Origin of the sequence: Niastella sp. OAS944, from assembly GCA_024809215.1 — a bacterium.
Lineage (GTDB): Bacteria > Bacteroidota > Bacteroidia > Chitinophagales > Chitinophagaceae > Niastella.
Map to the genome: position 1 here is coordinate 288,358 of JANUBW010000012.1, position 45,198 is coordinate 333,555.

A 45,198-nucleotide genomic window follows, 5' to 3' on the forward strand; every position below is an offset into this window, starting at 1 on the left:
TTACCAACCACTTTACTATGTTCCCGGCTTATCAGGCGTATTTCCGTACGCACCAGCCTCCCGCCCTTATCATTTGGGGCAAATACGATCCGTATTTCAGTGTAGCTGAAGCTCATTGTTACAAAAGAGACCTGCCCAATGCCCGGGTGTATATTCTGGAGGGCAGTCATATGCTGCTGGAAACCAACTTCGATGAAGTAATAGAGCTAATTAGTACATTTAATTGAGCTAAAAAGAACAGACCTTCAAAGGGCAATTTGTTACCTTAGTATCATGAAATATTCCCGCGTTCCATCAGAACTGATAAATGCGCCCTGCTTCAACAGGTCGTTAACCATAAACGGTCTTTCAGTAGTAGAGTCATGCTCCATTCTTCATCAGTCGCAAGGCACCATGTTGCTTGAAGAGCATATGATCCTTTATGTAGTGGCGGGACAGAATATTGTAACATATGGCAAACAGAGTTACACAATGAAAGAGAACTCGATGCTGTTGCTAAAGAAAAACACCCTGATACAATATAATAAGTCCGGCGCTTACGAAAGCATGATGTTCTTTTTGAAAGATGAATTCCTGCAGGATTTTATTCGCATTGCCAATATAAAAGATATTTCAGACACCGAAGCGGCGCCGCTGGCAGTAAAGCCGGTGAATGAACGCATGCAAAAATTCTTTGAATCTATTATTCCTTATTTCACCGAACCTGCCAATGTAGATGAAGGATTACTAAAGATAAAAATGCTGGAATTATTGTACGATGTAGCGGCTACCGATAAAGATCTTTTACAGCAGTTATTACAAATGAAGAAACCGGTGAAAGCAAACCTGGCCGAAATAGTTGAAGCCAATTTTGCCTCACCTATTACCATTGAACAACTTGCTTACCTTAGTGGCCGCAGCCTGGCAAGTTTTAAACGCGACTTTAACGACATCTTCAATATGCCACCATCGGAGTGGATCCGTTTAAAGCGATTGAACAAAGCCAGGGAGGCGCTGGCAAACACCGATCTTTCTGTGCTGGATGTATGCTATATGGTGGGCTTTGAAAACCCTTCGCATTTCTCCCGTATTTTTAAAGAACATTTCGGTTATACGCCCAGTGCTGTACGGCAATCGGTAAATGAGCCAAATAGTAACTAAATCTGAGCCAACAGGTAAAGTGTAATAAAACAGACGGTACGACCTTCGTACCGTCTGTTTTATTTAATTACAATTCAAACAAAAAGTAATGGCATTGATAAATGCATGGGCGGCACACACCGCCGGCGCAAAATTTGAACCGTTTAAATACGAGCCCACTCCATTGGGGCCCGAGGAAGTAGATATTCAGGTGGAACATTGTGGTATTTGTCACTCTGACCTTTCTATGTTAAACAATGAATGGGGTATTACCAGTTATCCTTTTGTGCCCGGTCACGAAGCCATTGGAAGAGTAGTTGCCATGGGCGAGATAGCAAAAACCAAGGGACTGAAGATTGGTCAGCGTGTAGGTGTTGGCTGGTGCAACTCAGCCTGTTTACATTGCGATAATTGTTTACGCGGCGAGTACGCTATGTGCACCAACGCCGGAAAAGCTACCATCGTTGGCAATCATGGCGCCTTTGCACAACAGGTGCGCAGCCATTGGGTTTGGGCCGTACCTATTCCCGAAGGCCTTGATGCAGCAGCTGCCGGCCCCTTATTGTGTGGAGGCATTACCGTATTTGCACCACTGCTCGATGGTAATATATTACCCACGCATAAAGTAGGTGTGTTTGGTATTGGCGGCTTAGGTCATATGGCGCTAAAATTCTTAAAGGCATGGGGTTGTGAAGTAACCGCATTCACTTCAACCAGCGATAAGTTTGAAGAAGCCCGTTCATTTGGCGCTACCCATACCGCATTGAGCACCGACTCGGCTGAGTTGAAAAAACTGGCCGGAAGCCTTGATTTTATTGTAGTAACGGCAAACGTTAAACTCGACTGGGATAGTATTATTTCTTTACTAAAACACGGTGGCAGGTTGCATGTTGTTGGCGCCGTACTGGAACCAATACCTGTACATGCCATGGCGTTGATCATGGGTAAAAAATCAGTATCCGGTTCGCCCGCTGGCAACCGTACACAAACTGATCAAATGCTCCGCTTTGCAGCGCAACATAAAATTGCCCCACAGGTTGAGTATTTCCCAATGAGTAAAGTGAACGAAGCTATGGAACATCTTAAATCCGGAAAAGCAAGATACCGCATTGTATTGAATGCTGATTTTGCATAGGAAGACTAAAGGCTACCGGTTAACATCAGGTAGCCTTTAATGTTTTAACCGGATTCACCCCCGATGCTTTGGCTGTTTGTATCCCTATCGTTAATGCAGCTATGAAAAAAGTAACACCTGCGGCTGCAATAAAATATAGCGGTGTTAATTGTATTCTATAAACAAATCCATTCAGCCATTTACTGGCCACAACATAACTTACAGGCAATCCAATAACAATTGATACGGCAACGATCCTGGTAAAATCAACGGACAATAAATAAACAATGGCCCGGCGACTGGCGCCTAATGTTCGGCGAATACCAATTTCTTTCAACCGTTGCTCTGCAGCAAAAGCAGTTAAACCCAGCAGCCCCAAACAGGAAATAAGAATGGCCAGTGCGGCAAAGTAATTCGAGAGTGTGATAATTATTTCTTCCGATGCATATTGGGCCTGGTAATCATCATCGAGGAATTTGTGATCGAAATACATGCCCGGGTTGAACTCCTTATAAAATTGTTGTATTGCTTCAATAGTTTGCTTGCGATTGTGGCCGGCAATTCTTATCAAACACAACATCGTATATTTTGGATCTTCCAGTCTGAAAATAAACGGACTGATAGCTTCATGTAAAGAATTAAAATGAAAATCTTTCGCTACGCCAACGATGGTCCTTTCTTTATCCCACACGGTGATCTTCCTGCCTACCGGGTTTTGCAAACCCATGGCCCGTACGGCAGATTCATTAATAACTATCGCATCATTATCGGCAAACTCTTTTGAGAAGTATCTGCCCGACGCCATTTTTACGCCAAACGTTTGTAAAGCATCATAGTTTACGCCCAACTGATAGAACCGAACCTTATCATCTGTATTCTTTCCATCCCAATAAACGCCGGGGCGCGGGGTAAAAGTTGGTAAAATGATAGTACCATCGCTGCTCGATGCCTGTATAACGCCGGGTACTTTTTTCACTTCAGTTAAAAAAGTGTTCAGGTCCTTCGCCACATTGCCCTGCATTTCAAAATAAATCACATTATCCTTATCATACCCCGGGTTAACGGTTTGAACATATTTTATTTGATTGAAAACGATCATAACCACGGCAATAAACAGTACCGATAAACTGAATTGAAAGATCACGAGCCCTTTCCTGATATATGCACTTCGTGAAGATGCCACCCATTTTCCTTTTAATACGGCTACCGGGTTAAACTTCGATAAATAAAATGCAGGATAACTTCCCGCGATAATACCAGTTAACAACGTAATAATGACGACCGATATTATCAGTTTGGGATCGAACCATAGTACAAATTGCTTTCCTGTTAATGCTTTAAATTGGGGGAACAGCAAAACGACAATTGCGATGGCAATCACCAACGACATAAATGCCAACAAAACACTCTCACCCAAAAACTGAAACGTAAGCGCATGCCGTTCGGCGCCGAGCGTCTTTTTTATACCCACCTCTTTCATTCTTTCCGACGCTTTTGCCGTGGCCAGGTTCATAAAATTAATACAGGCAATGGCCATAATACAAATGGCGATAATGGAGAAGAGTTTTACATATTCAATTCTACCGCCTTTCAATACACCGTTTTCATAAACGCCATGCAAATAGGTGTCGGCATATTTATCAATAAATAAAGTAGCGGTAGCCTGGGGAATATGCTGTTTTAAAAAACCGGCTATTTTCTTATTGAGGTCGCCGGCCTTCGCAGTTTTATTCAACACCACAAATGTACTAAAGGGACCGCCGTTCAGCGTTGGTTCGCCTGTAGCATTTATAAGATCGCCCCAATTGGCAACAGGCACCAGGAAATCGAATTGCATAGTGGAATTGGCTGGAAAATCTTCATATACACCGGCAACAACATGTTCTTTGGTAAACGAAAGCCATTTCCATTTTATAGTTTTGCCCACAACCCCATCGGTTGTGCTAAACAGCTTTTTGGCCAATGTTGCCGAAATCACAATGGAATTCTTGTCGGCCAGGGCAGTATTTTCATCACCCTGTAAAAATGTTCGCGGAAATACTTTGAAGAAATCCTTACCGGCAAAATTGCCTTCGCCCTTTACTGCATCATTATTACCATTGGAAATACTAAACCCTTTGAACCAACCTGCCGGTGTAGTGGCTACTTCATATTCAATCTCCGGAAATTCATTCTTTAGCGACTTTCCTAATATAATACTTCCGCTATTGTCGGTAACAATGCGGTCGGGTTGCTTATCGTTCGTCATTACCCGGTAGATGCGGTCGCTGTTATTATAAAACTTATCTATATGCAGCTCGTCATAGACCCATAAATAAATGAACAGGAAACAAACCAGTCCGGCAGAGAGGCCCACCAGATTGATGAGGTAGGTAGCTTTGGAGCGTTTAAACTTTTTGAAGAAGAACAGCAGGTTTTGTGTTAGCATATGGCAAGGTTGGCTTCTAAGATGCAATTGCCGTGGATTTCCATAATTATACAAAATGCTTTAAAAGAGATGCTTATGACGCCGTTTACTCAAACAGCAAACTACTGATTATCAAAGTTTTTAAATTTTACCTACATATTTTGTCACAAAACAATCATTAGTCTGTCTTACAGTGTATGGAATACAACAATCAGGACATAAATGCCTTCAGGCCAATGCTGTTCTCCATTGCCTACAATATGCTTGGCACCACCACCGATGCCGAAGATATGGTGCAGGAAACTTATATCAATTGGCTAAACACCAATAAATCGCATGTAGAGAATATCAAGTTCTATCTCATTAGAACGGTTAGCAATAAATGTATTAACCATTTAAAAAAGCTTAAAAAAGAAAGGGAAACATACAAAGGCACCTGGCTGCCGGAACCATTGCTTTCAACCCCGGTAATTGAAAATATTGACCTAAAAGACAACCTGTCTATCGGGTTTATGTACCTGCTTGAAAAGCTCACGCCTGTCGAAAGAGGCGTTATGATCTTAAAAGAAGCATTTGATATCGATTACCTGGAGATTGCAACCATCTTTGATATCTCTTATGAAAATTGCCGCCAACATTTTAGCCGGGCAAAAAAGAAGTTAATGCTTGAGAAAACCAAATTCCAGGTTGATAATAATGTGCATGAAAAAATACTGCGTGAATTTTTATCGGCCTGTATAAGCAATGATCTGAATGCACTCATAGAACTCTTACGGGAAGACGTTGTTGTTTATGCCGATGGCGGCGGCAATGGCAATGCTATCTTACATCCGCTATTTGGAAGAGAAACAATCATGCCCCTTCTTATAAGTGGTATGAATAAATGGACACCGGTTGCAAAAATTGAGATCCTATCGATAAACGGCTTAAGCGGTGCGGCATTTTTTCCGGTATCCGATAAAAGCATGCCTACCTTTTTAATAGCTATTGATACCGATGATGATAGTAAAATACGCAACATCTATTTTATGTCGAACCCGCAAAAACTAAGGTTGTCACAAAAGTAACAGGTAGTAGTCTTATGGTTGTAAAAAATCAAAAGATGAAAAAAGACAAGATCATTTACTGGGTACTAACCATTTTATTAAGTCTTAGTTTGGCCCTGGCAGGTATTATGTATATAACAGCGCCTGTAATGGCAACAGGCTTCAGCCACCTGGGCTTTCCTGCTTATTTTAGAGTTGAATTAGGAGTGGCTAAGATCATTGGTGCAGTGGTGCTGTTGCTTCCTGTGATACCCGGGCGAGTAAAAGAATGGGCCTACATAGGTACCGCCATTGTTTTTATATCTGCATTTATTGCCCACACTTCTGTTGATGGCGTTCGTACAACCACCAGCGCCATTATTTTCATTGGCATTTGGGCAGCCTCGTTTATTTACTTTAATAAGGTTTCGCGGTAGTAGCGCTTTCAAAAGTTTCATCAAACAACGGGCTTTCTGTTTTCTTCCATTTATCCCAAAATGTAAAGTACAATCCAAAATTATATTTGAATTGTTTATGGTGCAGCCCATGATGGGTTGCACCAATTAACCATCTTCCCAATATATGTTTATGAAACCGCGCCGGATATATTTCTATATCAAGATGATTAACGACGCTGCTAAAGGTCATAAAAGTCAACTGAAGTAATATCATCACCGGGTGCATGGGAACCATCATTAAAATAACAGGAAGCGAAACTGACAACAACAAGCCTTCCAACGGATGAAAGGAAAAGGCCGTCCAGGGTGAGGTAATATTGCTTTGGTGATGTACCTTATGAATCAACTTAAACAGTTTGGGTTTATGCAGTAACCTGTGCATCCAATAGTAATAAGTTTCATCAATTAGCATTGAGAGTATTAAACTTGCCGGCAACCACCACAAGCCGTATTTACTTATATCAGTATAAATAGCCGTATACCCTTTCTCCCATAATAAGATCATTATTGTTCCTATCAATGCAAAGATCAACGCCGTTACCAGGCTGCGGCTTATTTCTCTTTTAAACTGCCGGGGAGAATATGGCTTTTTACTGATCTTTCTTTGTTTAAATTTTGCAGGGAACCAGGCATAAAAGATGAGATAAAATAAACCCGACACCAGGAAGTACCTGCCTACAATTATGGCAAAGAACGCCACAAATGTTATCATGAACCACAATGGCTGCAATACATCGGGGATAAACATATAATAAAACCATAAAAAACATGCCACCGCTTTCAATCTTACAGGCTGCGTATTATTTTTAGCCCATGAAACATTTATTACTCCTAACCCTGTCTTTACTGTTCATGGTGCTCTCCTATTCGCAAACCATCAGGGCCAGTAATTATACTACCAAATATACCATCAATAGCGATGGTACCATCCGTAACAGCAGCTATTCAACAGTGGGTTACATAAAGAGTAATGGTTCTATACAAAATGGCAGTTATCAAACCATCGGTTACCTTAAAGACGATGGCCGGGTACAGAACGCAAGCTATTCTACCGTAGGTTATATTAAAGAAGATGGCCGGGTACAAAACGGCAGTTACTCTACCATAGGCTATGTAAAAAAAGATGGAACTGTACAAAACGGCTCATATAGCACCATTGGCCATGCCAGCGGCGTTAAGAAAGAATGGGCGGCGATCGTGTTCTTCTTTTTTGATTTCTAACTCACTCACAATTTAATATTGGTGAGCTTATCAATAAGCCCGCCAATAGTATTCCCGCTCACCTCCGACTTGATAATATTCTTTACCGTAGGCTTGTCGATATTCTTTTCGGTATTGATGAGCGAATCGAATGCGCTTGCCGAACTAAACCCGGGCAGCAATTCAGCTGCCCTTTTAAATAACTCTATGGTTTCTTTGCTCTTCTTTTCGCCCCTGGCTATTTGATAGGCTGCCACCAATGCTTTTTTTAACAACTGAAGCGTTTCAGGATTTATATTTTGCGACTCCCTTGTAATGAATTCAACCACCTCGCCCACATAGTTAGTTGTTAGCGCATCTCGGGTTAATTTTTCCTGGCCAATGATGGAAGTTTTGGCTTTTTTCTCAGTAGTTGCAGCTGTTAGCACGGGTGCACAATCTTCTTCCCCACTTTCACTATGTGATTCCGCTTTAATCTCAATGTAACCAATATCAAACTCGTCAACACACGATGCTACATCCTCTCTGCAAAAGAATTCTTTAAACTTATAATCTTTATGCACGGCCTGCACCAGTATTTTCGCCTGCTCGTATGCATCGCGATAGGTACCGGGCTGGCCTATTTGTTTAAACAAAAGGGTGGCAAATTTTGCGGCAATAATACTGTTGATCTTGCTCTTGCACGAAATGATCACCAGGTCCTTCTCTAATTCTTTTTCAGCTATTATCTGCTGCGCAAGCATAAAGGTTTCGCAGGCATTAAAAAATATGAGCGTTGCATTTTCAAGGAAGGTATTCACAATGTCACACATTCGCTCCCGTTCAATTTTATAATTATTATAAAGCTGCAAACAACCATCTACGCCATGGCCTGAAAAATAAAAAATATCGATGCGCTTTCCATACTTTGTAAACATATCCTGTAACCGTTCAAAACTGAATGCTTCATCCTTTATATAATAGAGCTTATCGGCAAAAACAAGGTCCTGCATTGTTTCAGAGATCTTCATCGCTTCTTCTGTAAGGTTTGGCAGTACGTTGTCGATACTATTGGCAAAAGCCGTATAAAAAGTAGGTTTGCTCATGGTAAACGTTTTATTACAACAATGCTTTCAGGGTGGTTGAAGCATAGGGTGATGCCTTTATAAGCGTTTTAAATTTATCGCGGGCGGCAGGCCGGTTAAAGTAATCCTGGTCGGCGCCATCAAGGTCGAGCGTATCGAGGTAATCGAACAACGCAGGGTCTTTATACAGCACCTGCATTATTTCAACCGACATCATTTCCTGTAATTGTTTATCGGTTGGCTGCACCGTTTCGGGCAGGGCTCCCTTCTCGGGTAATGCACGGAACCATTGCGATACAAACTTGCCAATACCCAGGAAACTTACTGATGCTTCTTCTGCAGGCTTTAGTTCCATGGCGAGTATATTGTCAGACATGTCCAATGCCGCACTGGCCTTTAGTGAGCCATTACCGTAATATTTTTTATAACCGGGATAATCGACGCCACCGCTTTGGAACAAAGCCTGCCGCACGGCTTCCGCCTGCTTCCACGTGCCCTTGTATTGTTTATCTATCAACTCCTGGCGATTGTAAGCGATCCATAGTGCAGCTGCTGCCGCTATTTGTGGTGTGGCCGATGAAGTACCACCACCAGCTTTTGAAAAGCGGTAATTGTTATTGGGATTATTGTTGGCCCAGGCTAAATTGGGTGTATAGGCTGCCAGCGCTGTCTGCATGGCTTTTTCCGGTCCCCAGTTGCCTTGCATGGTATCGCCACCTTCGGAGCGTAATTTCATTTCTTCTTCATTCGCTGCAAAATCATACGGCTTTTCATTATAACAAACGCCACAGGCAGCAATTACCCGGTCGAACCGCGCGGGGTACATCACTGCTTTTGGGGTTAATTTGCTGATGCCTTTTATCCAGTTATTCCCGGCAGCGGTCACTATCACTACGCCGGCTTCATACGCTTTATTCACGGCTTTTGCCACCCGCCGTGTTGGGTAACCCGCCATCGACATAGTGATCACCTCACAACCCATTTCTATTGCATATTCGATACCCTGCGCCACATCGTTTGCATTGAATGCATTGTATACTGTATCGCATATACGAATGGGAATGATCTTCGCGAAGGGAATTCCGCCGAAAAATCCTTCATAACCGGTATAGCTATCGTCTTTCTTTATGTAATTGCCTGCCAGTATGGCCAGGGTGGCAGAACCATGCCCATCCTGCTCCATAAACTTTATGCGGTTCATTACATCGGTACCTTTGTTATCTGGTTCGCCATTCACAAAGCTCACGCCTGCTTCTTTTACCAGGAACCTGGGTGTTGCCGGATGGGTGGGAATATAACCGGTATCGATGTGTGCGATCTTAATAATATCATCCGGCACTGTACTCAATTCATCGGTGATCTTCAATTTCTTTCTTACCCTTGCGGCTGCCATTCTTAATTGAGAATGAATATCGTCGAGATGCCAGATAAATTCATCGATGCCTAATGTTGCGGGCGGCTTGGGCCAGTTAGACATATAACTGTTCCCATCTGCCGATTTAGCTATGGGCGATTCTTTCAGGTATTTGCTTTTTGCATCGGGCTCAACAAAAGCTTCGGGGTTCGTAGCCCTTAAGGAAAAATATTCTTTATAGGCTTCGTCCCAGCTATTGGTGGCATCCTGTCCCGCTTCTTTCAACTGTATAGCAGGTGTTGCGGTTACATCGCGTTTTACAGTTGCGTCATTTCCCAAATCAATCAACAGGCCTTCTTTTACTTTCTGTGGCACGGCATGTTGCTCAGGATCAAAAAAGGTAAATGGGTTTGTTCCATTACTATTTACCTGAAAGATCTTTTCTTTACGAAACAGATCGGCGCCGGAGCCATAGGTAAATAACGTGGGGGTTTGAATGGCCGGTATCTGCTTCAGGATCTTTTCAAGCCAGTCTTCATAATTAGTAATAGCCTTATTGGTACTCAGTACTTTTTTAATAGTGCTGGTGAATAAACCATAACCATCCCATTCACTTGCTTTTTCTTCATCGCGACAGGCGGCCAGCAACAATACAGTGGCTGCAATATCTTCCCGTATCACTATTGGTTTATGGGTGGCACTGTAATATTGTTCCTTATTCTTTTTATAAGCGTTGAACGTAATATGCCTGGGCGCATTTCGTGTAACCAGGTTCATCTTTTTTGTAATTTCTTCCAGCAACCCACCTACTTCAATATCCTTGGGCGAATCAGCCGCTTTTGATATTGAACCGCTATGACAACTGTCGGAGATCATTAAAACGCGAACGCCTTTTTGAAACTTACTGAAGTGCTGCCACAATTCATCATCAACATACTGGCGGTCGTACAGGCACCAGGTTTCATCCAATGCATCTGTATCTTCATCAAAGTTCAGGTCTTCAATTTGTCCGCCGTGGCCGGAATAGGTAATGAAAAGAAAGTCGCCGCTTTTCAATATTTTACTGAATTGTTCGAGGTATTTATCGAGGTTGGCAGAAATGGGCATCTCTGCACCCTGGCTGCCCGATGACAATAACAGTTTACGGTTTTTGATGCCGGCTTTTTCGGCGAGTTCATGAAAGAAAAGGGCGTCATTCTCGCAACAATACAATTGACCGTTCCAACCATCATAATGAGTAGGATCAACATTATTTAATCCAATGTGGAGTGAATAGGCGTTTGGCATAGCAATACAATTAATGGTTCAATCAAACTGTAGAGGTACAATGAATTACTCAACTAATTACAGGTGTTTTTCACGTTTTTTTGGGTTGGAAGGGGTGAATTTACGGGCGGCACGGCTTTTTAATGTCATAATCGTAAATTAGGTCAATGACAAACTATGATCAGATAATGAGGCGTGAGTTGTTTACGTGGCAGCGAAAGATGATGCGTAAGCCGGGGATATTGAACAGGTTGTCGAAAAGAGCACAGGATAAGCTCAATAGCATTATACCCGAAAAGGTACATAATGCCATTACTGTAGCCATTAAACAAATGGTGCGGGGCGTTTTGTTTGGCGCCAAACTTACCACGCGCGAAAAAGTGGTACAGCTTAAACTGGAAGCAACCGATGCTACCGTTGAGGAAATAATAAAGCGATATCGCACTACCGCTACTGTAGAAGGTGCGCTTACGGGCGCAGGCGGCTTCTGGCTGGGCCTTGCCGATTTTCCGTTGCTTATTGCCATAAAGATAAAAATGCTATTTGAGATAGCGGCTACGTATGGCTTCTCCACCAATGATTACAAGGAACGTGTTTATATACTTCACATCTTTCAACTCGCTTTTTCTTCTGCCCAACATAGAAGAAAAGTATTTATGGAAATGAAAGACTGGAATGTTCGATCGAAAAGCCTGCCCAACGATATGGACCAGTTTGACTGGCGGCCCTTTCAACAGGAGTATCGCGATTATATTGACATTGCCAAACTTGCGCAACTTATACCGGTAATTGGTGCACCGGTTGGGGCCGTAGTAAATTACCGCCTTATTCGCAAACTGGGTTTTACTGCAAAAATGGCTTACCATATGCGGTTGATGGAAGCGAACCAATAACGTATTTCAACTGCCATTATCCTCAATTCATACACCCTGTACTGGTTTACACTTTTTGCCGGCTATAGTTTTGGGCACTGAAACTCACCGTGTAAAAAACTATCATCACTATGTTACAACGAATAAGTGTAGCCCTATGGGCCTGTGTATTTACGTGCCTGTTATTCTCATGCAAAAAAGATAATGATACCCCCGAAGACCCCGTTTATAACCGCGAAGGCGTAGCAACACCGGTAGGGACCGTTGATGGTACAGCTACTCAAAAAACAATTGGGGCCGAAGGCGGCGCTCTTACCAGCACCGACGGACGTATAAAACTCACCATCCCCGCAGGAGCTGTTAGCAGCGCACAACAATTCAGCATTCAACCAATCAGCAATCAAAATCCTTTGGCCGTGGGAAAAGCCTATCGCCTGGAACCGCACAATGTAACCTTTAGCAAACCAGTAACCTTAGAATTCACCTATACCGAAGAGGACCTTAATAACACCATACCCGAAGCATTGGGCATTGCTTACCAGGATGACAAAGGCGTATGGCAGGCACAGGGTTCTGTTACCACCGACCTGGCAAACAGAAAAGTAAAAGTAGCTACTACTCACTTTAGCGACTGGAGCCTGTTTGAAAGCTTTTATCTCATTAGCTCAGCATCTACATTACCAACAAATGGTACCGCCGATTTGGAAGTATTTACTACTGAAGATATTCTGGAACCACTTGTACCGGGCCAGCAGGTACCTATGGGTAAAAAGATCTCTGTAGCCACAACCAATATAAAAGAATGGAAACTGGCCGGCGCCGGTAACCTGCAACCGAACGGCGCCAAAGCCGTATATAAAGCGCCGGCCACCGTACCTGCTATTAACCCCGTGGCCATCAGCGTTAGCCTCGACTTTAATAAACGCGGAAAATACTTACTGGTAAAGCATATAAACATAACCGGCGATGATGGTGAAATAGAAGTAAGAGTAGCGGGCGGCGCCTGGGTAAAACAACCGGCTTCACCAGCTGTTAAAATGGGGCCCGATAATATTGCCATGGCCGATTCAGATGGCGATGAAAATGGCTGGTATGTACTCATAAGGTTTGTTGGCGGCGTAGGCACACACCCTTTCAAAGACCCTACAGCCATATGGGGCACCCATGTACATTACCATATAACCGGTGGCAACAACTATACCTGCGCGTATATAAAAGCCGATGGTGAATTTGTGGCCAGCGGCGGTGGTGTCACTATTACAAGTATGGGCGATGACGACGGCTTTATAAAAGGCACATTTTTAATACAGCCTGCCGGTTATGGCGACAACCTTAGGCAAACCGCAACCGTTGAAGGCAAATTCAGGGTAAGAAAAAGCTGGTAATAAAAATAAGTTTAGGTGGTTTAAGGTGAGTTGCTCCAATGGCGGAGGCTCACCTTTTTGTCGTAAATTCAAGGAAATTAAACCTTACTACATGAGAAGTGTTATATTCTTATTAATAGCCGCTACCTTAGTGGCTTTCAATCAACCTTCCCCAACTATGACTGGATTTCGATGGCCCGAAGGCGTACAAGCGCCCACAGTGGAAAAGGAACCTAAAGAATTTATTGCCCATGGCGATAAACGCATTGATAATTATTACTGGTTGAACCAACGCGAGAACGAGAAAGTGTTAAATTACCTGAAAGCAGAAAATACTTACCTCGAAACGTTGATGAGCGGCACAAAAGAACTTCGGGAAAAACTATTCCTGGAAATGAAAGGCCGCATTAAAGAAAAAGATGAATCGTTGCCTTTTAAAGACAATGGCTATTGGTATTACGTTCGTTATGAAGAAGGCAAACAATATCCCGTTTTTTGCCGAAAAAAAGAAAGCCTGGAAGCAGCCGAAGAGATCATGCTCGACCAAAATAAAATGGCCGAAGGATTTCAGTATTATTCCGTAGGCCGCCGTGTGGTAAGCGATAACAACGAACTGCTGGCTTTTACAGTTGACTCTGTTGGCCGCAGGATCTATGGACTGCAGTTCAAAAACCTGGTTACCGGTGCTATTTACCCCGAAACCATCATAAACGTTGAAGGTGGTAATATTGCCTGGGCGGCAGATAATAAAACGGTCTTCTATGTTAAAAAAGACCTGGTAACATTACTGGGCTTTCAAATCTGGCGGCATGAACTGGGTACCGACCCTTCTAAAGACGTAATGGTATTTGAAGAAAAAGACAACCGCTTTTACATTGGCGTGTACCGCACCAAATCGAAAAAATATATTGGCATTTACTCCCACATGAACCAGGTATCAACCGAATACCGTTTATTGGAAGCAAACAACCCTACCGGTGATTTTAAGATCTTTGAACCGCGTAAGGAAAACTTTCAATATTCGCTGGAGCATTACCAAAACAAATTCTTTGTTCTTACCGACTGGAATGCGCCTAACTATCGCCTGATGGAAACCCCGGAAGCGAAAACAGGAAAAGAGAACTGGAAGGAAGTATTACCACATCGAAAAGACGTATACATTTCCGACATGGTGGTTTTTAACGATCACCTGGTGTTGGCCGAAACAAAAGACGCATTGAACCAGTTACGCGTTATAAATTTTACCAATAAAAAAGACTATTACATTTCTTTCCCCGAAGCAGTGTATACTTCATTCCCGAATATAAATCCGGATTATAATACCAACATCCTTCGTTTTTCATATACATCCATGACCACCCCGGCATCTATCTATGACTTTAACATGGACACCCAGCAACGGGAACTAAAAAAGCAAACCGAAGTATTGGGCGGGTTTAAGCAGGATGAATACACTTCAGAACGTTTATGGGCCACGGTAAGAGATGGGGTAAAAGTGCCCATTAGCATGGTGTATAAAAAAGGCGTTAAAAAAGATGGCAGCAATCCATTGTTGCTATACGCATACGGCTCTTATGGCTCCAGCATGTCGCCTTCGTTTAACAGCAACATCATCAGCCTGCTCGACCGCGGTTTTATATATGCTATTGCGCATGTGCGGGGCGGACAGGAATTGGGCCGCCAGTGGTACGACCAGGGCCATATGTTTAACAAGAAGAACACGTTTTACGATTTCATCGACTGTGGCGAATTCCTGGTAAAGGAGCATTACACTACCAAAGAACACCTGTACGCCAATGGCGGCAGTGCCGGCGGTTTATTAATGGGCGCCATTGTAAACCTGCGTCCCGATCTTTGGCACGGTGTAATTGCCGATGTACCGTTTGTAGATGTGATCACTACCATGAGCGACGCCAGTATTCCCCTTACTACCGGTGAATACAAAGAATGGGGTAACCCTGCTGAAAAGGCAGAGTACGAGTATATGAAATCATACTCGCCATATGATAATGTAGAAAAGAAAGCCTATCCCAATATGTTGGTAACAACCGGGCTGCACGATTCGCAGGTGCAGTATTTTGAACCGGCCAAATGGGTAGCTAAACTGCGGGAGTTGAAAACAGATAAGAATTTACTCCTCTTCAAGATCAATATGGAAGCGGGCCATGGCGGCGCCAGTGGCCGTTTTGATTATCTGAAAGACAAAGCCTGGCAGTATGCATTTCTGCTGGCGTTGGAGGGAAAGATAAACTAATTAAGGTGGGCCACCCTTGATTGCGTCGCAACTAAGGGTGGCCCACCTTTTATTATTTATCATAACACCTCACCGCAAAAACCGCCGCAGGCACATCAGCTGATGGATGTTCTACTTCAATGATCAATTGCGAGGTTTGTACGGGTTTGGATAATGTGATCCTGTTACGGGTTTGATGATTGTCTTTTTTCTCAGCAATAATATTTCCCGCATCGTCTTTTATACGATAATTCCGCACACAAAAAGGCATTATGGTTTCCGGGTGTTGCATCAGCACCGACTCCATTGGATGATCGTAATCGGTATCGAAGAACAGCTCTATTGTACCTATGGTTTGCGGTTGTTGCCAGCTGATAGTTAACTGCGGGGCAGCATCATTCCAGTCGGCCACCCAGGCATTGGGCGTATTTACCGGCCTGTCGATGCCATTGCCAATATTCTCAGCTTTGAAGCATGGTAACCCGGCCGGGTATTTAAAGGCTATGTTATGCCCTTCGGGCCGGCGCTGCGGGCACCAGAACTCAAAGGCATCCATACCGATATCTTCGGGTGGAGTTTGTTTTCCATAGTTGCTAACCGCTTTGTTGATGGTATTGAATACCGACAGCAAACCCGTTACTCTTTTGCGTGTATAATGCAGTTCTACCAATGGGTTTTTGGTGAACGTAATAAACGCATATGCCTGCTCCTTCATCACTGCATCAAACTTCACCTGTAAACAATTACGACCAGGCTCTATAGGTAATGTAAGCGTAGCAACTGTAATATCGGGCGTATGGTTACCCGCCTTGCTGCTAATACGAAGTTCTACCTGCAGGCTGGTTGCTGTTTTTGCCTGTGCATGAAAGATAAATGGTTCTACTTTTCCTTCGTTCAGCGGCACCATTTGCGCCACCGACAACTCCAATGGTTTTAGAAAATTATCTTCGGGCAGTTCGGTAAGCACCAATTCACTTGAAGCGGTTATAGCGGCCTGTTGCACCAGGTCGTTTTTATCGTGCAAACTCAAACCAGGAATATACTGACCAGTACTTAACAATCGCTGCTGTAAAGGTTGTATAAGATCATCGTGAATGATGTCGGCGGGCAGTATATTATGCGCCTTACAAAGCGCGGCAGCCATACCTACCGCCTGTGTGGCATAGGCCGCCGTAGCCATTACGCGGGTTGAACCGAATGCTACATGCGAAGCGCTAATAAGCCGCCCACCGAGGAAGAGGTTGCTGATGTTCTTACTGTATAAGCTTCTAAAAGGGATATGAAATATGCCTTTACTATGCCATTGGTTACAACCTGGTTTTTCGCTGAACACGCCGTCGGCGGGGTGCAGGTCAATTGACCAGCCACCGTATGCTACTGCATCATTATGGAGCCGTTGTTCAACAATATCCTGTTGCCGCAACATATAATCGCCTTCAAAACGACGGCTCTCGCGTTTGCCGGGTATAGTGCCCACCCATTCCAGTGTTAGATTGACCGCCTCGGGAAAATTGCCTGAGTTCTTTATATAATCCCAAACGCCATAGATCACTTTCCACAATTCCCATTTTATTTGCTCGGTATCGTGCACGGTATCTAAACGGCCGCCATATTCGATCCACCATAGTTTGCACCCAAACTCTTTTGTATTGAAAGTTTTAAAACGCGGGATCTTTGTAATATCGTTCAAAGCAAAAGCAGGTGGTATAAAGTTTACCGGCCGGCCCGTGTCTTTGCTGTAGAAGTATAAAGTATGCCCCAGCAATTCACCATACTCTTTATTGGGTGCGAACTTCTCGCCAAATTCTTCCCGGCTTTCGGCCCCCATGCGAAAAGCAGCACCTGCCAAAAAACCAACAACGCCATCGCCGGAGGCATCGCAAAACAAAGGCGCGTGTAAAACATATTCTGTTTGGTTCTGGCTGCAAAATGCCTTTACCGATGCAATGGTAGTTTCATTCTTCTTATCAACATGGTACACGGCCGTATTCAGCAGCAGGGTTATATTCGGTTCGGCAACCACTTTATCGAGCAGGATCATGTCGAAGATAACGGGGTTGCCTTCGGGATTGCTATACGTATTCTCAACCAATATTTCATCAACCACACCGCCTTCGCGCGCCCAGCGGTTGTTATTGCCCATATGCGATGTAGCACCCAATATCCACAACCGCACTTCACTACTGGCATTGCCACCCAATACCGGCCTGTCTTGCACCAGCACCACCGAACATCCTTCGCGGGCAGCGGTAATGGCGCAACAAACGCCCGATAAACCACCACCGGTCACCACCAGGTCGGCCTGTATTTCTTTACTTACAAATGAACGCCTGCCTGTACTGTTATCAACTTTCATCGTTATAATTATTATTTAGAATAGGTTTTGGTTATGGAGTATGTTTTAGTATTTCAAATTTGCCCGATTGTATAATTGACAACCGAACGCCTTCGCCCTGCACAGGCAGTTTTACCTGCTGGCTTTCACCCGGCTTCAGCGTGTTTAATTTTATTATAGTATTACCGTATTGCAACTGGCAGTTCCTGAGCGTACGCGTTGGAAAATCAGTTCTGGCGGTTACCAGTACACTCAATTGCTCTCCTTCTTTTTTTGTTTGTATAACAAGCGGTGCAAACTCCGTTTGCAGTGTTGTATAGGCGGGGCGTATTTGTCGTTCGGGTGTAACCAGTCCCCAGGCGCGGTAACCACTTGCATCAGTACCGGGGTAACGGCTCATATAATCGTTAAACGACCATACCGAAGCGCCGGCGAGGTAATCGCATTGCCGAAAATCAACGAATGCCTTTTTGAAATGCGCAATGCGGTCCTCCTCTGTATTTCTTTCAGTGACCCGTATACCAAATTCGCTAACATAAACAGGTTTATTGGGATACACCTCATGAATATGCTGCAGGTTCTTTAAATGACTGCCATAAATATTGGCGCTGATAAAATCAACATATTGTGAAGCCTCATCTTCCGGTTTTTTTATATTGTTGCGCCAAACATGATAACTGGCAAAAGTGATCAACCGGGTTGTATCGAGCGTTTTTACAAATGCACCCATGTCTTTTACCCAGGCCTGCCCTTCCGGCATTTGCGATTCAAACTCATTACCCAAACTGTAGGCGATTACAGAAGGATGGTTCCAATCGCGTTCTATCATTTCCTGCATTTGCGACCTGAACTTTGCACGCATAGCCGTATCAGCCATTTGTTTAGAAGTCATTTGCCAGTTGCCCGCTTCAGTAATAAGCAACAGGCCTATACTATCAGCTTTATTCAGTAATGATTCGGAAACGGGGTAATGGCTGAGGCGGCAAAATTCCATACCGGCCTGTTTCATCAATTGCAGGTCTTTTATCAATACATGTTCGGGGTCAATGGAGCCATAGCCCGGGTAATCGAGCGGGCGGTTTGCACCGCCCAAGCGAATGGGTTCTCCATTCAAAAGTATTTGCGTGCCTTTTATTTCAACATTTCTAATACCAAAAGTGCTGGCGAGTGTATCGTTGTTGCAGATCACTTCGGCTTCGTACAGATGAGGGTCATTGGGGTACCAGCGTTTAACCGCTGCTGCGGGCAATTTTCCTTCCAGAACAATCAGGGTATTACCATTAGCAGAAACCTGTTTATTAACTGGCTTACCACTAAACGGCAATTTTTGTTTATTGTAATAAATATTGGCGACTATTGAAGCTGATGCAGCCTGCGAAGTATTGTTATTTATAATTGCTTTTATGCGCACCAGCGCATCACCCTTTTTATTAGCAACATCGGTGATTACCTGCATCCGCTGTATAAATACTGGTGGGCGAACAATCAACTGCACGGGCCGGGTAATACCGCCATAGTTCATCCAGGCTACCATTTGCGCGGCATTGGCCGGTAAGGCGCCGGCGGTTTTGGCGCCCGGGATGGTAGTGGTATCCCATTCGTTGTTCACCGCCAGTGTAAGGCGGTTGTTAGCCAGCAAATGATCGGTTATATCTATTTCAAATGGGGTATAACCACCTTCATGCATACCTGCCTTTTTCCCACTTACCCACACAGTTGCTTTATAAAAAACTGCGTCAAATCGCAACCAGGCCCGGTAACCCGTAGGCATGGCCGGCATTGCAAATTGTTTAAAATACCAGGCGGTACCGGTATAAAAGAAATAACGCGGATCAACAGAAAAGCAATGCGGCACCTGTACTTTATCGAACCCGCCGGCAGCAAACGCGGCAGTATGCCAGCCACTGCCCTCGCCTGTTTTTAATGGGTCTATGGCAAAGGTCCATTGATCATTGAGAAATTGTGTACGTGTTGGTTGTGCAGCCAGCCCCGGCGGCAACATAACCATCATCAATAAAGTGTAGTATAAGGTTTTACGTTTCATTGTTAATGGGTTTTATTTCCCAATTCTACTTTATTGCTTTTTGTAACCTGGCCATTTACATCAACCAGTGATAACTGAAACGTCACAGGCTCATTAGCCGGCACAGGCGCCGTAAACTCAAACGGATAGGCCGCATCAACTATCTGCTGCTCCTTACCGTTCTGAATGGTATAAGTAAGCGATACCTGTTTGTACAAATTATCATCATCTTCGAGGTACACATATAACCGGCGATCGTATTTACCTAACTGAAACAACATGGCATGGGCATTACCCGTAGCGAGCTTTACATAATCGTTACCGGGCGCAGCATCGGCGGTTAGCAACTTCTCCTGAAAAGAAGACCTTGTTTGCACCGGTGTAATGGCAACAGCAGTTATTCCATTGGCATCAACCCGCACTGTAAAACTGCTGTCCTTCAACACCGTTTTTTGTTTACCGGTATAACTTACAATAGTGCTGTTACGCGAACAGGTTACAAGAGCAGGATTTATTGTAACCTTTGCTGTAACCGGTTTACCACTTTGATTGGTAAATGCCAGCGACAACCGATCGCCTTTACGGGCAGCTATATAATTCAATTCAACATTGTCAATATTCAGCAAACGGGCGGGCATCCAAAGCTGCACTTCTTTTTGTGTATAGAAATTACCCTTTTGAATCCCATACATATTGTTCTGCAGGTAGGCATACCCTTCCATATATTCGGCAGGAAAACTAATACCGCCCTTACTGCGCACAAAAGCATCGGTCACCAGGTAATCGAGCAACATAGATGCCATGGGCATTATATGGTTGTAATGAAAGCTATTTACACTTTGATCGGTATGCGCATGTAAGGGAAAATCAAATTGCTCATAAGCAGTTGTGCGCTCCGTATTAATATGATAACCCGGGAAGCTGCGGTACCGGCCAATAATAGCCGCTTTTGCCACATTCATTAAAAAAGTATCGCGGGTATAATAACCGAGGCGCAGCATCCACGGTGCATAGTTCGACATAAAAATTCCCCGGTGCCCGGTTGACGTTCCTGAAGATTCCGGCGTTAACCCTATTTCTGATAAACGCCAGGCCGGCGCTTTTTCTTCGGCATAATACATTTGTTTGTGGCCTTTAGATTTCAGGTACCAGTACATAGGTGCTTTGCCGTCTTTGTTCACCGTGATCATACTATCGGGTATTCGCGGGCACATCCAGGTAAACAGGCAATAGTTACGACCGCCTTCATAGGCAGCGTCAAGATATTTTTTATCACCCGTTAATTCATACAGTTGAAGAAATTCAATCCACCGGCCGGTAAAGGTGGGCCAGAAGAAATAACTACCCTGCAGGGGATCATTAAACGCTGTCTGCGGTGTATTGATCCTTTGTTGCAAATATTTATCTGCGCCGGCAATGGCCGCCTGCAGCATGCTTTTATCGCCAGTGGCCCTGTACAGCATCATGGCATTGATCCAGTTCTTCCCCAACTCTTTATCATTCATATTGCGCACGCGGGTATTGCCATATTCCTTTTGCGCCATTTGCAGGTAAAACCCGTTTGTACGACCAAAGACATTATACAATGCCACCAGCTCCGACAAGGGCGCAATGGGGCCTTTTAACTTACGTGAAGGGCTTTGGATCTTTTGGGTACTGTCTAAACTGAACAGGAACTTTTCACGCGACAGCATAAACTCCATCAGCGGATAAGCTCTTTTTTCAAACATCATTGAATCGTCGCGCACCAGCGCCAGTTCCAACGGGTTTAAACTGGAGACGTTCTTAACAGCGCCCGGCACATCGGTTGAATAAGCGCAGCCCTTTAAGCTATCAATAAACCAGGCGTATTGCGACAATGAGTAATCGACTATATTATCCAGAGCCGTATTTAACGAGGCAATATCATTGCGCCGGTAATTACCAAAACCAAACAACTCCTTAGCGATCTTTTGGTATGTACCCGTAATAGTATTCGCTTCGGTTACCAGGTACATAGAGAAATTGAAGGTAGCGCCGGCCGCCATTTGCGACAAATACCCACCGGGTAATGGCGCATACAGTTGAGGTTGTAATAATTTTTGTTCATTTATCAGCGATACGCCAAACCGGCTATTGTTCAACACCGGCAATGGCTGAAAAGGGACCTGTTCAGGCGAAGCGAGCACGCCAACCGTTTTTGTACCATCATACACCAGCGTTGTAGGCAGCGTGGCCATAAATGCAGGCGTGCAATAAGCGGCATCGGGAATACGCTTTTCCTGCCAGATCAGCGGCTGCCAAATACCCGCTACTTTATTTTGATCGAAAGCAGGCGCCCCCGTATAACCAACACTGTAGTAACCCGGTTGTAACGCCTTGAATGAATATTTCAATAAAGGATATGGCTTTGCGTTGGTGATAAGCCAGGCCTGTAATTCAAATCGTTCATTGGGTTCATTGCTATAGAAAACCGTATCGCCTTTTCGCCTTACCTCCTTTACCTGCAACACAATTCGTTCGCCGGCATTATAAATATTAGCAGTACGCCAGTCGGCCTTTGTTCGCAAAATGCGATCATCGAAACCATCGCCGGCCATGGAAGCATTTATTTTCTTTTGTTTGAAATCGGCCCTGGTACTGTCGCTCACCTTCCAGGTAAGCACATTATAATCTACCTTTTTTATACCTGCTGGTTTTAATTCCATGGCGGGATCGGTTGCATTATACAACACAACAAAAGCAGGTGAAAATGCGGGGGAAGGGGATATTTGTATAACCAGTCCACCCGCCGGTTGCAACATGAATTTGTTTGAAGCTTTTAATTCAACAGGTTCGCTAATAAATCCTTTATCGCCCAATGCATCCGTGATCATTGTCGCGTTCATCTTTTTCCCTTTGGGCAGAAAAGAGGGCTGCAATTCAAAGGAGGTTGTACTATCGGCACCATTGATAACCGCCACATACCAATCGTTCCCTTTTCGCCGGGCAAAAGCGGCCAGCGCACCTATCTTGCTGCCAGGTAACACAATGGTCTCATCCCAGGTTACAGGTAATGTTTTTATTAAAGGAAGAATGGGTGCGTAGGTGGTATCGCGCAACAAAGTGACCGGGTTTTCGGCCAGGCACTGGAACGGACTATTAAAAAGATATAACAAAGCCAACTGATGTGTATTAGTTGTATTGCCTCTATTGGTAAAGAAGCCCGGGGTATAATCACCATGGCCACATATAAAGCGGGTAAACGGTAAGGCCGCATTATGCCAGGCCGGGATGGGCTCTTTCATAATATTCAGCTCCATCCCGCGAATACCTTCACGCGTTAGTTCGTTGGGATAGGTAATGCTTTCGCCGGTTGGCGCCTGGCAACCATGAAAGTTTACCATTAGCTTACGCCGGGCAGCGGCCTGTAATAAACCTATTTCAAATTCGATCAGCGGTTTGGCCTCGCTGTTCATAAAATCGGTCTTAATACCTACGGCCCCGGCCATACGAACGCTGTCAAGAAAACGATCGCGCTGTAATGGGTCGAGCATGTCTTTGGAATGTTTCCAAACCCATACGCCCACCTTTTTCATTTTTGCATAGCTGCACAACTCCTGCAGCTGTTGCCATTTGTTTGGCCATTGGGTTTCCCAGCCATCATCTATCAATGTATATTCAAAATGAAGCTCGCTGGCAGCATCGATGAATTTCCTTTCTTCAGCCGGCGCCAGATAATGCTCATTGCGGGTTATCCAACTCCATACACTGCGGCCCGGTTGTATATACGTCTGATCTTTAAACAGGCCATCATCAGGTGCAGGATTAAGCAGCTCGATGATCTTATTATTTACCAGTTCATGTAAACTGGCGGCATAGAGTATTACACGCCAGGGTGTGCGGCAATTGGGTTGAACCGAAAAGCCATCAGTCCCTTCCGTAAAGTTTGCCTGTAATGTATTATTGCCAATGGATTTAAACCGCAACCCGCTGTAATTATAAAGGGCCGCCTCTGACAATACCAGGTATTTATTCGAAGGCAATTCAACCACCAGCGGTTTTCCCTGTATTGGGCCCTGGCCCGATACTTCAGGTAAACGGCTGGCTGCTGTTCGCATCCATAGCCCGGCATAGCTTTTCAGTTTCCAATCGCTGTTCCTTTCAAAAAACCAAACATTACTGCCGGCAGGCAGTGTAAAGCTGGTAAGTTCCTGTTGTACGGTGTTTGTATTTTTTAAGGCAGGCAGATATCTAAACGCACATCCATCATCAAACAACCTGAACTCAATAGTGTCGGTAATGTGGTTATGCTGAACTGTAAGCAAATAACCTTTGCAATGGTTCAGCGCCCTGGTGCTGTTTATACGTGAAGAACGGGTTTCATGAATGGTGTAGCTCCGCAGCATGGCCAGCCCGTTGCTCTTTACGCCAATAGTACGATCACTGAACTGAATACCCAATGGAGCAGGCGACAACAAGGTTTCGTTCCCACTTTTTAAACTGTATAAAAGATGGCCATCGTTTAAGTATACGGTTGCCCTTAATTTCTTATTGGGACTTTGCAACAGCAGGGTGTCTGCCGCATGTAATGCGGTATAACTGATGAACAAACATATGGTAAGCAATAAACGCATGTATCGATGGCCAAATTTACCTGTGCCAATGGCTTTTGTGCAAAGGTTTTGTTACAAAAAAGTTCCGGGAATGTTCCCATTTAGTGGGAATGTTCCCAATTCATTATTCCCTTTACTGACTGGTTACATTCGTACTATTAATGACCTGTATATTGGATGTCAATGTTCTTATTTCACCTGAAAATTGGTTTCCCTGAATGGTACAGGCATTGGTACGATCTAGAAAAATGCCGTAATGGCTACCAGATAATGGGAACGTGGTGATGTCGCTGATAAAATTATTGTTCAGCACTTTACTGGTTGACGCATTAAACAGCGTAATTCCATGTTGCGAAAGATTCTTAATTGTATTTCCGGTAATAAACAGGTTGGCATGCTGCCGGTACAACGAAATAGAATCCTTATAAACACTTCCTACCGGTGCTATCTTATGAAACACTACATGTATGGAACCGGCTTTTACGCCCAGGTCGTCGAAACCACAATTTTGAATATCGTTGTTCATGATCCATGCATCACGGCTATACAAACCGTTGTACCACGAGGCCGCTTCATTATAAAATGCTACAGCCGGCGATGAGCAACGGTAAAACCGGTTATTGCTTACCATACCTTTTGCCGATCTTATTATGGCTCCCCTACCCCTAATGGTGAACTGGTTATTATACACCATAAACTTTTCATTGCGTAACGACACATTAAACAACTGCACATTTTGTTGCAGATCTGCCAGGCCTACATCGGTCATGGCAGCATAATCGGCAGCCGGTATAGCGGGTGAAAAATCAATAATATAATTACCACTGCTGGCGGTAACAGCGTTTACCACATACGCCGGGTCAGAAACAAAACCCGTTTTCGGAATATACATCTTGAACGTATGGCCCACAGCCAGATTCATAAAATCGGGCTTAACCGTTAAGCTGGTGGTACTGTTCTTTGTCATTACAAACATCCCTTTGTTATAAAGCGCCACGCCGTCATCGGCATTACCTGTAAAGGAGCAATCCTCTATCCACGGCCCTATCAAATTTGCCCGGCAATGCACGCCATCGGCATTGGCCGACACCCATCGCGAGGTATCTTTTAACGCAGACTGGCAATTCAACACTTTCATTTCACTTCCTTCATAACTATAATAACAACCTATAGGACTGGAGTAGTTGATGATGCTATCGCAGGTAACATCAACACAATTATAGGTGCTTATAAAAGAGCCCACATTGTCACGCGCCACTATGGCCAGAATATCACCCACCGAAAAATACTGACCAGAGGTTGAGCCCGGATGAACTATATGGTATTGATACGGATCAATATCGACTAAAGGCGTTACGTCGTTAACGCCAAGCCCAAATACATTGCGCGGCACTCTTTTTAAACTGCCGCGGTTAGCAACATCGAGCAGAAAAGCCCATGACCAATGGTCCGTAAAAGATGCGTTGTTAAAAATGTCGGGATAATAAGCATTTGTTTGTCCTACCACCTGCCGCCGCCGTACCCGGATATCGAGCGTATTGGGATTGGCGTTGTTAACCTGAATAACATCGAGCAAACAATGCGGCAATGGGTCCCAGTCAACTTTCAACTGCCGTATGGCTACCCGATTGGAATTACGCAGTTTTATAAAACCTGTTGATGGATGATTACTGATAATAATATTGGCATTATTGCCTTCAATAATAAGATCATTTACATTGATGGTATCGATACAAAATGTTCCGGTAATACCAGCATCAAAAGTATAAGTAGTGTTGGCCAGTTTAATCACAGCCGGGGTATTGGCAATGGCCTTGCGCAGGGTATCTTTAAATGCATTAAAAGTAGCGCCTGCCGGCACATTGTACACTTTGGCCGGTGTTGTTACAATGTAGGTGAATCGCGACGACCAGTCGCTTATGTCGTTACCGGTTGTATCAATTGCCCGCACCCGCCAGTATACTTTGCCAACAGGTAATATTTTTACCGGCACAAAGCGGGTAATATACAAACCCTGGCGACTGGCCAGCACCTGGGTAAACCCGGTATCGATTGCCACCTCAATATCATAACTGTAAGCACCGGTAACCGTTGACCAGCTAAAGCCCGGATTGCGAACATAACCGCTACTGCCGTTGCCGGGAGCCAGCAATACCGGTTTATTTATGGCATGTGCATGAAAGGCAATGCCCATCTTCAACAGGCAGATGAAGAAAAGGAATGGTTTGTTTTTTTTCATATGAAGCAATAGTTAATGGCTGGAGAGTCGCAAGGTGAGCGCCCTTTAAAAGGGCACCCACCTTAGTTCAACGGCGTGCCGCACAACAAGATCTTACCCAAATAAACCACCGTTCTATCATACTTCGCGGGATTGACGCTAATGTCGGCCAGCTGTTTTTCACCCAGGACATTGCGTTTGTCGGCCTTTGCTGCAGAGATCTTCATCGTTACGGTATGTACACCTGGTTCTACTTTTATGCACTCAAACTGACCGCGGTAACGGTTGTTACAAAAGAAGCTAAACCTATCCAGCAAAGCACGGCCATCCGCCGCCGTTACTTCCGACAAACGGGTGCCGGGTAGCATTGGTTTTAGTTTCGCGGGTTTACCATCCACTTCAATTTCCATTTGGCCCGACTCAGGTCCGCCGATATCAAAGATGCCAAACATGGTGCCTTTGAATTTGAAACTAAAAGAAGCGCCGGGTTGCTCTGCTTTCATGATATAGGGGAACCAGCCGGCAAATTGTTTCAGGTAAACACTGTCTTTAGGCGTTATCTTTTCCCAACCATTACTGAATGTGGCAAGTTCCTGCGGTGAAAGCATCTTTGCTTCTTCCCAGGAAGCACTGTAAAGCACAGCAGGTAATGTATGCTTTTGCGGCGTTGCACCTGTCTGCAAAGTTTGCATACTACGGGCAATGGCCCCGGCATACAGATCGCCGCCTTCGGTTATCGGATGAATACCGTCGTTTGAAAAAACTATTTTACCAGGCGTTTTATTATCGCTTTTCCATACCAGTTTACCCTCCTGCTCAAGCAATGCAGGAAGAAGCGCCATATGAATGGAGGGTACCTTATAATGATCAGCTATTGTTTCAAGCCCTTTAACATTATCGGGAATTTGCCCCGCTGCATAGATGCGGGCATGCTCATTGTGCGCCGTATACAACAAACAAATATCAATGTTTGGGTCAGCCTTCCACAATTGCCTTATTATACCTTCCATTCCTTCTTTATAAGCGCCATTCACAGCAAACTCAATAAACACCAGGTCGGGATGATGTTGAGTAACCTGTTCGTACAAGCGACAGGCACCAAGATCGGTACCCGTACCAGACACACCGGCATTGATGAACTGCATTTTTACTGAGGGATACATGGATTGTATAAAACGGGCTGAGCTTGTTCGGTAACAATGTACCCCCTGGGTAATACTTCCACCGATATACGCTATAGTTACAGGTTTACCCGGTCGTACTTTATTAAAGAAATTAGGCAGCCCATTGCGTACTGTACATTCTTTTGTATTGTCGAACGCCGGCGGTTGTATAACTGGTATTTCACCAGCCGCCGGGTCAAAAAACAAGGGAGATGCACCTGCTTGTGACGCAGCAATCAACTGCTCGCGATTTTGCTGTGAGAATGCCGTTGTGGTTATACCGGCCGCAAACAATAAAATACAATAACGAAGGTTCATGGTAATATCTTTATTCAAAATCAACAGTTACATCTTTTGTTTCACCGCCCGCTTTCACCTGAAGCGTGCATTGCAGCGGTTTGCCCGCTTCAAGTTTATAAAACGACCATTCATATGGATAGGCATTTTGTGTTACAGTTTTTCCTCCACACAAAGCAGTTACTGTACCATCCGGCAAAGGCGAAGTTTCCAGGTAACCATATATGGAGTCCCAGCCAAATGGTGAACGGATCCTGAACACATAACATTTCCCCCAGGGCATACCCAGGTCAATTACTTTCATTCCGTTATCGACAGGAGTAATACTTTGATCAGCAATTTTCTTATTGAGTGGGATTGACAGCGCAGTAAATCCTTTTGCATCGAGCGATACGCTAACACCGCGACCGCTTAATGGCGCCGCTTTTTTCTTTCCGTTATTTCCGTAAACACTAACAGATGCTTTATCACCTACCGGTACGTCAGCACTTATTTGCAATGCAGTTTGTACAGCAGTAGCAGATTCATTGGTCAACAACACCCAAAACCGGTCGCCGGAAATACCCGTTACATAATTCACCTCGGGTTTATCTATAGTCACCAATCCTTTCTTCATCCACAAACGAACATGCTCATCATCGTACACCGTGCCTTTACCACTACCATAAATGCGGTTATTGAACCATACAAAACCATCCTGTTTTCCATAGGGAAAATGCACTTTGCCATTCGACCGCTGTATGGCTTCGGTGATCACATAATCGAACGTAAATGCCAGGTGCGGCGGAATATGATGATAATAAATGGAACTTACATCGGGCCCCTTATAAGGGAACTGGGGTTGCAAAGTAATATCAGTAAAACCGGTTGCATAATAACCTGGGTAATTGGTAAAGCGACCGATCACCGCATTGCGTGCATATGTATTAAAGATGGTGCGGTTTGTAAAACTATGCAACCTTAACAAATGCGGCGCCCAACTGCTCATAAATACGGGCCGCACCGTTTTGCCTGCATCGAAATAGGTGAAGGGTTGTTCAAAACCCAGTCCCACCGGTGACACCTCGCTTTGCGGCACCTGTTTTTCAGGCGCATCGCCTGCTGTGCGGGGAAAACCAAGCCTGTACTTTTTATCGCCTTTCCACCATAAGGTAGTATTGCCTTCAAAATGACCGCCGGTATGTATGGTTTGCATGTAGTCTTTTACCAATGGATATGAGCGGATACCCGCCAGGGTTTGAAAAGCGGAGGTTTCGGCTGCTTTCAGCCATTGTGGTTCTTTTGTTTCTTCGTACAGATCGAGCAGGTCCCACCAATAAGCATAGAACGCCGCATTGTAAAAAGGCATGCGCGACAAAGGTTTGGTTACCTTGCCGTATACCTGTGTATTGATAAATGTTTTGGCGCTTGCTTTGGCATCGTTTAACCATTTTTCATCTTTCGTAAGCCGATATGCAGCCAGGTATTGCGTGTAATCGGGCACTTCTACCGAATATCCTTTTGCATTACGAATGGCGCCATCGGGCAATGCAATCTCTTCGAGCCAGGGATTGGCCTCGCCTAACAATTGATATAATCCTTCAAAATAATTAGTGGTGAACTGTGAGCCAAACGGACTTAACCGCAGCGATCTGCTATCGCTGTTGAACGTAGTGCCCGATACGGCTTTTGCCCAACGAAATCCACTGCGCGATAAAGTATACTCGATGGTTGGCAGTGCGCGTTGTAAATAAAATTCTTCATCGCGGGCAAGTACAGCTGCCGACACCAGCGTAAGTGGCGATGAATGCACCACCGTTGGCACAATGGCGGGGTTGGCTTCGATATCATAAAAACCTTTCAACTGCGGGTTCCAACCGGCAGCGCTGTCGTTCTTAATAAGATCAACCATATTAAAGGCCGCTTCGGTTAACGAAGTACCTTTTTGCGCACGGTAATCTTTTACTGCATAAATGCTATCTGAAATATATTCAAGCGCATCATTCCAGTTACCTGTAGTGGCGCCAATAATAAATTCCTGCTGAATGGTAGCGCCTGCTTTCATCTTTGACCCATCGAGCCCCAGCACCGGTGCAAAGGCAACCGGCTGCACCTGGTTCAGCTCATTCTTTACGGCAAAACCCATGGGACTGCTAAAAGCACTGCCCCACTCCAGCGGAAATGATTGTGCGGTACCACTGGCAAATGTGGTCCATTGGCCCTGTGCTGTTTTTGCTTCAACAATGGCTACCGGCTGCGGCATCATACCCGAAGGCAGTAACACCGGTTGTGGCGACAACCGCTGATACTGGAACATAGGCGGCAATTGTATATTAGTAACACTGTCGCGCACACTACTTTGAAAGGCGGCGACGCCCAGGCTGTAAAACCCGTTTTGTGCAGGCGTGAATTGTAGCGTTATCCCAACATGCCTGCTATTTGGCGCCAACCGCCATTTGCCTTTTAATATTCTTTCGCCGCTAATGGCATATTCAACTTCAATGGTATTATTATCTATTTGTTTGGCCGCCACCGGCATCGCCTGTTTCAATTCACCTGCCATAAATGGGTTCATGGCATTATCGGGTTCCAACAAACGAAATTGTTTTCCCTGATGAGTAAAATGCGTAAACCCGTTGGATCCATTCCATGAAAGAAAGAAATTACCAAATGTTGGCTGGGGATTGGCCGATTGCAGTATATACACTTTATGATCTTCCTGCAAAGGGTCCATACTTACCCAGCGGCCTTTTTGTTTGATCTCGGTTTTTATTGCCAGTCGTTTCGCATCACCCGATACCGGCACAACGCGAAGTCTTATATAAGCATTTGCAAGAGTGGCAACAGCCGCCGCATTGGCATCTATTGTTACCGCCGGCGCCAGTACAGGATACTTCGCCTCTTCTGCTTTTTGCAACAGGGGTTTTATTTTATAGGCCGCCAGCGCTGTTAAAGCCTGGGTGTTGGGATCATTATCTGTTTGCGTAAACAAGGCGGCATCGCATCGGGCGAAATTGCCTTTACTGTCTGTTAACCTTATAACCGTTTCTCCCGCAGGTAAAGTAACCTGTCCTACCTTTTCCCAGTAATACCCATCCTTTCCATGTTTGCCCGATTCTTCCATGGCCTGTTCATTCACATACAACTGGCATAAACGCGTGCCGGGGCGATCGTTGGGATAATCGGCCGAGCGTGTCCAAACAAAATAGGTGCCGGCCTGTTGAACACGAATAACGGTCAATGCATCTGCCGCTTTGCTTTTACCCCCGGCCATTACCCGTAGTATTCGTTCACCCGACACTGTTTTACCAATATGTTCAACTACCCAGCCGCCTTTGAATTGACAATCTTCCATTTCGAGCAGGACGGATTGCTGAGCCCTGCCTCGCATGCCGGTGAGCATGATGATTGTTAGGATGTATAGTTTCTGATAGAATGACATACGTTATTTTTGAGTGTGATCCTTTCGTGAAACGTGAAACGGCAAACGTGAAAGGGCTCGCTAATTTTGAGATCACTACCTAATCTTTTTGCCCTCCGATATGTATGCCTCTTGCGCATTCGCGAGTTCCGAAAACAATTGTGAATTTCAAGTATAAAGATTTCACGTTTCACGTTTGCCGTTTCACGGATATTCTACTTCTAAGACTTTTATTCCGTAAGCCGGTATGCTCACCTGAAGATCATTAAGCCTTTCCAAAGAAACCTGCTTCCCATCAGCATCAATGCTTACTACTTTGTTAGGCACCCCACTAAACACTTTGCTGTAATCAATACTCACCGATGTATTCATCATGTCATCATCATTATTCAACAACAACAACCATAATTTTTTCTGTTGGGTGCTCACCGCAGCAAAATGATCGAGCTGGGCATTTGTTGTGGTAAGCAGGCCTTGTTTCAAAAATAACTCTGCACTATTCCCAAACACACTGCCTGCAGCAAAACCATATGTTTGATGCGGCCCCACCTTGGGTGTAATAAATCCTCGCGGAAAATTAACCTTACCATTGGTGCGTAGTTCTATCTCCGATAACAGGTAATCGGTGATCCAACCAATTTGCCACCAGGCATGATGTGGGAATGAACCCGGCCCATTATCCATAGCGGCCCAGTAATACGAGGCCACGCTTGTTTTCTTATCTACAAACGCATCGCGGCCCAACGCTGCCGCTCTTGCCATTACAAGAAAAAGCGAATCGCGGGTGAGTGTAAACATGCGAACAAACATACCGGCATGGCTGGCCAGTAAGATGGGCCCGGCATGATTGGCCGAACCGAGCGTTCCACCATGTTCAAAACTCAGTCCCACCTGGCTGATCTCCCAATCCTGTCTTGTTTTCCCTTTCACAACTTTTTCTTCGCGTGTGGGTATGGGATGGGTATACACTGAAGTAGTATATAGTTTCGCCGCTTCTATTGCAGCCTGCAGGTATTTTTTATCAGTTGTTATGTCATACAGATCAAGCAGGGCCTGGGCGCTTTGCCCGGTGGCAAAGTCGGGCGCAAAACGCGTGTCGCCACATACACCGGTAAAATGGCCTTTATTTACGGCACTGGTAATATACCAGTCGGCCCCTTTACGGGCAGCCGTTAAATACTTTTTATCACCTAACAATTTATAAGCGATCACCAGTCCATAAAAGGTGGGACGCAGATCATCGATATCAGTAAATAGAGCCTGTTTTGTTTCGTGATCATAGGCAACAGCCCATTGCCCGTTGGGCTGCATCCAGCCAAGCAATTTATCGGCGGCCAGTTTCAGTTCTGTTTTTAAAGCGGTATCGGTTGGGTTAAACAGCAATACATTGCCCGCGTCCATCAGCATGTAATAAGTAGTTCCAATGGGTTCAACATAGGGCCCCCACTCTTCGGTAAACTTTTTTGTTTGGGTAAGATAGTATTGGCCTGCTGCTGCACCATAAAAAAATCCGGCATCGGTATCCTGTTGCGCCAGTTTGAAATTGCGCACATAGGGCAAACGGGTTTGCGTTAACACACTGTCGTGCGATATTTTCGCAAGCATCCACATAGCGCCATAATCGGCATTTTTAATGGCGTCTTTCTGTGACCCATGCACCCCGCCCAGGTAGTGTTGCGCACCAATATTCATTCCCTTATATTGTTCAACTTTCCATTTGGATGTACTGTCGTCTACCACATACCGTTGCATTGATAAAATGCGGTCGGTTAACGACTGACTGGCCTGCTTTAAGGCCAGAAAATCTTTCAACCGGTAAATATCATTCACTGCATGTTTATATACGGTATACCAGTCGGCAACCTGCACCGAATACCGGAATGAGAACTGCACGCTTTCGCCAGCTTTCAGGTAAGAGCCTTTTTGCCCGAGCACGGGATGCCAGGCAACCGGCGTTAATTGTGAACGGCGGTCCATTAATGATAAACCCAATTGCCAGTCATCCTGCGTTTTGCTGTTCCCTACCCAGGGATCGCGGCTGGTTCCCGGCGCTGGTATCACGGCCATCGTTACGCCATTCTTAGCAGATAAAAGCGGCGATAAAGTAGAAGCAGTTCTGTCGTGGGTTATTACCGGTTTATCGGGAATACCCTGACCGTATGCATATGCCTGAATAAAATTCTTCGAAACGCTATTTCCCTGAAAATGCCCCGGCACTATTCCCCATGCCAATTCATTGCTTGCAACAGTTGCCAGTGAAGGCGAAGCAAGGGAATAATAGCCATCCTGTTTTGCCGTTAATGTAAGATGCACCAGCACATCGGTTTCATACTGGGCATCCATTTGCCACAGTGCTTTTACTGTTGCCTGTTTTGTATCCCGGGTAAATTGAAGCGTTTTATCATGTCTTATTACGTCGGCGGGAAAAAATGAAACGGCATCACCAGCCCTGTTCATAGCTACAGGCTGCATCGCTTCGTTCCATAACGGAATTATATACCGGTATTGCGGTTCGGGAAAAACTTTCGGTGTTTGCTTTTCATTATAAATAGTTACAGGCGTTGAGTCGGGTTTTGTTGCGGAATACAGTACGGTATACTCACCACTCACACCACCAACAGGCGACCATTTATTATTCTTTAGCACCGACAATTGTTTCAACTGCCAGCCATTAGCTCCTTTATTCCACAACAATTGTAAGCGCCCCGATGATAGTTCCACCTTGCTTGTAGCTTGTTGCCCCTGCATACCATACGGCATAACAGCTGCCAGCAAAACCGTCGCTATAACTTTGGATACTGTCTTTATCTTAAATTTTTTTGATGCCCGGTACGGGATCAGTGCACACACCAATATGACAGTAGCAATACCTGCTACTATTCCTTTGCTCGATGGGGTGAGTGCGCTTAACACAAACAGCAATACGGCAATAAACACCAGTGAAAAAGCGATCACCCGTAACCCAAACAGGTTCTGTCGTTTGATCTCCTTTTTTTCTTCAGCACTTGCCTGCAATGCCTGTTGCTTTCGCTGGGCGCTTTTTTGTTTGAATTGTATATACTGATCGCTAAGCAGGTCCTTTTTATATGCATACCATTCATACAGGGCCAGCATAAGAAATGGCAGCCCCACTCCCAGCAGCATTTCTGTACCACGGCTTAATTTAAAACCAATAGTAAGCGGCAATAACATTTTAAAAATGAGGTTTACCGCCAGCGATACAAGGGTAACATACATGGTTGTTCTACCCGAAAGCCGTTTCGAGAACAATGCCCATATGGGTGGCGCCAGCAGCGGACCGCCGGTAATGGCGCCAATGCTTAAAGTAAATTCTACAATACCGCCAATGTATGGAACAATAAGGGCTATGCCTATCATACCCAGCCCAAAGAACCAGGATGAGATGCGCGCCACACGCATCAGTTTTTTATCCGATGCATGCGGATCTATATTGGCTTTGTAAATATCATTGGTAAATACAGCCGATACCACGTTCAGTGCGGTATTGGCACTGGCAGAGGTAGAAAAGTACATACCGGTAAGAATAAGGCCCATAAGCCCCGCAGGTAATACATGTTTGCAGATCATCAGGTAGGCATTCTCGGTATCGAGACCCGTTAATGCCGGATTGATGGTCTTATATACCATTGGCGGAAGCATCCATAATATGGGGCTAATGATATACAGGCCGGCAAACAGGAAGGCCACCTTGCGGGCCGACTTAGGCGTATCAACACTTGTATAGCGTTGTACAAACGTCCAGTTACCACCAATATAAAAAATATGATACAATGCAAAGGCAAGAATAAAACCCCAGGTATATTCACCATTTACTACACTAAAAAATCGTTCAGGTGCTTTCTGCAGAAAGTTTTCTGCGCCACCCGAAGCATTAAACGCCAATGGAATAATAATAAGAATGGCAGCGGTGAGTATTACAAACTGCAATATATCTGTTACCATTACGGCCCACAACCCACCAACGGCGGTGTAAGCGATCATAAACAAACCAAGTACAACTGTGGCGGGCACCAATGGGAAACCTAAAGAAGAAGCCACCAGTTTTGATACGGAATACAAGACCGATCCTTTTATAAACAACGACACCAGCATGAAAATGTAGATATAGGTCTTCTGCACCTTCTCACCCAGCCTTTCCCTTATAAATTCAGCAGCGGTAAGGTTACCGGTTGCCTTCCATTTAGGCGCCAGGTACAAACCGGTTATCAATCCGCCAATACACATGGTCCATTGAATGGTGATAGCCACCCAGCCATGCTGATAGGCAATAGAGCCCCATGCCACAAAAGTACCGGCCGAAAAAAAGCTCATAAAAAGCGATAAACCGCCAATGAACCAGGGTACGGCTTCACCACCGGCAAAGAACGATTTCAGGTTCCTTCCTGTTCGCACAAACAGAAAGCCTATGAGCATTATAAAGACTGAGAAAACTATAATGACCGTTGTATCTATCATTGATCAATGTGATAATGTGATAATTCGATAATGCGATAATGAAATACAGTTCCGTTAGGGGAGTATTGTCAATGTAATTTCCCTTAACGTTCGCTCTATATTTTCATAAGATCCGTTGGTTGCTTCAAACACCGCTTTGTAGGTACCGGGCTTTGTATACACACCGGCAGCTACGTACTTGTTCAAATTAACGGTGATGTTTTTTATGGCCACCCCTTTATCGGGTGAAACAGCTGTAGGGTTAAAACTTTTTGTCAGCACCCAATCATCATCCAGTGCAGTAGCGCTGCCCTGTAACAGTAATTGAGCGCTTGTAATAGACCATACTGCAGCCGGGTTTTTAAAATCAACGGCTTTCCAACCGGCGGTTGCCATAGTGGCCATTGATGTAACACTGCCATCTGCAGCCTGGTTATCGGCGTTGAACGTCCGCACCACCCAGCGGTTCTGGCTTTGTATGGCAGTTGTTATATAACGAAATGCCAGGGTAACCGATTTGTTGCCATTGGTAAACTCCGACATATCCAGCGTACCCGATTGCGTTTGATCGGCCCCGGATGATAAAGTAGCCCTGCTTGTGATATCCGTCCAGGTAGCCTTTTTTACATTTGTGGTGTCATACGTACCGTTAAAATCATTCGACACCAGCACCGATAAATTGTTCCGGATGCCAAATTGCTGGTAGGTATTGAACTTTATCAGCAGCTTATTACCTGTTGTAAAAAGGCGGTCTTTATATTCATAAACACTGCCGGGCATACCCGACCAGAAAACAATGTTCTGCGGATCGCCGGTAAACTCAAAGTTTATGGTATCGCCTGCTTTATAGGTTGTAGAGCTTGTAAACACATCAAATGCCGGCGCATCAACCCTGTCTCTTTTTGAGCAGGAAATAATGGCAAGGCCAAGCGCAAATGGTATAATATATTTTATGGTCAGCATGAATTTGTAGTTTGGTTTTACCATCCGGGATTTTGTGCAATATTCGGGTTCACTGAAATTTCACTGTTTGGTATAGGGAACAATACGCTTCTCGATGTTATGCGGCCTGCCTGTGCTATAGCCGGGGCCGATAAAGCAGACGGCATGGTGGCCTGGTAGTCGGCCACCAGTTGCTGCATTGTAGTAACATACATACCCCATCTTATAAGATCGTGTTTACGAATTCCTTCAAAAGCCAGCTCACAAAAGCGTTCTTTTTTTATGGCTTCCAAAAAATCAACCTGCGCCAAACCGGCTGGTAAATCGGCAGTAGCATCAGGCGCATTTACCGGTTTGGCATACCCGCGGCGGCGTACCATATTCAACGCGTCATAAGCTGCAGTGGTTGGGCCATTCAATTCATTCTCGGCTTCAGCAAACATCAATAACACATCGGAATACCGCAGCATGGGGAAATTGATGGGCGTAAAATCCTGGCTCTTGGGTTTGAACAATTCATATTCTCTTCTCCATTTACCGGCGCTTCTTTCATAGATCTGGGTGGCCGTCCAGTTTGTTCGGGTAACCGGCGCCGAAGTGCCGGAGCCTGTAGGTACAAAACGGTAAGGAGCAATGGTCCAGTCGCGGCGCGTATCGCCTGCGCCATAAGCATTGTATAATTTGCCGGTAGTGTGCACATAATCGTAGGCAAAACCGGTATCTATATTGGGGCAATACACGCCCATCCACGAACCCAGGTAACCACCTTCGCGTATCTGCTCGGTATTATTGCCATAATATTCCACTTCCCATAAACACTCTTTTATATCAAACTTATCCTGCGCATGGTTTATGAAGATCTGCGAAAAGTTGCTATTGAGGGCATGTACATTCGATTGTATTACTTTGGCTGCATAGTTCTTTGCATCGGTATATTTTGCCTCATCATGTAAAGGGGCGCCGGCCATAGTAAGGTAAACGCGGGCCAACATGGCCTGTACAGCTGTTTTTGAAATACGGCTGTTGTAACCATAATAGGTAATATCTTTTACAAGACCTTCCGCTTCTTTCATATCCTGTATTATCTGTGCATATACTTCTGCAACCGATGAACGTGGCAATGGCGGTTCAACCGGCGACTCCATTGGCTGGGTGCGCAGCGGAACAGCGCCAAAATTATCAACCAGTACAAAATAATAGAAGGCCCGTAGGAACAGCGCCTGTCCTTTTACTTCATTGCGGGCCGAATCGCTTACCTGTGCCTTATCGATGTTAGCCAGTAACATATTGGCCCGTTCAACGCCCGTATACAGGGCTTCCCAGCAACGGTTCAGGTCAAGCATCGAGGCATCTATTGTATTGGACATATACCCTGTGGTTTGTCCTTTCAGAAAGAACTCATCGCTAAAAGCAAGATATCCGAATAACGCCGAACCATAGGTGCGGCGGTCGCCCAGCCGGTCGTACACCGCGCTCAACGCGCGGTCGAGATCGTTTTGGGTGCGGTAATAATTTTCAGGCGTAACGGAATCGGTAGGTTTTGTTTCCAAAAATTTCTTACAACTTATAAGGCATACCATTACCAACACCGGTACAATAAGCTGGCTATATTTAAATTTGCTGATCTTCATTTACAGGCAATTTATCGTTAGAAGGTTACATTTAATCCCAGGGTAAGCGTTCTGGCTTTGGGGTAAGCCGACCAGTCGAACCCGGGTGTAAGCGCACTGTTCCTTACAGACACTTCAGGGTCCACACCGGTATAGTTCGTCCAGGTGATCAGGTTTTGCGCCGCTGCATACAACCTGATGTTTTTGATCTTTATTTTCTTTAATGAAGCCGCCGGCAGATTGTAGCCCAGCGCCACCGTTTTAAGCCGTACAAAGGAACCGTCTTCAATAATACGGGTTGAATATACATTCGGGCCCTGCACACCAGCAGCAGGCATATCAGTATTGGTATTCTCGGTCGTCCAGCGGTCCTCAAATGATTTAAACATGTTCAGGTACTGCCGGGCTTCGGCGCCTTCAAATACAATGCGGTTCGCATTCAGGATATCATTTCCATATGACCATTGAAAGAAAATATTCAGATCGAAATTGTTGTAACGGAAGTTATTTGAAAAGCCCCCAATGTGAACGGGTATGGGGTTGCCGATATAGGTTTGATCATTGGCATCCACCACGCCATCGTTATTCAGATCAACGTATTTTATGTAACCGGGTTTTATCAGCGAACGGTCGAGCCCGTTATTGGGCACATCATCGCGCAGCACATAAGTGCCGTTTGGCAATTGGTTAAAGTCGTCATACTGGTAAAGCCCGTTGAACAGGTAACCCATAAACAAGGCCACCGGCATATTGGGGCGCGCCAGGTAGGGCAGCGAATTATTGAAGTTATCGTTCCAGGTTACGCGGGTGGTAAGGCTGGGCTGATTTTCATTCAGTTCAAGTATTTTATTGCGGTTGAATGCAATATTGAAGTTGGTGCTCCAGGTGAATTTCTTGCTATCGATATTCACTGTATTTAAAGTAAGCTCAACACCCCGGTTATTTACCTTACCAATGTTTTTATATGCAGCGGGATAACCAGTTGAGGAAGGTAATGAAGCAAGCAACAACAGTTTATCGGTTACCTTATAGTAATAGTCGGCCGTTACACTAATGCGGTTATTCAGTAAGCCTACATCGAGCCCCACATTGGTTTGCGCGGTATTTTCCCATACCAACGTTGGGTTGCCAACTTCAACAGGTGCAGAACCGGGAATATGCGTATTGTTGAAATAATAGCCGGGTGTTGTATTGGCGCTGCCATTGGTAAAACCGGTTTGCCGCAATACACTCAGGTAAGCAAAATCGCCTACCCGGTTATTACCGGTTACGCCATAACCCACACGCAGCTTCGCTTCGGAGAGTAGTTTTATGTTCTTCATAAACTTCTCTTCATGAATGCGCCAGGCAAATGAACCAGATGGGAAATAACTCCATTTATTACCGGTTGGAAATTTTGAGGAACCATCGGCCCTGAAAGAAGCAGTGAAAAGGTACCTGTTATATAATGTATACATGGCCCGGCCGAGGAAAGACGCCAAGGTATTTTCCGAGATCGATGATGCACTCAAAACGGGCATACCCTCATCGAGCCCGCTGATACCTAAATATTCATTAGGTACTTTATTGGCAGTAAAACCATCTATTACCGTTTTTTGTTCCTGCAAGGTAAAACCACCCACCAGGTTCAATTGATGGTCCTTATTGAACCGTTTGTTCCAGGTAAGTGTATTTTCATTCAGCCAGCTGCTGGTGGTATTGTTGTTTATAGATCCGTTTATGCCATTGGTTTGGCCGTATACGGTAAGCGGATTTCCCGCCGAAGTTTTTGAATTGTTGAAGAGCTCGCGCCGAACTGAATTACGGGTGATGCCGCCGGTTACCCGCAGCGTGAGGTTCTTCAGCAGTTTATATTCAAGGTACGTATTGGCAAACAAGGCATTGGTAAAGGCCATGTTATAAGCATTCTCGGCCTGCACCACAGGGTTTACCCGCAGGTCAACGGTTGAAGTAATATTGGGATCGAAGGGATCATCCGCAAAGGACAGATCGGCAATGGAGTCGCCGGTAAGCGGGCGGTAGCCCCAGGCGCTGTAAAAAGCATAGGAAGAGGCATTGATGCCATTGTCGCCGCCATTGGTAGCTATCTGGCCATTTGCCCTGAGCGATGAATAATTCACGTTCACGCCCACTTTAACTTTTGAACTTACCGTTTGGTCGAGCACTATCCTACCCTGGGCACGCCGAAAACCACTATTAATAAGAATACCATCCTGATCGAGCAAAGAACCGGAAAGCGCATACCTGGTTTTATCGGTGCCGCCGCTGATCGATACACTATGGCTCCACATGGGCGCGGTGCGTAACATTTTATCCTGCCAGTTTACGCCGGTGGCATCTTTGTATGAATCGAGCGTTTTACCATTCTTCAGGTACGTGGTAGCGGCCGAAGTGGGGTTCAGTTCAAACTGGTATTTCACAAACTCGTATGGGCTCATCACTTTCTGCCGTTTTATTTCTTTTTGCCAGCCATACCAGCCACTATACGTTACTACGGGCACGCCTATTTTTCCTTTTTTTGTGGTAATGATAATTACGCCATTTGCGCCACGAGCGCCATAAATGGCAGTGGCCGATGCATCTTTCAACACTTCAATAGATTCAATTTCATCGGGATTGAACATATTGTTATTGGGAATTTCAACGGGAAAGCCATCAATAACATAAAGCGGCGCATTGCTTTGGGTAATGGAATTGCCGCCCCGTATAACAATGAGGTTGCTTTGTCCCGGTTGACCGTCAACAGCAGAAACCTGCACACCGGCTACGCGGCCTGCAAGCGCATCTTCAATAGAAGGCACGGGCGCTTTTTTTACATCGGGCATTCTTACCTGCCCTACGGAGCCGGTGAGGTCTTTTTTTCGAACGCTGCCGTACCCGATGACTATCACATCATCGAGGTCCTTCAGGCTTGTTTCAAGCTTTACATTATAAACGGTGCCGGTTGCACTCAACCGTACCTGTTTAGGTGTAAAACCCACAGAAGAAATAGTAAGTACTACGCCGGTAGTGCTGTTTAAGGTAAGACTAAAGTATCCGTCTTCATTGGTGGTGGCGGTAATTGGTTTTCCCTTTACCTCAACCGAAACACCTTCGAGCGGTTCGTTATTGAGATCGGTGACCTTACCGGTAATTACTTTGGCTGTAGTTGGTGGTGCATTTTGTGCAGTAGCTTTGGTAATTAGCAAAAAAGCAGTTACAATCGTCAGGCAGATCGCAGTCAATGTTTGTTTCATACGGCTATGTTCTATAACAAAAATGCTGAATACAATTAGCAGAACAAAAAAAGTTGAGATTAAAATATTATGGGAACATTCCCATTTTACGGGAACATTCCCAATGTTGTTTTAATTTGTTTTCTTTGTAGCAACCTTTTAATCCTTCTTTAATGAAGCGACACCAGATAACGATTGTAGATATTGCCAACAAGTTGAACCTGTCTAAATCAACAGTTAGCCGTGTATTGACGGGCCACCCGAGTGTAAGCGAAAAAACGCGTAAGGCGGTGCTTGAGCTGGCCGAGAAAATGGATTACCAGCGCAACATGTTATCCATAAGTTTGCTTAACCAGAAAAGCAATACCATTGGCATCATTGTTCCCGAATTTATGAGTTCCTATTTCCCACAGGTGATCATCGGCGCACAGGAAATTGCGGCCCAGGAAGGGTACAATACTATTATTTGTCATAGCAACGAGAATTATGAAACAGAAGTGGCCAATACCAAACTGATGCTGGCCAACCAGGTTGATGGCGTGCTGGTATCCATTACCAAGGAAACAAGGAACTTCGATCACCTGAAAGTTTTTGAACGCAAAGGCATTCCCATTGTTTTCTTTAACCGGGTTTGTGAAGACATGAGTGTTCCCAAGGTAGTGGTGGATGATTATGAAGGCGCCTTTCGCGCCGTGGAGCATCTTATAAAAAGAAAGAAAAAACGGATTGCGCATCTGGCCGGGCCTGATTCACTACCCATAAGCGTTAAAAGGCTGCGTGGCTATCGCGACGCGCTTAAGAAATATGAGATTCCCATCGATGAAGAACTTATTATTCCCTATGATCTTACACTGGCCAAGGTAAAGATCTATGTGAACCATTTGTTGCAGCTCGACAACCCGCCCGACGCTATTTTCGCCATCAACGATCCTACGGCTATTGAAGCTATTAAGATCATTCGCAAAAAAGGACTGCGGGTGCCGGAGGATATGGCCGTAGTGGGTTTCAGCAATGATTATGTGTCGGAATTAATTGACCCACCGCTTACCACGGTATCGCAACCGGTAAAGGAAATGGGCAGTACGGCAGCCCGGTTGCTGATAGATCAGATAAACCGGGAAGTTTCGGAGTGGAAATCGATTATAAGGGTTTTAAAAACAGAGTTGATTGTGAGGAAATCGAGTTAACGCAAAAACTTCGGCGTTCCCATATCTATCGGCCCTTTATCGGGCCAGGGGCCATTGGGAATAATGAGTTCTGAATGCGGCCAGGCAATCCAGTTATTGCGGGGCATTGCCGCCGCCGTTACCAGGTTCTGCAAAACAATATGCAAATCGGCTAAGCGCCATACATCTTCATTGGGATCATCTTCTTTACCCGCCGATGCCTCCATCGCTTCCTGCCCGGTGCGCGACAATACCACCGTTGAACAGGGCGGGCTCCAGCAGCCCAGTCCGCCAAAAACAGCCTGCAGCCTGGCGGCTACTTCTATGCCGCCTACTGAATCCATGGTAACAGCACTGGCCATCGGCTTGCCGAAAAAGGCCGGGGTATTTTCAAAAGCCGTGGTCACTTCTACAAACCGTTGTAACGGTGAGCTCCAGTTGTTCCAGTAAACACCGGTGACCACCAGAAAAGCATCGCAATTAAATAAAAGGTTATACATCTCATTTATAGAAGGCTGGGGATCGGTAAGCGTTAAAAGAGTACATTGTTGCTGCAGTTGACTGGTTAATATTTCCTTTGCATGTTTCGCCACCGCATAGGAGTTACCGGCAGTTCCCCGCAGGGAACCATTAATAATGAGCATATTTTTAGAAGCAGTTGTCATAGCATTCAAAGTTACTTATATTTGGTTATGCGCACCATCATCCTTTCCCTGCTTCTTTCTTGTCATGTAGCAACACATGCACAGGAAAAACCAATCGTTATTCCTTTTGAACTAACAAAATATAACAATCTTTCTGTACCTGTGGTCATTAATAAGAAAGACACGGTGCATTTGATGCTTCATACCGCGAGCAGTTCAGTGACGTTGATAGAAGAAAGTGTAAAAAAATTGAGCACCCTTAATTTCAGCGGCACCGATACCGTTACAAGCTGGGGCAGCAGTGAAAACACATCGAGGTTTAGCCCGGGCAATACCCTCCAGATAGGTGGGCTTACCATAGAGCAGGAACCTATTTGGGAAGACAAATATTCAGGTCACTTTACCGATGGCAAGTTTGGACTTGGCCTATTTAAAGACAAAGTGATTGAAATTGACTTTGATAAAAAACAAATCGTTTTGCATAACAGCCTGCCGCCAAAAGTCAAAAGTTATACAATGTTGCCGGCCAAATTTGACCATAACAAGCTGTTTGTACAAGCAACCTGCAATACCGGCCACGACACTGTAAGCAATAGCTTTCTTATTCATTCCGGTTACTCGGGCGGGGTATTGTTCGATGACCAATTTGTAGCCGATCATAAACTGAATGAATATTTACAGATAACAGACACCAAAGAAATGAAAGACGCATTTGGCAATGCGCTAAAAACCCGCAAGGCTGTGTTACCAGGTTTTACCATTGGCAAAACAACTTTACAGAATGCCCCGGCTAACTTTTTCGAAGGCGCCCTTGGCCGCCAAAAAATGAGCTTTATTGGTGGCGACATCATAAAACGGTTCAACATCATCATCGATGCGCAGCGAACGAGTGTTTATCTGCGGCCTAATAAAGGAAGAAAAAGCGCTTATTTCAGCTAACCGGCTTTGGGGTGTTTAGGCTCGGTATATTTTTTTAATCGCTTTTCGTTCTTTGCTATCCTCTTTTTGGTAGCCTTAATATTTTTATTCAGTTTATCAACCCTGTCGGTTTCGCGCCTTGCAGTTTTAGCATCTTTGCGGGCAGCGCTCGAGCTTTTATCGGCCCTTTTGGCCAGCTTTCTGTTCTTGGGATCATCGCTTAATTTATCGGCTGCGGTTGAGTTTGCATTGGCAGAACGCTGGGCTTTTGCGATAGCTTCGCCTTTAAGTTTTAATCTTTCCTCTAACTGTGTTTGCAGATCGGCCAGTTTCGATTTGTCTTCATCTATTTTTGATACCAGGGAAAGGGAATCAGCATTCTGCGTTTGTGCAGTGGAGGATATACAAAATGCTAAAAATAACACAACGGTTAACAGCACAATTCTTTTCATAACGCCATTTTAATGGTTCAGAGGATTTTATCTACAACTATAAGTATACAGTTGACCTGTAAAATTACAGCTAAGGGGTATTTTATTTATAATAACTGCTTAATATCATACAATCCAGGTCTTTTAGCATATTTTCTGGTAATATAAATTAGAATGGCAGAGATTAGTTTATAATTACTCTATTATAAAATTATTTTTCGGGCGATAAGTTAAAATGGAAGTGTCTAATTCTTTGTGTAAATAAAATATAAGTAACTGTATTAGAGAGATTAATCCCCCGGGCAGGTGAAGCGAAGTGAGGCGGAGCGTA

Annotated in this window: 27 protein-coding genes (1 of these 27 only partly in view); 11 read left to right on the forward strand and 16 right to left on the reverse strand. The window is 44.8% G+C overall.

Features of this window, described 5'->3' with window-relative positions; translation table 11 throughout:
• The 3 genes from GGD38_RS33815 to GGD38_RS33825 form a co-directional block, all read left to right on the forward strand.
• Positions 1–227, forward strand: partial view of an alpha/beta fold hydrolase gene (locus GGD38_RS33815; protein WP_375302531.1) — the 3' end only. The gene continues 631 nt to the left of window position 1, outside the view; the window shows 227 of its 858 coding nt (coding positions 632–858); the start codon falls outside the window, past its left edge; the stop codon is at positions 225–227.
• Between the two features lie 46 nt (positions 228–273).
• Positions 274–1,140 (forward strand): AraC family transcriptional regulator, encoded by an 867-nt coding sequence (locus GGD38_RS33820; RefSeq protein WP_375302532.1) that lies wholly within the window; start codon positions 274–276, stop codon positions 1,138–1,140.
• Between the two features lie 88 nt (positions 1,141–1,228).
• Positions 1,229–2,254 (forward strand): NAD(P)-dependent alcohol dehydrogenase, encoded by a 1,026-nt coding sequence (locus tag GGD38_RS33825; protein ID WP_375302533.1) that lies wholly within the window; start codon positions 1,229–1,231, stop codon positions 2,252–2,254.
• Between the two features lie 25 nt (positions 2,255–2,279).
• Here the strand turns inward: GGD38_RS33825 and GGD38_RS33830 are convergent, their stop codons facing one another.
• A complete protein-coding gene (locus GGD38_RS33830) occupies positions 2,280–4,661 on the reverse strand; it encodes an FtsX-like permease family protein (protein ID WP_375302534.1) in 2,382 nt (793 codons plus the stop codon).
• Positions 4,662–4,837: 176 nt separating this feature from the next.
• Between GGD38_RS33830 and GGD38_RS33835 the strand changes: the two genes are divergently transcribed.
• Both GGD38_RS33835 and GGD38_RS33840 read left to right on the forward strand, forming a co-directional pair.
• The gene (locus GGD38_RS33835) at positions 4,838–5,707 is read left to right on the forward strand and encodes a sigma-70 family RNA polymerase sigma factor (RefSeq protein WP_375302535.1); all 870 of its coding nucleotides are present in this window, start codon (positions 4,838–4,840) and stop codon (positions 5,705–5,707) included.
• A gap of 35 nt (positions 5,708–5,742) precedes the next feature.
• Positions 5,743–6,102 carry a DoxX family protein gene (locus GGD38_RS33840; protein WP_375302536.1) on the forward strand — a complete coding sequence of 120 codons (360 nt, stop codon included), beginning with the start codon at positions 5,743–5,745 and terminating at the stop codon, positions 6,100–6,102.
• On the opposite strand, the gene GGD38_RS33845 is transcribed toward GGD38_RS33840, so the two are convergent.
• On the reverse strand, positions 6,083–6,835 hold the full coding sequence (locus GGD38_RS33845; RefSeq protein WP_375302537.1) for a sterol desaturase family protein: 753 nt from the start codon (positions 6,833–6,835) through the stop codon (positions 6,083–6,085). The genes GGD38_RS33840 and GGD38_RS33845 overlap by 20 nt on opposite strands.
• Positions 6,836–6,936: 101 nt before the next feature.
• Here GGD38_RS33845 and GGD38_RS33850 point away from each other — a divergent pair, with 101 nt between their 5' ends.
• On the forward strand, positions 6,937–7,344 hold the full coding sequence (locus GGD38_RS33850; RefSeq protein ID WP_375302538.1) for a 5-fold beta-flower protein: 408 nt from the start codon (positions 6,937–6,939) through the stop codon (positions 7,342–7,344).
• A gap of 5 nt (positions 7,345–7,349) precedes the next feature.
• Here GGD38_RS33850 and GGD38_RS33855 read toward each other — a convergent pair whose 3' ends face one another.
• Together GGD38_RS33855 and GGD38_RS33860 are read right to left on the reverse strand one after the other, a co-directional pair.
• The gene (locus GGD38_RS33855; RefSeq protein ID WP_375302539.1) at positions 7,350–8,408 is read right to left on the reverse strand and encodes a hypothetical protein; all 1,059 of its coding nucleotides are present in this window, start codon (positions 8,406–8,408) and stop codon (positions 7,350–7,352) included.
• 13 nt (positions 8,409–8,421) lie between these two features.
• Positions 8,422–11,028 carry a S8 family serine peptidase gene (locus GGD38_RS33860; RefSeq protein WP_375302540.1) on the reverse strand — a complete coding sequence of 869 codons (2,607 nt, stop codon included), beginning with the start codon at positions 11,026–11,028 and terminating at the stop codon, positions 8,422–8,424.
• Positions 11,029–11,174: 146 nt separating this feature from the next.
• On the opposite strand from GGD38_RS33860, the gene GGD38_RS33865 reads away from it, so the two are divergent.
• From GGD38_RS33865 to GGD38_RS33875, 3 genes are all read left to right on the forward strand, one after another.
• Positions 11,175–11,900 carry an EcsC family protein gene (locus GGD38_RS33865; protein ID WP_375302541.1) on the forward strand — a complete coding sequence of 242 codons (726 nt, stop codon included), beginning with the start codon at positions 11,175–11,177 and terminating at the stop codon, positions 11,898–11,900.
• Between the two features lie 110 nt (positions 11,901–12,010).
• Positions 12,011–13,264 carry a hypothetical protein gene (locus tag GGD38_RS33870; protein ID WP_375302542.1) on the forward strand — a complete coding sequence of 418 codons (1,254 nt, stop codon included), beginning with the start codon at positions 12,011–12,013 and terminating at the stop codon, positions 13,262–13,264.
• Positions 13,265–13,355: 91 nt separating this feature from the next.
• Complete coding sequence (locus GGD38_RS33875) at positions 13,356–15,497, forward strand: S9 family peptidase (protein ID WP_375303948.1); 2,142 nt, start codon at positions 13,356–13,358, stop codon at positions 15,495–15,497.
• Positions 15,498–15,549: 52 nt separating this feature from the next.
• On the opposite strand, the gene GGD38_RS33880 is transcribed toward GGD38_RS33875, so the two are convergent.
• The 10 genes from GGD38_RS33880 to GGD38_RS33925 form a co-directional block, all read right to left on the reverse strand.
• Positions 15,550–17,832, reverse strand: a complete 2,283-nt coding sequence (locus GGD38_RS33880) for an FAD-dependent oxidoreductase (RefSeq protein WP_375302544.1) — start codon at positions 17,830–17,832, stop codon at positions 15,550–15,552.
• A 31-nt stretch (positions 17,833–17,863) separates the two neighbouring features.
• Positions 17,864–19,855: a glycoside hydrolase family 2 protein gene (locus GGD38_RS33885; protein WP_375302545.1), complete on the reverse strand. Its 1,992-nt coding sequence runs from the start codon at positions 19,853–19,855 to the stop codon at positions 17,864–17,866.
• 2 nt (positions 19,856–19,857) lie between these two features.
• Entirely contained in the window at positions 19,858–24,429 is a 4,572-nt protein-coding gene (locus GGD38_RS33890) for a glycoside hydrolase family 97 catalytic domain-containing protein (RefSeq protein ID WP_375302546.1), read from the reverse strand.
• 112 nt (positions 24,430–24,541) lie between these two features.
• Positions 24,542–26,647, reverse strand: a complete 2,106-nt coding sequence (locus tag GGD38_RS33895) for a right-handed parallel beta-helix repeat-containing protein (protein ID WP_375302547.1) — start codon at positions 26,645–26,647, stop codon at positions 24,542–24,544.
• 62 nt (positions 26,648–26,709) lie between these two features.
• Positions 26,710–28,125, reverse strand: a complete 1,416-nt coding sequence (locus GGD38_RS33900) for an SGNH/GDSL hydrolase family protein (RefSeq protein ID WP_375302548.1) — start codon at positions 28,123–28,125, stop codon at positions 26,710–26,712.
• A complete protein-coding gene (locus GGD38_RS33905) occupies positions 28,118–31,507 on the reverse strand; it encodes a hypothetical protein (protein WP_375302549.1) in 3,390 nt (1,129 codons plus the stop codon). Before GGD38_RS33905 ends, GGD38_RS33900 begins: the two co-directional genes overlap by 8 nt.
• A gap of 183 nt (positions 31,508–31,690) precedes the next feature.
• Positions 31,691–35,962: a hypothetical protein gene (locus GGD38_RS33910; RefSeq protein WP_375302550.1), complete on the reverse strand. Its 4,272-nt coding sequence runs from the start codon at positions 35,960–35,962 to the stop codon at positions 31,691–31,693.
• A gap of 54 nt (positions 35,963–36,016) precedes the next feature.
• Positions 36,017–36,904 (reverse strand): DUF5017 domain-containing protein, encoded by an 888-nt coding sequence (locus GGD38_RS33915; protein WP_375302551.1) that lies wholly within the window; start codon positions 36,902–36,904, stop codon positions 36,017–36,019.
• Between the two features lie 17 nt (positions 36,905–36,921).
• Positions 36,922–38,514 (reverse strand): RagB/SusD family nutrient uptake outer membrane protein, encoded by a 1,593-nt coding sequence (locus GGD38_RS33920; protein WP_375302552.1) that lies wholly within the window; start codon positions 38,512–38,514, stop codon positions 36,922–36,924.
• Between the two features lie 17 nt (positions 38,515–38,531).
• On the reverse strand, positions 38,532–41,729 hold the full coding sequence (locus GGD38_RS33925; RefSeq protein ID WP_375302553.1) for a SusC/RagA family TonB-linked outer membrane protein: 3,198 nt from the start codon (positions 41,727–41,729) through the stop codon (positions 38,532–38,534).
• Between the two features lie 152 nt (positions 41,730–41,881).
• Between GGD38_RS33925 and GGD38_RS33930 the strand changes: the two genes are divergently transcribed.
• On the forward strand, positions 41,882–42,895 hold the full coding sequence (locus GGD38_RS33930; RefSeq protein ID WP_375302554.1) for a LacI family DNA-binding transcriptional regulator: 1,014 nt from the start codon (positions 41,882–41,884) through the stop codon (positions 42,893–42,895).
• Here GGD38_RS33930 and GGD38_RS33935 read toward each other — a convergent pair.
• Complete coding sequence (locus GGD38_RS33935; protein ID WP_375302555.1) at positions 42,892–43,539, reverse strand: NAD(P)H-dependent oxidoreductase; 648 nt, start codon at positions 43,537–43,539, stop codon at positions 42,892–42,894. The two genes, GGD38_RS33930 and GGD38_RS33935, sit on opposite strands and share 4 nt — an antisense overlap.
• A gap of 27 nt (positions 43,540–43,566) precedes the next feature.
• Here GGD38_RS33935 and GGD38_RS33940 point away from each other — a divergent pair, with 27 nt between their 5' ends.
• Complete coding sequence (locus GGD38_RS33940) at positions 43,567–44,457, forward strand: hypothetical protein (protein WP_375302556.1); 891 nt, start codon at positions 43,567–43,569, stop codon at positions 44,455–44,457.
• Here GGD38_RS33940 and GGD38_RS33945 read toward each other — a convergent pair.
• Positions 44,454–44,888, reverse strand: coding sequence for a hypothetical protein (locus GGD38_RS33945; RefSeq protein ID WP_375302557.1), 435 nt, complete (start codon positions 44,886–44,888; stop codon positions 44,454–44,456). The genes GGD38_RS33940 and GGD38_RS33945 overlap by 4 nt on opposite strands.
• Positions 44,889–45,198: the final 310 nt, after the last annotated feature.

Excerpts from the sequence above, each read along its gene's own strand:
- GGD38_RS33820 (WP_375302532.1), top strand. The coding sequence starts at position 274 with ATGAAATATTCCCGCGTTCCATCAGAACTGATAAATGCGCCCTGCTTC.
- GGD38_RS33825 (WP_375302533.1), top strand. The coding sequence starts at position 1,229 with ATGGCATTGATAAATGCATGGGCGGCACACACCGCCGGCGCAAAATTT.
- GGD38_RS33830 (WP_375302534.1), bottom strand. The coding sequence starts at position 4,661 with ATGCTAACACAAAACCTGCTGTTCTTCTTCAAAAAGTTTAAACGCTCC.
- GGD38_RS33835 (WP_375302535.1), top strand. The coding sequence starts at position 4,838 with ATGGAATACAACAATCAGGACATAAATGCCTTCAGGCCAATGCTGTTC.
- GGD38_RS33840 (WP_375302536.1), top strand. The coding sequence starts at position 5,743 with ATGAAAAAAGACAAGATCATTTACTGGGTACTAACCATTTTATTAAGT.
- GGD38_RS33845 (WP_375302537.1), bottom strand. The coding sequence starts at position 6,835 with ATGATAACATTTGTGGCGTTCTTTGCCATAATTGTAGGCAGGTACTTC.
- GGD38_RS33850 (WP_375302538.1), top strand. The coding sequence starts at position 6,937 with ATGAAACATTTATTACTCCTAACCCTGTCTTTACTGTTCATGGTGCTC.
- GGD38_RS33855 (WP_375302539.1), bottom strand. The coding sequence starts at position 8,408 with ATGAGCAAACCTACTTTTTATACGGCTTTTGCCAATAGTATCGACAAC.
- GGD38_RS33860 (WP_375302540.1), bottom strand. The coding sequence starts at position 11,028 with ATGCCAAACGCCTATTCACTCCACATTGGATTAAATAATGTTGATCCT.
- GGD38_RS33865 (WP_375302541.1), top strand. The coding sequence starts at position 11,175 with ATGACAAACTATGATCAGATAATGAGGCGTGAGTTGTTTACGTGGCAG.
- GGD38_RS33870 (WP_375302542.1), top strand. The coding sequence starts at position 12,011 with ATGTTACAACGAATAAGTGTAGCCCTATGGGCCTGTGTATTTACGTGC.
- GGD38_RS33875 (WP_375303948.1), top strand. The coding sequence starts at position 13,356 with ATGAGAAGTGTTATATTCTTATTAATAGCCGCTACCTTAGTGGCTTTC.
- GGD38_RS33880 (WP_375302544.1), bottom strand. The coding sequence starts at position 17,832 with ATGAAAGTTGATAACAGTACAGGCAGGCGTTCATTTGTAAGTAAAGAA.
- GGD38_RS33885 (WP_375302545.1), bottom strand. The coding sequence starts at position 19,855 with ATGAAACGTAAAACCTTATACTACACTTTATTGATGATGGTTATGTTG.
- GGD38_RS33890 (WP_375302546.1), bottom strand. The coding sequence starts at position 24,429 with ATGCGTTTATTGCTTACCATATGTTTGTTCATCAGTTATACCGCATTA.
- GGD38_RS33895 (WP_375302547.1), bottom strand. The coding sequence starts at position 26,647 with ATGAAAAAAAACAAACCATTCCTTTTCTTCATCTGCCTGTTGAAGATG.
- GGD38_RS33905 (WP_375302549.1), bottom strand. The coding sequence starts at position 31,507 with ATGTCATTCTATCAGAAACTATACATCCTAACAATCATCATGCTCACC.
- GGD38_RS33910 (WP_375302550.1), bottom strand. The coding sequence starts at position 35,962 with ATGATAGATACAACGGTCATTATAGTTTTCTCAGTCTTTATAATGCTC.
- GGD38_RS33915 (WP_375302551.1), bottom strand. The coding sequence starts at position 36,904 with ATGCTGACCATAAAATATATTATACCATTTGCGCTTGGCCTTGCCATT.
- GGD38_RS33920 (WP_375302552.1), bottom strand. The coding sequence starts at position 38,514 with ATGAAGATCAGCAAATTTAAATATAGCCAGCTTATTGTACCGGTGTTG.
- GGD38_RS33925 (WP_375302553.1), bottom strand. The coding sequence starts at position 41,729 with ATGAAACAAACATTGACTGCGATCTGCCTGACGATTGTAACTGCTTTT.
- GGD38_RS33930 (WP_375302554.1), top strand. The coding sequence starts at position 41,882 with ATGAAGCGACACCAGATAACGATTGTAGATATTGCCAACAAGTTGAAC.
- GGD38_RS33935 (WP_375302555.1), bottom strand. The coding sequence starts at position 43,539 with ATGACAACTGCTTCTAAAAATATGCTCATTATTAATGGTTCCCTGCGG.
- GGD38_RS33940 (WP_375302556.1), top strand. The coding sequence starts at position 43,567 with ATGCGCACCATCATCCTTTCCCTGCTTCTTTCTTGTCATGTAGCAACA.
- GGD38_RS33945 (WP_375302557.1), bottom strand. The coding sequence starts at position 44,888 with ATGAAAAGAATTGTGCTGTTAACCGTTGTGTTATTTTTAGCATTTTGT.